The organism is Staphylococcus caseorum, assembly GCF_049943195.1.
Classification (GTDB): Bacteria; Bacillota; Bacilli; order Staphylococcales; family Staphylococcaceae; genus Staphylococcus; species Staphylococcus equorum_A.
This window is the reverse complement of sequence record NZ_JBNFUA010000001.1, coordinates 2,825,905-2,883,575: the sequence shown is the minus strand read 5'-3', so window position 1 is coordinate 2,883,575 and position 57,671 is coordinate 2,825,905. Positions and strand designations below refer to the sequence as shown.

At 33.4% G+C, this 57,671-nt stretch carries 52 protein-coding genes (2 of these 52 only partly in view); 19 read left to right on the top strand and 33 right to left on the bottom strand.

Annotation, left to right across the window (positions count from 1 at the left end; genetic code table 11):
• The 5 genes in view from hisB to hisIE are tightly spaced (each overlapping or abutting the next) and all read left to right on the top strand, a layout consistent with a single transcriptional unit that may run on beyond the window.
• Nucleotides 1-147, top strand: partial view of an imidazoleglycerol-phosphate dehydratase HisB gene (gene hisB / locus ACP3TL_RS14260; protein WP_277575640.1) — the 3' portion only. 432 nt of this gene lie to the left of the window's left edge; 147 of the gene's 579 nt are visible here — the last part of the coding sequence; the start codon falls outside the window, past its left edge; its stop codon occupies nt 145-147.
• Entirely contained in the window at nt 144-719 is a 576-nt protein-coding gene (hisH, locus tag ACP3TL_RS14255) for an imidazole glycerol phosphate synthase subunit HisH (RefSeq protein ID WP_069817062.1), read from the top strand. Before hisB ends, hisH begins: the two co-directional genes overlap by 4 nt.
• On the top strand, nt 716-1,420 hold the full coding sequence (gene hisA, locus ACP3TL_RS14250) for a 1-(5-phosphoribosyl)-5-((5-phosphoribosylamino)methylideneamino)imidazole-4-carboxamide isomerase (RefSeq protein ID WP_069832714.1): 705 nt from the start codon (nt 716-718) through the stop codon (nt 1,418-1,420). Before hisH ends, hisA begins: the two co-directional genes overlap by 4 nt.
• Nucleotides 1,417-2,175 (top strand): imidazole glycerol phosphate synthase subunit HisF, encoded by a 759-nt coding sequence (gene hisF / locus ACP3TL_RS14245; protein ID WP_069832715.1) that lies wholly within the window; start codon nt 1,417-1,419, stop codon nt 2,173-2,175. Before hisA ends, hisF begins: the two co-directional genes overlap by 4 nt.
• Complete coding sequence (gene hisIE / locus ACP3TL_RS14240; RefSeq protein ID WP_069817068.1) at nt 2,172-2,801, top strand: bifunctional phosphoribosyl-AMP cyclohydrolase/phosphoribosyl-ATP diphosphatase HisIE; 630 nt, start codon at nt 2,172-2,174, stop codon at nt 2,799-2,801. The genes hisF and hisIE overlap by 4 nt, the downstream gene beginning before the upstream one ends.
• 151 nt (nt 2,802-2,952) lie before the next feature.
• Here hisIE and ACP3TL_RS14235 read toward each other — a convergent pair whose 3' ends face one another.
• On the bottom strand, nt 2,953-3,870 hold the full coding sequence (locus tag ACP3TL_RS14235) for an ABC transporter substrate-binding protein (RefSeq protein WP_426433217.1): 918 nt from the start codon (nt 3,868-3,870) through the stop codon (nt 2,953-2,955).
• Nucleotides 3,871-4,047: 177 nt separating this feature from the next.
• On the opposite strand from ACP3TL_RS14235, the gene ACP3TL_RS14230 reads away from it, so the two are divergent.
• Nucleotides 4,048-4,416, top strand: coding sequence for a VOC family protein (locus tag ACP3TL_RS14230; protein ID WP_277575641.1), 369 nt, complete (start codon nt 4,048-4,050; stop codon nt 4,414-4,416).
• A gap of 83 nt (nt 4,417-4,499) precedes the next feature.
• Here ACP3TL_RS14230 and ACP3TL_RS14225 read toward each other — a convergent pair whose 3' ends face one another.
• The 3 genes from ACP3TL_RS14225 to ACP3TL_RS14215 form a co-directional block, all read right to left on the bottom strand.
• The gene (locus tag ACP3TL_RS14225; protein ID WP_176721522.1) at nt 4,500-4,685 is read right to left on the bottom strand and encodes a hypothetical protein; all 186 of its coding nucleotides are present in this window, start codon (nt 4,683-4,685) and stop codon (nt 4,500-4,502) included.
• Nucleotides 4,686-4,732: 47 nt separating this feature from the next.
• Complete coding sequence (locus tag ACP3TL_RS14220) at nt 4,733-5,233, bottom strand: GNAT family N-acetyltransferase (RefSeq protein ID WP_069832718.1); 501 nt, start codon at nt 5,231-5,233, stop codon at nt 4,733-4,735.
• A gap of 85 nt (nt 5,234-5,318) precedes the next feature.
• Nucleotides 5,319-6,023, bottom strand: a complete 705-nt coding sequence (locus ACP3TL_RS14215) for an SDR family oxidoreductase (RefSeq protein WP_069832719.1) — start codon at nt 6,021-6,023, stop codon at nt 5,319-5,321.
• 187 nt (nt 6,024-6,210) lie between these two features.
• Here ACP3TL_RS14215 and ACP3TL_RS14210 point away from each other — a divergent pair, with 187 nt between their 5' ends.
• Entirely contained in the window at nt 6,211-6,480 is a 270-nt protein-coding gene (locus tag ACP3TL_RS14210) for a DUF1413 domain-containing protein (protein ID WP_069817078.1), read from the top strand.
• A gap of 437 nt (nt 6,481-6,917) precedes the next feature.
• Here ACP3TL_RS14210 and ACP3TL_RS14205 read toward each other — a convergent pair whose 3' ends face one another.
• Nucleotides 6,918-7,103: a hypothetical protein gene (locus ACP3TL_RS14205; RefSeq protein WP_069817088.1), complete on the bottom strand. Its 186-nt coding sequence runs from the start codon at nt 7,101-7,103 to the stop codon at nt 6,918-6,920.
• A 516-nt stretch (nt 7,104-7,619) separates the two neighbouring features.
• Between ACP3TL_RS14205 and ACP3TL_RS14200 the strand changes: the two genes are divergently transcribed.
• Complete coding sequence (locus ACP3TL_RS14200; RefSeq protein WP_069833230.1) at nt 7,620-8,465, top strand: HAD hydrolase-like protein; 846 nt, start codon at nt 7,620-7,622, stop codon at nt 8,463-8,465.
• A 4-nt stretch (nt 8,466-8,469) separates the two neighbouring features.
• Nucleotides 8,470-10,194, top strand: coding sequence for a glycoside hydrolase family 3 protein (locus ACP3TL_RS14195; RefSeq protein ID WP_069833229.1), 1,725 nt, complete (start codon nt 8,470-8,472; stop codon nt 10,192-10,194).
• A 444-nt stretch (nt 10,195-10,638) separates the two neighbouring features.
• Here the strand turns inward: ACP3TL_RS14195 and uidA are convergent, their stop codons facing one another.
• The 9 genes from uidA to ACP3TL_RS14150 form a co-directional block, all read right to left on the bottom strand.
• On the bottom strand, nt 10,639-12,432 hold the full coding sequence (gene uidA / locus ACP3TL_RS14190) for a beta-glucuronidase (RefSeq protein ID WP_069833228.1): 1,794 nt from the start codon (nt 12,430-12,432) through the stop codon (nt 10,639-10,641).
• 43 nt (nt 12,433-12,475) lie between these two features.
• On the bottom strand, nt 12,476-13,879 hold the full coding sequence (locus ACP3TL_RS14185) for an MFS transporter (RefSeq protein WP_069833227.1): 1,404 nt from the start codon (nt 13,877-13,879) through the stop codon (nt 12,476-12,478).
• 529 nt (nt 13,880-14,408) lie between these two features.
• Nucleotides 14,409-15,623 carry a helix-turn-helix domain-containing protein gene (locus tag ACP3TL_RS14180; protein WP_069833226.1) on the bottom strand — a complete coding sequence of 405 codons (1,215 nt, stop codon included), beginning with the start codon at nt 15,621-15,623 and terminating at the stop codon, nt 14,409-14,411.
• A gap of 186 nt (nt 15,624-15,809) precedes the next feature.
• A complete protein-coding gene (locus ACP3TL_RS14175) occupies nt 15,810-16,889 on the bottom strand; it encodes a YkvI family membrane protein (protein ID WP_285325718.1) in 1,080 nt (359 codons plus the stop codon).
• Between the two features lie 563 nt (nt 16,890-17,452).
• On the bottom strand, nt 17,453-18,811 hold the full coding sequence (locus ACP3TL_RS14170) for a gluconate:H+ symporter (protein WP_069817111.1): 1,359 nt from the start codon (nt 18,809-18,811) through the stop codon (nt 17,453-17,455).
• A gap of 184 nt (nt 18,812-18,995) precedes the next feature.
• Complete coding sequence (gene gntK / locus ACP3TL_RS14165) at nt 18,996-20,546, bottom strand: gluconokinase (protein ID WP_069817113.1); 1,551 nt, start codon at nt 20,544-20,546, stop codon at nt 18,996-18,998.
• Nucleotides 20,547-20,581: 35 nt separating this feature from the next.
• Nucleotides 20,582-21,262, bottom strand: a complete 681-nt coding sequence (locus tag ACP3TL_RS14160; RefSeq protein ID WP_069817213.1) for a GntR family transcriptional regulator — start codon at nt 21,260-21,262, stop codon at nt 20,582-20,584.
• A gap of 262 nt (nt 21,263-21,524) precedes the next feature.
• Entirely contained in the window at nt 21,525-22,220 is a 696-nt protein-coding gene (locus ACP3TL_RS14155) for a GTP pyrophosphokinase (RefSeq protein WP_069833225.1), read from the bottom strand.
• 229 nt (nt 22,221-22,449) lie between these two features.
• On the bottom strand, nt 22,450-22,863 hold the full coding sequence (locus tag ACP3TL_RS14150) for a DUF2188 domain-containing protein (protein WP_069833224.1): 414 nt from the start codon (nt 22,861-22,863) through the stop codon (nt 22,450-22,452).
• 194 nt (nt 22,864-23,057) lie between these two features.
• Between ACP3TL_RS14150 and ACP3TL_RS14145 the strand changes: the two genes are divergently transcribed.
• Both ACP3TL_RS14145 and ACP3TL_RS14140 read left to right on the top strand, forming a co-directional pair.
• Entirely contained in the window at nt 23,058-24,230 is a 1,173-nt protein-coding gene (locus ACP3TL_RS14145) for a hypothetical protein (protein WP_069833223.1), read from the top strand.
• Nucleotides 24,220-25,449 carry a tripartite tricarboxylate transporter TctB family protein gene (locus ACP3TL_RS14140; protein ID WP_069833222.1) on the top strand — a complete coding sequence of 410 codons (1,230 nt, stop codon included), beginning with the start codon at nt 24,220-24,222 and terminating at the stop codon, nt 25,447-25,449. Before ACP3TL_RS14145 ends, ACP3TL_RS14140 begins: the two co-directional genes overlap by 11 nt.
• A 128-nt stretch (nt 25,450-25,577) precedes the next feature.
• Here the strand turns inward: ACP3TL_RS14140 and ACP3TL_RS14135 are convergent, their stop codons facing one another.
• The 4 genes from ACP3TL_RS14135 to putP all read right to left on the bottom strand — a co-directional run bounded on the left by ACP3TL_RS14135 (nt 25,578) and on the right by putP (nt 31,089).
• Entirely contained in the window at nt 25,578-27,494 is a 1,917-nt protein-coding gene (locus ACP3TL_RS14135; protein ID WP_285325719.1) for an FUSC family protein, read from the bottom strand.
• Nucleotides 27,495-28,059: 565 nt separating this feature from the next.
• Complete coding sequence (gene budA / locus ACP3TL_RS14130; protein WP_069833221.1) at nt 28,060-28,758, bottom strand: acetolactate decarboxylase; 699 nt, start codon at nt 28,756-28,758, stop codon at nt 28,060-28,062.
• Between the two features lie 202 nt (nt 28,759-28,960).
• Nucleotides 28,961-29,245, bottom strand: a complete 285-nt coding sequence (locus ACP3TL_RS14125) for a putative quinol monooxygenase (RefSeq protein WP_069817122.1) — start codon at nt 29,243-29,245, stop codon at nt 28,961-28,963.
• A gap of 293 nt (nt 29,246-29,538) precedes the next feature.
• A complete protein-coding gene (gene putP / locus ACP3TL_RS14120) occupies nt 29,539-31,089 on the bottom strand; it encodes a sodium/proline symporter PutP (RefSeq protein ID WP_069833220.1) in 1,551 nt (516 codons plus the stop codon).
• Nucleotides 31,090-31,595: 506 nt separating this feature from the next.
• On the opposite strand from putP, the gene ACP3TL_RS14115 reads away from it, so the two are divergent.
• Nucleotides 31,596-33,548, top strand: a complete 1,953-nt coding sequence (locus ACP3TL_RS14115; RefSeq protein ID WP_069817126.1) for a fructose-bisphosphatase class III — start codon at nt 31,596-31,598, stop codon at nt 33,546-33,548.
• A 67-nt stretch (nt 33,549-33,615) separates the two neighbouring features.
• On the opposite strand, the gene ACP3TL_RS14110 is transcribed toward ACP3TL_RS14115, so the two are convergent.
• Complete coding sequence (locus ACP3TL_RS14110) at nt 33,616-35,391, bottom strand: cation:proton antiporter (RefSeq protein WP_176723001.1); 1,776 nt, start codon at nt 35,389-35,391, stop codon at nt 33,616-33,618.
• Nucleotides 35,392-35,739: 348 nt separating this feature from the next.
• On the opposite strand from ACP3TL_RS14110, the gene ACP3TL_RS14105 reads away from it, so the two are divergent.
• Nucleotides 35,740-36,798, top strand: a complete 1,059-nt coding sequence (locus ACP3TL_RS14105) for a YkvI family membrane protein (protein ID WP_069817128.1) — start codon at nt 35,740-35,742, stop codon at nt 36,796-36,798.
• Between the two features lie 301 nt (nt 36,799-37,099).
• Here ACP3TL_RS14105 and mhqD read toward each other — a convergent pair whose 3' ends face one another.
• The 4 genes from mhqD to ACP3TL_RS14085 form a co-directional block, all read right to left on the bottom strand.
• Nucleotides 37,100-37,693 (bottom strand): methylhydroquinone degradation carboxylesterase MhqD, encoded by a 594-nt coding sequence (mhqD, locus tag ACP3TL_RS14100; RefSeq protein ID WP_069817130.1) that lies wholly within the window; start codon nt 37,691-37,693, stop codon nt 37,100-37,102.
• A gap of 77 nt (nt 37,694-37,770) precedes the next feature.
• Nucleotides 37,771-38,670: a VOC family protein gene (locus tag ACP3TL_RS14095; protein WP_069833218.1), complete on the bottom strand. Its 900-nt coding sequence runs from the start codon at nt 38,668-38,670 to the stop codon at nt 37,771-37,773.
• A 50-nt stretch (nt 38,671-38,720) separates the two neighbouring features.
• The gene (gene mhqE, locus ACP3TL_RS14090; RefSeq protein ID WP_285325720.1) at nt 38,721-39,677 is read right to left on the bottom strand and encodes a ring-cleaving dioxygenase MhqE; all 957 of its coding nucleotides are present in this window, start codon (nt 39,675-39,677) and stop codon (nt 38,721-38,723) included.
• Nucleotides 39,678-39,751: 74 nt separating this feature from the next.
• The gene (locus ACP3TL_RS14085) at nt 39,752-40,180 is read right to left on the bottom strand and encodes a MarR family winged helix-turn-helix transcriptional regulator (protein ID WP_069833216.1); all 429 of its coding nucleotides are present in this window, start codon (nt 40,178-40,180) and stop codon (nt 39,752-39,754) included.
• A gap of 274 nt (nt 40,181-40,454) precedes the next feature.
• On the opposite strand from ACP3TL_RS14085, the gene aldA reads away from it, so the two are divergent.
• Nucleotides 40,455-41,879 carry an aldehyde dehydrogenase gene (gene aldA, locus ACP3TL_RS14080; protein WP_069833215.1) on the top strand — a complete coding sequence of 475 codons (1,425 nt, stop codon included), beginning with the start codon at nt 40,455-40,457 and terminating at the stop codon, nt 41,877-41,879.
• Nucleotides 41,880-41,972: 93 nt separating this feature from the next.
• On the opposite strand, the gene ACP3TL_RS14075 is transcribed toward aldA, so the two are convergent.
• The gene (locus ACP3TL_RS14075) at nt 41,973-43,007 is read right to left on the bottom strand and encodes a metal ABC transporter solute-binding protein, Zn/Mn family (RefSeq protein ID WP_285325721.1); all 1,035 of its coding nucleotides are present in this window, start codon (nt 43,005-43,007) and stop codon (nt 41,973-41,975) included.
• Nucleotides 43,008-43,205: 198 nt separating this feature from the next.
• Between ACP3TL_RS14075 and ACP3TL_RS14070 the strand changes: the two genes are divergently transcribed.
• Nucleotides 43,206-43,484, top strand: coding sequence for a GNAT family N-acetyltransferase (locus ACP3TL_RS14070; protein ID WP_069817142.1), 279 nt, complete (start codon nt 43,206-43,208; stop codon nt 43,482-43,484).
• Nucleotides 43,485-43,650: 166 nt separating this feature from the next.
• Here ACP3TL_RS14070 and ACP3TL_RS14065 read toward each other — a convergent pair whose 3' ends face one another.
• The 3 genes from ACP3TL_RS14065 to ACP3TL_RS14055 form a co-directional block, all read right to left on the bottom strand.
• The gene (locus ACP3TL_RS14065; RefSeq protein WP_069833213.1) at nt 43,651-45,414 is read right to left on the bottom strand and encodes an ABC transporter ATP-binding protein; all 1,764 of its coding nucleotides are present in this window, start codon (nt 45,412-45,414) and stop codon (nt 43,651-43,653) included.
• Nucleotides 45,407-47,188: an ABC transporter ATP-binding protein gene (locus tag ACP3TL_RS14060; protein WP_069833212.1), complete on the bottom strand. Its 1,782-nt coding sequence runs from the start codon at nt 47,186-47,188 to the stop codon at nt 45,407-45,409. The genes ACP3TL_RS14065 and ACP3TL_RS14060 overlap by 8 nt, the downstream gene beginning before the upstream one ends.
• 155 nt (nt 47,189-47,343) lie before the next feature.
• Nucleotides 47,344-47,889, bottom strand: a complete 546-nt coding sequence (locus ACP3TL_RS14055; protein WP_069833211.1) for a tubby C-terminal domain-like protein — start codon at nt 47,887-47,889, stop codon at nt 47,344-47,346.
• Nucleotides 47,890-48,077: 188 nt separating this feature from the next.
• Between ACP3TL_RS14055 and ACP3TL_RS14050 the strand changes: the two genes are divergently transcribed.
• Entirely contained in the window at nt 48,078-48,890 is an 813-nt protein-coding gene (locus ACP3TL_RS14050) for a VOC family protein (protein WP_069833210.1), read from the top strand.
• A gap of 114 nt (nt 48,891-49,004) precedes the next feature.
• Here ACP3TL_RS14050 and ACP3TL_RS14045 read toward each other — a convergent pair whose 3' ends face one another.
• From ACP3TL_RS14045 to ACP3TL_RS14030, 4 genes are all read right to left on the bottom strand, one after another.
• Complete coding sequence (locus ACP3TL_RS14045) at nt 49,005-49,661, bottom strand: NAD(P)H-dependent oxidoreductase (protein ID WP_069817152.1); 657 nt, start codon at nt 49,659-49,661, stop codon at nt 49,005-49,007.
• A 404-nt stretch (nt 49,662-50,065) separates the two neighbouring features.
• Nucleotides 50,066-50,872 carry a Cof-type HAD-IIB family hydrolase gene (locus ACP3TL_RS14040; protein ID WP_069817154.1) on the bottom strand — a complete coding sequence of 269 codons (807 nt, stop codon included), beginning with the start codon at nt 50,870-50,872 and terminating at the stop codon, nt 50,066-50,068.
• A gap of 326 nt (nt 50,873-51,198) precedes the next feature.
• Nucleotides 51,199-52,737, bottom strand: coding sequence for a sodium:solute symporter family protein (locus ACP3TL_RS14035; RefSeq protein WP_069833209.1), 1,539 nt, complete (start codon nt 52,735-52,737; stop codon nt 51,199-51,201).
• A 25-nt stretch (nt 52,738-52,762) separates the two neighbouring features.
• The gene (locus ACP3TL_RS14030) at nt 52,763-53,644 is read right to left on the bottom strand and encodes an N-acetylneuraminate lyase (RefSeq protein ID WP_069817158.1); all 882 of its coding nucleotides are present in this window, start codon (nt 53,642-53,644) and stop codon (nt 52,763-52,765) included.
• Between the two features lie 263 nt (nt 53,645-53,907).
• Here ACP3TL_RS14030 and ACP3TL_RS14025 point away from each other — a divergent pair, with 263 nt between their 5' ends.
• Nucleotides 53,908-54,780, top strand: coding sequence for an ROK family protein (locus ACP3TL_RS14025; RefSeq protein ID WP_069833208.1), 873 nt, complete (start codon nt 53,908-53,910; stop codon nt 54,778-54,780).
• A 106-nt stretch (nt 54,781-54,886) separates the two neighbouring features.
• Here ACP3TL_RS14025 and ACP3TL_RS14020 read toward each other — a convergent pair whose 3' ends face one another.
• Nucleotides 54,887-55,684 (bottom strand): MurR/RpiR family transcriptional regulator, encoded by a 798-nt coding sequence (locus ACP3TL_RS14020; protein ID WP_069817162.1) that lies wholly within the window; start codon nt 55,682-55,684, stop codon nt 54,887-54,889.
• Between the two features lie 166 nt (nt 55,685-55,850).
• Between ACP3TL_RS14020 and ACP3TL_RS14015 the strand changes: the two genes are divergently transcribed.
• Entirely contained in the window at nt 55,851-56,519 is a 669-nt protein-coding gene (locus tag ACP3TL_RS14015) for an N-acetylmannosamine-6-phosphate 2-epimerase (protein WP_285325723.1), read from the top strand.
• Between the two features lie 123 nt (nt 56,520-56,642).
• Here the strand turns inward: ACP3TL_RS14015 and srtA are convergent, their stop codons facing one another.
• A complete protein-coding gene (gene srtA, locus ACP3TL_RS14010; protein WP_069833207.1) occupies nt 56,643-57,242 on the bottom strand; it encodes a class A sortase SrtA in 600 nt (199 codons plus the stop codon).
• Between the two features lie 234 nt (nt 57,243-57,476).
• Here srtA and ACP3TL_RS14005 point away from each other — a divergent pair, with 234 nt between their 5' ends.
• On the top strand, nt 57,477-57,671 hold the beginning of the coding sequence (locus ACP3TL_RS14005; RefSeq protein ID WP_069833206.1) for a GNAT family N-acetyltransferase. Its footprint extends 309 nt past the window's final position; only the first 195 of its 504 coding nucleotides appear in the window; it begins with the start codon at nt 57,477-57,479; the stop codon falls past the right edge of the window.

Below are 57,671 nucleotides of genomic sequence, written 5' to 3'. Positions count from 1 at the left end.
TTAACAACACATATTGATTTATTACGTGGCGGTAATACACACCACGAAATCGAAGGCATATTCAAATCATTCGCACGTGCACTAAAAGAAGCTTTAGCAGGTAACGATTCAGAAGGCATACCCTCTTCTAAGGGTGTGATTGAATGATTGCTATCATAGACTACGGTCTAGGAAATATTAAAAATGTACAACGTGCGGTGGAACATTTGGGCTATGAAACGATACTGACAGATGATCAAAATGAAATAGAAGCTGCAGATATGATCATATTACCTGGTGTTGGTCATTTTAAAGATGCAATGCAAGCGATTCAAACACGTGGTTTAGCAACAGTGTTACAGTCAATTACAGATAAACCAATTATAGGCATCTGTCTTGGCATGCAACTCTTATACGATTGGAGTGCAGAAGGAAATGTTGAAGGTTTAAAACTTTTCCCAGGAAATATTGTTCCGATTCAAACACCCTATCCTGTGCCACATTTAGGCTGGAATAATTTAATTAGCAACCACCCTCAATTGGCACAAGATGTATACTTCGTACATTCATATCAAGCTGAAATGTCTGAACATGTTGTAGCTTTCGCTGAATACGGTGATCCCATTCCAGCAATTGTTCAATATAAACACTATATCGGCATTCAATTTCATCCAGAAAAAAGTGGAGCCGATGGATTAGCAATACTCAACCAAGCATTGAAAGGCGGTTTCTTATTATGATTAAACTCTGGCCAGCAATTGATTTAATCAATGCTACAAGTGTGCGACTAACTGAAGGTAAATATGATTCAGAAGAAAAAATGCCACGTAGCGCTGAAGAAAGCATCAAATTTTATAACCAGTTTAAGTGTGTTGATCGTATTCACATTGTCGATTTAATCGGCGCAAAACAGCAATCATCTATTGAAAGAAATTATATAAAAGAGTTAAGACAACTTACTGACAAACCAATGGAAGTTGGTGGTGGTATTAGAAGCATCGACACAATAGAAGCATATTTCAATGACGGTATTGATTATTGTATTGTTGGTACGAAAGGGATTCAAGATTTAGCATGGTTAGAACAAATGGCAAATCAGTATCCAAATCGTATATACATTTCTGTTGATGCTTATCGTCGTGATGTAAAAATCAATGGTTGGGAACAAGACGCTCAACTAGATCTATTTGATTTAGTTAACAAAATCGAACACTTTCCACTTGGTGGCATTATTTATACAGACATTTCTAAAGATGGTCGACTTGAAGGACCTAACTTTGAAATAACAGGACAATTAGTTGAAGCATCTGACAAACAAATTGTCGCTTCAGGTGGTATACGAAACCAACAAGACTTAACACAGTTAGAATCACTAGGCGTCTATGCTGCAATCGTCGGTAAAGCAGCGCACAATGCTGATTTTTGGGAGGGATTATCATGATTAAAAAGAGAATTATCCCCTGTTTAGATGTAAAAGATGGTCGCGTAGTTAAAGGGGTTCAATTTAAAGGGTTACGAGATATTGGCAATCCAGTAGACTATGCACTTTATTACAATGACCAAGGTGCAGATGAGCTTGTCTTTTTAGATATTTCTCGAACTGAAGCAGGTCATGATCTTGTACTTGATGTCATTGAGGAAACTGCCGAAAAATTATTTATTCCACTTACGGTTGGCGGCGGGATCGCTACTTTAGATGATATCTCACAATTACTTAATCATGGTGCAGACAAAGTTTCACTGAATTCAAGCGCACTTAAAAATCCAGAGTTCATTAAACAAGCGAGTGAAAAGTTTGGAAGTCAGTGCATTTGTATCGCTATTGATAGCAATTATGATGACGAACTGAACGACTATTATTGTTATACTCACGGTGGTAAACAACGTACTGATAAGCGTGTATATGATTGGGTCCAAGAAGTAGAAGCATTAGGCGCAGGTGAACTACTCATCACAAGCATGACACACGATGGTATGAAACAAGGCTTTGATGTGAAACATTTACATGACATTGAACAACTTGTAAATATTCCTGTCATTGCTTCAGGTGGTGGCGGAAAACCAGATCACTTTGTTGATTTATTTAAACAAACAGATGTCTCTGCAGGTCTTGCGGCAAGTATATTACACGATAAAGAAACCACTGTAGATGAAATAAAACAAACGATGGCACAAGGAGGTATTCCCATTAGATGACACAACAACCTGATTTTAGTAAAGGACTCTTACCAGCAATTTTGCAAGATGTTGATACAAAACAAGTGCTCATGCTTGGCTATATGAACGAAGCAGCATATAACAAAACTTTAGCAGATGGCATTGTTTGTTTCTATTCTCGCTCTAAAGAACGTTTGTGGACCAAAGGCGAATCTTCTGGACACACGCAAGTAGTTAAAAATATTCATTTAGACTGCGATCAAGATACACTACTCATCGATGTTGTGCCAAATGGTCCAACTTGCCATACTGGGAGCCAAAGTTGCTTTAATACCGACGTTCCTTTTAATATCCAACAATTAGAACAAACTGTAACTTCAAGTGCACAATCCAATAAAGAGAACTCATATACACAATATTTGTTAAATGAAGGTCTTGAAAAAATTACCAAAAAATTTGGTGAGGAATCGTTTGAAGTTGTTATTGGCGCGATGAAGTCTGATCGTCATGAAGTGACAAATGAAACTGCAGATTTAATGTACCATCTATTCGTATTATTACATGCTTTAAATATTAAATTTGAAGACGTCGAAGCTGTATTAGCACAACGTCATCAGACCTCAAATAACTTCAAAGGCGAACGTAATGATATAGACAATTGGTAAAAACAACACTTACTTTACTTCGACGTGAATCCTATTTAATTTTGATAACGTAGCAAGTTGATTGCTACCATTCGATTTTAAATCATAAAAAAGAGAGCGGTACAGAAATCAAAATTTGATTTCATATTTCCGCTCTCTTTCACTTTATATTTTATTTGTTTTTCAAAAGTTCTTTTTTGAAAAATTCTGCTTGTTTTTCTACTGAGATCAAATCAGCATAAATGGCTTCATCCATTGAATAATAAATCACATTGTCATTTTGTACAGCTTCGTTATTATGCCATATGTTCGACTTAACAAATTCATTGTTCAGTTTCCCACCATCTTTTGTTGGTAAAAGTAAATAATCGCCTGAATAGTCATTGAATTTTTCTTTAGGTACTTTCATGAATTTTTCTTTTGGCATCGCTTCTTTAGCTTCAGGATCTTCTTTTAGTTTAAACCCTTCGTAAATTGCTTCACTGCCTCGTCCAAACCTAGGTCCAAATTGATAAATATCTTTTGCTTGAATATCCATAATTGAAAAAGTTTTATCTTCCCCAATGGCTTTTTTAATTTCTTCACCATCTTTTGCTAACTTTTCAGATAGTTCATTGGCTTGTTTCTTAGCTTTGCTTTCTTTGTTTACTAACTTACCAATTTCAATATGAGTATCTTTATAGTCCATATTTTGTACTTTTATAGGTACTGTTGGCGCTATTTTAGATAATTTTTTATTATTTTTATTTTCTTTATATGTAATAATCAAATCTGGTTTCAATTTAGCAGCAGCTTCTACATTTTCTGGATCAATTTTCTTAACTTTCCCCATGTCTAAATATTTAGAGTCTGGATATACATTCGTAATGCCAACAGGTTTAACACCTAATTTTTTTAAGTTCCCGTAATTTGCTGTTAAAACTAGGACTCTCTTCGGATCTTTAGGTATTTTAACTTTACTACCATCCTCTGTAGTATAAGATTTCGTCCCCTTATCATCTTTTGCATCTGATTTATTAGATTCATTGCCACTACCACATGCCGCTAAAAACATTATAAAACATAATATTAAGCATAGTATTTTTTTCAAATTGATAACCTCTCCCATTATATACTACCCTTATTATAATTGAAATTGATTATCAATTGCAATTTAATTATACTTTTACAAGAAATAAATATATACTATATTTAATAAGCTAAATAAAAATACTGTTCTTTTAATTATCTTTTGATATTCTAAAATTATATTAAGGAGATGACTGAAATGGAAAATTACTTTTTAGGAATTGATCATGTACAAGTTGCTGCCCCAGCCAATCGTGAATCAGAAGCTCGCGCATTTTATTCCGACACACTTGGATTCAAAGAAATTACAAAACCTGCTAACTTAGCTTTAAAGGGTGGCGTGTGGTTTCAAGTCGGTCATCAACAATTACATGTTGGTGTTGAAAATGACTTCTCACCAGCTAAAAAAGCACACCCTGCTTTTCTCGTTCATAACGCTACTGACGTAAGAAAATTACTTGAATCTAAAGCAATTGAAATTATATATGGGGACGAACTTGAAGGTGCCGATCGTTTTTATATTTATGATCCATTCGGCAATCGAATTGAGATTATTGAATGGTTATAATTAGGTTGTTTATTAGAGTCCTTAAAAATACGCCTTGCACATAATCATTCATGTACGAGGCGTTTATTAGGTAATTTATGCAATTATAATTGTTCATCTATCAATGTTAAAGCAATTTCTAATGCTTGAATTCTATTTTTTAATAATGTCGTTCGACTATTTGGATTTCCTTTTTGTTCTAATTGCGTTAGCGATTTTTGACATTTTGTTAAAAGCGAGCGTATTTGTTCCCTACTTTGTTGTAATTCTGTTTTTGTATACTGTTCCATCATTTTCTCCCACTGCTGCCTTACTAATCACAAAGTTTAAAATCAGCTTAAAGTTCTAAACACATTAATTCTTCATCATAGTAAACAGTTCCATCGTATAGTGCTTTCGGCTCAGTTCCATAACGCTTAAATCCTAACTTTTCATATAAATTAATTGCACGTTTATTTTCACTAAGCACGCATAAATTGATTGTTTTTACTGTGTTTTGTTCAACCACATAATCAATGATTTGTTGAATCAGTTGCTCAGCTATACCTTGACGTCTATATTGTGGGTGACAATATACTGAAACTAAATTACCTTTATGCTTTATTTTTTCTAAAGTCTCGCTATAAAACGTCGCAATACAAACCAGTGTTGCTTCATCAAAAGCCCCTACAGTAAAATGAGTAGCTGTATTTTCTAACCTCACTTTGAATTTCTCAATCGGAAATTCAATCTCACTAGCATAAGTAGAAGCAAAGCCATTAGGGTCTGTCTGGAGTGAATTGAGTCTTAGTAATCGATACTGTGATACATCAGCTTCACTTAAATATCTAAAGTTCATTTAATCACGCCTTTCAGTCTATCGCTACAAGTATCATCATAGACCCCTAGCGCTACTTGAAGTTAGGGGTCTGCATTATATTATTCTATACTGGTCGTACAGTTACTTCGTTCACATTGACATGGCTCGGTTGTTGTAATGCATATATAGCTGCTTCTGCAATATCTTCAGGGTCTAATTTCTTACGTTCTCCCCAGTCCGTTTCTCCACTTAAAGGCGTATCAACCATTCCCGGTGAAATACTTGTCGTCCTAACGCCTGTCTTAGCCAATTCTTTTTCTAAACCTTGTGTTATCGCATGTACAGCTGCTTTTGACGCACTATATAATGTACTTTTTTTCGTTACTTCAAATCCAGAGATAGAAGCTATATTTATAATATGACCACTTGATTGACCTAAAAACGTTGGTAACACTGCATTTATGCCATAAAGTGTTCCTTTAACATTCACATCAATCATTGCATCCCACGCTTCTACATCACCGTCTGTAATTGCTGAAGACAGCATTTGGCCAGCACTATTTATTAATATATCTATACGGCCAAATTTGTCTTTTGCAGTTTGGACTAAACGCTCAACATCTTTTTTGTCTGTAATATCCACTACTAATGTCTCAACGTCTGCATTGTCTGCTGTTTGAATACGTTGGGCAGTATCGTTTAAACGTGATTCATTACGTCCTGACAACACCACTTTCACTCCATGACTTGAAAGTACTTGCGCAATGCTTGCACCAATTCCACTACTTGCACCTGTAACAATTGCAACTTTATTTTTCAATTCAACCATTTATAACTTCCTCTCTTTTTAATATATGTAATTGCTTCTTTATATTTCCACATTGTATCATGCAGTTGTAAGGATAAATAAATAATTGAATTTTGGTTATCTTGTCAGATTACTTATTTCGTTATAAAGTAAGTGTGTATAATAAATATAAGTAGCAACATGTTCGATGCTTAAAGGAGGATGGCTCATGAATTTTGAAGAACGCTTAGCTAAGTTACGTGAAACAATCGGTAAAACAAGCTTTGATTTTCGATTTGAATCATTATTTGATAAAGAAGAATGGATTAATATGAAGATACCACAGCGTAAACAATTAGAACGTGAATTTCATAAATTTATAGAACAAAACGACCATTTACGCATACCTTACACTACCGAGGATCATATTCGTATGCGCTTGTATAATTTAGTTTATGATTACAATGAAATTAAACATAATTTTAAAGCCTATATTTGATTCCATCATACTAAGTTAACGGTTTTGTTTGCACTTTATATACAATACAAAAGGGAGTGGGACAGCAATCTAATTTTTCTAATAAAATTTCGTCGTATGAACCCAGCCCGGCACAGCTACTGTAAAATGGAATACAAGCGCTTCAGCGCTTGCATAAGAACTACTTGTCTTCATAAATGAAGTAGTAGTTCTTTAAAAGCTTGATATAAGCGCATTTTCAATTCAGTCAGCCACTGCCAATATAAAAAACTGAGGCTAAGACATGTGATATGTCCCAGCCTCTTTTTAAGCTTTTAACGGATGAACGGTAAATCATGAAAGTTGATAATGGGGAGAAAATCATGCTAGAAGTTGAGTGATAACTTTCATTATTGCACAGTCATAACGAGAGATATACTCAGCTCCAAAATCACTCGATGCACGCAGTGTATAAATCATTAACTAGCTACTTTTTTTGCAAGTCCATAGTTGTATAATTTCTCTGCATCAATGTAAGCGATATAATCAATACTTCTGTATCCATCTTTAATATCATTGATAATGCCTTGGTTTACGCCGGTATGCGTGTAAATATCATAACTGCTTTCATTTGAAAAAATTACTTCCTCAATTACTTTTCTCATTATAATCACTCCGTATTTTTGCTTTCGCTAAGCTTTATCTATCTTCTACACTTTCATCATAATAGATAGTGACTTAATTTGAAAGTATTTTGTGATTTTTTTCACAAATTCATCACTTTTAATCTTTTTGTATTTATTAAAATCGTTTATTAATTGACTTCTCAAATTAATTGAAGCGATTCTTCCATTTTCATATCGTTGAAAGTATCCTTATATCATTATTTTTATAGACATACATAAGTTATAAGTTCCTTATTACGATCTTTCACAAACAGCTTTTTTATTAAAAAAATAACCTTTTTATTAAAATTTCACTTCAAACTGAATAATTTGTGAATCTTATCACATTATTTCGTGAAATAATGTGGTATTTTTGCTTTGAGCGTGATAATTTTAATAGTGTAATGTAAGCGCTTTATAAATATTCCCTACGCTTAGACTAACAATGCTTTAACTATTTATTCGTAATGTTTAGATAGTTATAAATAAAAAATATTTTTGAAAGGAGCATTTAATATGATCGAAACTTTATCACAATATCAACCTAAGTTTAAGAAATTGATTTGTGTTGATTCAGATGGTTGTGCCATCGATTCAATGACAATTAAACACGAACGTGCTTTTGGCCCTGCGCTTATAGATGAATGGCAACTTGATGATATCAAAGAAGACGTGTTAGAGCGTTGGAATGCTTTTAATTTATACGAAATTACAAGAGGTATCAATCGTTTTAAAGGCCTTGAAAAAATGTTGAGCGAACTTGTAGCAAAAGGATTAAACATTGAAGGTTATGAAGATATAAAGCATTGGGTCCAAACAACAGCATCTTTTTCCAATCCGGCTCTAGAACAAGCAATTCAAGCCTCTCCTGAAAAGTTAGGTTTACAAAAAGCACTGTCGTGGTCACACAGTGTAAATGATCACATCAAAAACTTACCTAGTATTGGTCCTTTCGACCATGTACAACGTACGTTGAAAAATGCCTCAACGTTTGCAGATATTGCAATCGTATCTTCCGCAAATTTATCCGCAGTTGCTTATGAATGGGAAACATATCACCTTACACCCTATTTAAGTGGCATGTTTGCTCAAGAAGCTGGTACTAAAGAATACTGTTTAGAACAATTGAAACAATTTTACAATACCGAAGATATCATCATGTTAGGTGATGCTAAAGGTGACATGGATGCTGCTCAATCGCATGATCTTTATTTCTATCCTATTTTAGCAGGACATGAAAATCAATCATGGTTAGATTTTGATAATAAATATTTAAAATTATTTAAAGAAGGTCGATTCAATCAAGACATTCAATCATCCTTAACTACAATATTTTATAATAATTTCGAAGGAGAGAACTAAGTTTATGGCAAAAGTAAATTTAAAAGCAACACCTTATAATTTAGATGATGAACAAATTTCATGGGTAGAACGTACACTAGGAAATTTATCAGACGAAGAAAAAATTGGACAACTCTTTTTTAATTTATTTTCTTTAGAAGGCGGTAAGAAGTTTCATGATGCTGACTTAACAAATAAAGAAGTCTTAGAACGTTTCCACATTGGTGGCGCACGTTATGAAGGTGGGAATAAAGAAGATGTACAAAATTTACTCAATGATTTACAAAAACACGCAAAAGTTCCAGTCTTAGTAGCCGCAAACTGTGATTCAGGTGGTAACGGGGCTTGTAAAGATGGCACCTACATCGCAAGTGCTGCACAATGTGAAGCAGCACAAGACACAAAAGTCGCTTATAATGCTGGCCTCGTATCAGCACGTGAATCTTCAGCTTTAGGCGTACATATTAATTTCGATCCATGTGTAGATATTTTGAAAAATTGGAGAAATACAATAGTGAACACACGTGCATACGGGACAGATGCAGAAACAGTTATAAAATATTCTAGCGCTTTTATAGATGGTTTTAATTCTGAACGCGATATGATTACTTGTATCAAGCACTTCCCAGGAGATGGTACTGAGGAACGTGACCAACATCTCGTACTTGGTGTGAATGAATTATCAACACAAGAATGGGATGATAGTTTCGGCAAAGTTTATCAACATCATATCGATCGTGGCGTTCAAATGATTATGGCAGGTCATATTGCACAACCCGCTTATTCTAAAAAATTAAATCCATCGCTTGAAGATAAAGATATCTTACCTGCTACACTCGCACCCGAATTAATTACAGGCTTATTAAAAGAAGACTTAAACTTCAATGGATTAGTTGTTACGGATGCTAGCCATATGTTAGGTATGACCGCTGCAATGCGTCGTGAAGACTATGTGCCACAAGCTATTGCTGCCGGCTGTGATATGTTCTTATTCTTCAATGATTCAGAAGAAGATTATCAATTTATGTTAAATGGTTATAACAAAGGTATTATCACTGAGGAGCGTTTAAATGATGCAGTACGTCGCATTTTAGGACTTAAAGCTCAAATGAATTTGCATAAACAACAAGCAGAGGATACGCTGATCCGCTCACAAGAAGATTTAGCTATTATTGGTTGTGATGAACATTTAGCAATGCGTGCTGAAGCTGCTGATTTAGGTATCACTTTAGTTAAAAACACTTTAGATCAATTACCGATTCGACCTGAAACGCATAAGAATATTCAGTTATATATTATCGAAGGTGAAAAAGATGGTATCTATAAATCTTCAAACAATGTAGAAGAAGATATTATTCAAGAATTAGAATCACGCGGTTTCCATGTGACATTGAACGATGGCTCTACACGAGTTAAAGGCAAAACGCTAGACTATCGTGAAAAAGTGGATGCAGCACTTGTCTTTGCAAACATTATTGGTTACGCTGCTGAAAATAATTACCGTATTAAATGGGGTACTGCCATGAGTAATGAAATTCCTTGGTATGTACATGAAGTCCCAACAGTATTTGTCTCTTTAAACTTCACAACGCATTTACACGATGCAACAATGGTCAAAGCTTATATTAACGCATATCATTCGAACCCAGAAACAATCAAACAAACAGTAGACAAAATCATGGGTGAAAGTGAATTCAAAGGTACGCATAACGACTTAGTTTGGACAGATAAATGGCAAGCAAAATTATAATAATAAGTAAGTTTTATATATTAGATTGTTGAAATATTTTTAAGAACATAAATACTTATCAACGACTAAAAGGGATTTTCCAATTACGGAAAATCCCTTTTATATTTGTCGACAAAGTCTCACGATTTTGTTGGCATTTTTTGTGCACGCTTTCTATGAGTACAGCCTCAGCCTTGTACGCTTCGGCTAGTACTTTATTAACTCATCAGGAGTCGGACCAAATCACTGCCACTTTTCAAACAAAAATAATACATAAATTAAGCAATGGTGGTGTAATATTAACTAAACTAATAGTTAATATATATCAAATGAAGTGATTTTTATATCGGAATTCGTTCATAATAATCACTTATTACGTAAAGTCGTTAGCAAAACACCCCCCCTACGGATGCATCGTCCATCGTAGAGGGTTCTAAGTTTAAACTTCATTATGAATCCTATGTGTTAATTTTTATATCCAAAGTCTGGAATGTTGTCCCAACGTTTTTTGAAATAATGTGCGACTGCTTTCGGTCTTCTCTCACGTGTGAAGATACCTTTTTTATTTCCTTGCACTCTAATAATTCCACTGGATGTTTCAAAGTCAGCAAAGTTCCATGTTTGTTCACCTATAAACTGCGGATAGTGATCTATAACTTCATGATTGGCTTCATAATAACGTATTTGATATTCTTCCGTAAATAACTCATCATTAATTGCGTGCATCCCCGCTATTGTATCTGCGCCGTATTCTGTGAACATAATTGGCTTACCTGGTTGTCTCTCTGTCCAACCATCTAACTCTGCTTTTAATGCTTCTTTAGCTGCATCTAAATCGCCAGACTGTGTATACCAACCGTAATATCGATTTAAGCACAGCACATCAACTAAATCTTGTACTTCACATGTATCTGGTTGTGACGTGAGAATTGTCACAATCGTTACCGGTCGTTGTTGTGGATCACATGCTCTAGCTAAGTTCACTAAAGGCTCAAAGTATGCTTTAGCACCTTCTTCAGTAGACGCCGGTTCATTAGCAACAGACCACATTACTACACATGCATGGTTCTTATCACGTTCAATCAAACCTTTAATTACCGCTTCATGTGCTTCTTTTGTACCAATTTCTTTAAATGTATCTCGCGTTGTACTACCAGATAAAATAGCACTAAAGTTTAAGTGCACACCTACTGCGGTCGTCTCATCAATGATGACGATTCCTTGTTCATCTGCTAAGCGCATCATTTCTTCTGAATATGGATAATGTGACGTTCTAAATGAATTGGCACCAATCCATTTCATCAAATTGAAATCTAATACATTTGTAACTTCATTCATACCACGTCCACTATAATAAGCATCTTCATGTTTACCAAAGCCTTTAAAGTAAAATGGCTCTCCATTAATTAAAAATTGTCCATCTGTTACTTCTACAGAACGAATACCGAAACGCTCCGCATACATATCAATGACTTGGTCATTATCTAACAATGTCACTTCTAGATGATATAAATAGGCATTTAAGGGTTGCCATAGATGAGGATGCTCTACTTCTATCATTCCTTCTGCACCTGATGTTTCAGCAACAATATTATCTTCTTCGTCTCGCAACTTAACTGCTATTGTAGGCACTGATTCATTCGTTGTGACTTTATATTTTATATTAGCTCGATCTGTTAATACTTCTGGTACAATTTCAATATCTTGTATAAATACTTTAGGCGTCGTATATATTTTTACAGGTCTATGCAATCCTGCGTAATTAAAGAAGTCAAAGTTTGGTGAATTTTTCTTAATTATTTTACCATCTTTACCAATCGTTTCACTGTATTCACCAACTGGCAAAGTGGTTTCATCTAAAATATTATTCACGCAAACTGTTAAACGATGTTGACCAGAACCAAATTTCGAATCGATGTCAACTTCAAATGGTAAGAAACCACCTTGATGTGATGTTACTTCTTTACCATCTATATATACAGTTGCTTTATGTGTTGCGGAACCAAATCTTAATACAATACGTTCGTTTCTCAACACGTTAGGTATTGTAAATGTTCTTTCATACCAAACATTGCCTACATGATTACGAATATCTGAAGTAACACCTTGGTCATTATATGATCCTGGCACTGCCATAACTAATTCCGTATTTAATGGTCGTGTCACATCAATTTGATCATCTACACCTTCTAATTTAAAGTCCCAGATACCATTTAAATCAATGATACTTCTATGTTCGTTTATCACTGGATATAACATGATTTAACTCCTTCCATAACAGTTCAATTATATTAGAAATGTATTATAATTCTTCTCTAAGTGCTAATTCTTTAACAATTTGTTTATGTCTATGGTCAGTTAATGGATACGCAAAGAAGAACAATATCACTGCAATTAAACAAAGTGATGCAGGTACAATAAAGAATAATACTTTTAATCCTGCCATTGTCTCAGCTGATTGGGCTGCTTGTGGTACATAACCAATAAGCGTTAAAGCTAAACCTGGTAGGAAACCAGCTAACCCTTGTGATATTTTTCTAGTGAAACTGTAACTCGCATAAATAATACCTTCTGATCTAATACCTGATTGCCATTGGCCATATTCTACAACGTCTGCAATAAATGCCCATGTCACTGTATTAGGAATAACTAAGAATAATTGTGCAAGGGTATTAACAATTAAAAATAACATCACATTATCTGAGAAGAACATAAAGTTAATAAATTGGAATACAACGAATCCAGATACACCGATAACTGCTGTCATTTTCTTACCAACTCTTTTACTTAAAAATGTAGTTAAGAATAATGCCGGTACTAACACAATGATGTTTAATGTACTCACCACGCCAACTAAGTTAGCTTCACCTAAAACATATTGGAAGTAATATAGTTGCGATGATTGTTGTAGGAATAATGCTGTAATCGTTAATAATGTATATAATGCTAAAATGATAAATGGTCTATTTTTCAATAAATTAAAAAATGCTTTACGACCAATACCTTTTTCTTTTGGTCTTTCTACTGTATGACGTTCCTTAACGCCTTTGTAACACAACATATGGAACGTTACACCAAAGATTGCAAGTATACCTACTACAACTGGATAACCCAATTCATGACTTGGAAATAGACTAACTAATGGGATAACTACGATTCCCGAAATAAACATAGCCCCTTGTGAACCTAAGTTACGGAACACTGATAATTGCGTACGATCATCTGCATTAATTGTCATAGATGCTGATAATGAACCATATGGAATATTCACAAATGAATATGCTGCGTTAAATAACAAGTATGTTCCAAATGCCCATATTATTTTCCCAGTTTGGCTAATATCTGGCGACATAAAGGTTAAAACTGTGAGTAAGGCGAGCGGTATCGTACCGTACAAAATAAAAGGCTTGAATTTACCACGTTTAGCAAAGTTCCTTTGATTATCTACTAAAGTCCCCACTCCAGTATCTACAAAGGCATCAAAGAACTTCGCAACAAGAAAAACAGCTCCCGCAACTACTGACGGTATGCCTAAAATATCTGTATAGAATAACAATAAGTAAATTTGTCCCATATCAAACATTAAGCCATTACCTAAATCTCCAAATCCATATGCAAGTTTTTCTTTGAATTTTAATCTTGGTGATTGAATTTCTTTAAAACTCTTTAACTTACTATTTGCCGGTTTTAATTTTGCTGTAACCATGCTGATAACCTCTTTCCACTATAGAAACGTTCCTGACTACACTTTAGTGTTTAATCGTTTCTTAGTATGTATTAGTGATTGTTACAATCAATCGATAATAAGACACACAATGATGTAAGCGTTTTCTTATATCGTTAAAAATTTTTATCCCCATAAATTAAACTGTTTTTGAAGTCGATAGTGACATATCGCTCACCCTTATTTATAGGAATCTTAACTTTATTATATTTTTAAATACAGAACAGTCAACATTAAAATAACAACGTTGTTATAAAATGAATTTCACTTAATTAATACATCGTAAGTGTAGGTGATTCACAAACTCTATAACTACAGCTTCTTTTTGACATATAAACTCAGCTGTTCTTTTTGGTTTGCCTGCAATTCATTTTTTAAATATATGTTGTAAACTTGTACGTTAAACAATGATTTTACATCATAATTATCATTTTATTGATATTTTTAATAATATATTCACTAAAAATGAAAGATTTAAAGCCTTTTTTCTAATTTTCTATACTTCATTATCCTAATAAAACTCTTTATGTTTTGTTCGATAATTTAATGGTGTTGTTCCGTATTGCTTTTTAAAACACTGTGTAAAATAACTTTGTTCTTTGAAACCTACATAATTGGCAACTTCAGCGACCGTCATTTTAGTTCTTGCAATAAGATCACGTCCCTTTTTAACTCTTGATTCAATGATGTATTGTGAGATAGATTTATGAATTTCCTTATTAAATATTTTGGACAAATAACTTGGTGCCAAACCAACATATGAGGCGAGTTCATCTAATAACAATGCACTATCTAAGTTTCTTTCAATATATTGAATTACCTTACTTACTTTTGGACTATAAGCATTCGCTTTTACCTTCATCGCTCTATCTGTATATGATTTAACAATTGAATGGGTAATTTCATCTAAAGTTTCTATGTCCATTGTTTGATCTATCAACGCCGCATACTTTGCAGATATTTCATCAATATGAATCAAACTTACACCCGCTTTTTCACCGGCTTTACGGCATAACGTATTAATCAAATATGCCTTATATTGTTCATTTGAAATATCATCCCTTACACGTCGTAAGCCTGCCACTGATAAATTCATTGCATTAAGAATTGATAAAGCCTCATTAGCATTGCCATTTTCAACTGCAGTAAGTAGCTGATTCTCTAAATTATAACGATACTCTATTTCTTTTAACGTATAATCCATTTGCGCTTTAGATTCTGCTAAATCTTCTGTATTTGAATGAAAACTAAAATCAATTTTTACAGTTTCATAATTTATATTTCTTTTTTTCAAGAATCGAACTGCTAAACGACACATTTTTTGTGCTTTAACTTGATGACATAAAGGTATAGTCAGCAAATATTGCTTCAATATAGATAGTTTAGATATTTTAATATCTAAACTCTGGAGCAACTCATTACAACGACGTTCATTAGGCCGCTTCTCCATATATGGACCAACAATATAAATTTGTTTGTACTTTTTAAATTTGAATATTAAAAAGTTCACACCAAAACGATTCGTATAATGATAAATTTTATTGCTGTGCATTTGCACAATAAAATGTTTCAATTCATTTTTGAACTGCTTGCGTGCAGTATTTGTAAACGGCGTCTTGATATGATTAATCACCCCATTCATATCACTCATATCATATCCTTCTAGCCGAATTCCCAATAATTGTAGTGCATGCATCTGTAAAATCTCTAGCGTTTCCTCATTCATAAAAAAACACCCCATTCCTTATATTTTTATTATATCTAAAAATAAGGAGTGAGGTGTGAAATTTATATTAAATTTCTTTGAACTTATCAAATAATTCTATAACTAGTTCATTTTTTATTATCAAAAAAATTCATTAAAATATTAATTCAAACTGGATAAACGACTATTTACGTTATACTCTCGTGCTTATTTATGTGAATTTTTCTTACCAAATTTGAGTTTAAATGGTGCATAGAATAATACAAATATTAGTACAAGTCCTAAATAACCAATTAATGGATAGAAAATTGCTACTAAATCTGTAAAACCTACGAAACTCAAGCATAAACCAACCATAACTGTAACTGTATAGAAAAGTTTAAATCGTTTCGTATCTACTACCGTAAAACGAGTTGCAAATGCATAGAACATACCTAAACCAGTATTGAAAATCATACCGAAAATGACAAAAGCCATAACGACGCCGAGTATAGGTGAAATATGATTTACGATACCTAACATTGGCATCTCCATTTCGCCAACAATATCGATTTGTGTAAAGATAGCTAAATGACTTAGTACAATCATAACACCTAATGCGAGTCCACCGAATAAACCACCTAATGCTGCAACTTTTGTATTTTTCTCGGAACCACCCATAACAATTGCCATAGAAGCACCAACTGCTGTATTAAATGATGCATAGTTTACACCTGCTATAAACCAGTTAGGTAATGTTGATGGTTTCGCATCCGACATTGTATTAAGTTGTGAAAATGATGTATCTGTTGTCATAAAACTATAAACTGAAATTATTATAATGAATATAATTAAAAATGGAGTAATATTCCCAATAACTTTAACAACGCCTTCTACTTTCATCATACCCGCAAGTAAAATAAGTATTGTCATAAGGATAGTACCTACAATTGAAGGTAATCCAAATTGTTGATTAAGGTTTGATCCAGCTCCTGCAATCATAACGACACCTACACCAAAGAGTGTAAAGATAATGACTAAATCAATAATCCATCCTAAAATTTTACCGAATATAGATTTCCCTGTGATATTATGTATAACTTCTTTATGAGAATCTGTCTTAGATTTACTTCCTAACCAAACAAGCATCATACCCACATAAGCAAATAATGCTGTAGTAATGATAGCGCCAAATGTCCCCATAATGCCAAAGCTCGTGAAGTATTGGAGTACTTCTTGCCCTGATGCAAATCCGGCTCCTACAATGACACCGATAAACGCGCTTGCGATCAGTAATATTCTTTTCATAATTAAGCCCCCTATTTTACTTACTATAAATGAGTTGTGTATAATTTCAATACTCGTATATTTGTGTAACATCAATAACTCATATTTCAATCACTCTAAAAGGTTGAAATAGGCGTTTTGACACCGTTAAAAATTTGATATTGATTCTATTTTATCATTTTAAAGCAATTTAATGTTGTTCTTCTCAATGACAACTATATTTAAGTAACGTAAAATCACAACAAAAATTTAAAAATTCATAATAAATTAAATAAAATGACTCTTAACTATTAAGGGATCCTTTATTGAGATTATCTTTGTTCATCAAATTTATTTTTTAATTTTAATAGATATTAAGTTAATCTTTTTTCGCTTTTTCAGTTATATTTTTTATATGTGTTTACTTTTATATGAGTTCAATCATGAGATTATGTTAATTTAAAACGGCAATTATTTGGGCCGACTCCTGAATCGTTAATAAAGCACTAGCCGAAGACTACAAGCTGAGGCTGTGCCCGCAAAAAGCGCGCACAAAAAAATGCCAACAAAGTCGTTAGACTTTGTCGACAGATTGTCTTTCTATTTTATACAAACATATTAAGTATAAGTATGAAGATTAAACCAGATACTGAAATCACAGTTTCAAGTAATGACCACGTTAAGAAAGTCTCTTTAACAGTCAAACCGAAATATTCTTTGAACATCCAGAAACCTGCATCATTAACGTGAGATAAAATAACACTACCCGCACCTATGGCAAGAACAACGAGCGCAACGTTAACATCTGATACTTGTAACAATGGTAAGACGATACCTGTAGATGATATTGCTGCTACTGTTGATGAACCTAGTGCAATACGAAGTACTGCAGCAACAAGCCATGCTAAGAATATCGGCGACATTTCTGTACCTTCAAATAATGTAGCAATCGTATCTCCAACGCCACCTTCAATTAACACTTCTTTGAAAGTGCCGCCACCACCAATAATTAAGATCATCATCCCAATTGGATAAATTGCATTAGATACTGAATCCATGATTTCTGAGTTTTTGCGTCCTTGTTTTATACCCATAGTAAAGATTGCAAACAATACCGCGATAAGCATTGCCGTAGCTGCAGTACCAATAAAGTAAATAAATGATTCAAAGCCATTTGTAGCTTCTTCATGTCCTGTAATTAATTGTACAATTGTTGATAATAACATCAAAATAACAGGGGAAATCGCAGTTAATAAACTGACTCCGAATCCAGGCATTTCTTCTTCTGAAAATTCTTTTTGTGCACCTAAGGCTGATATATCACCTTCACGTGTATAAGCTGTTGGTGCAATTTTTTGAGCAATTTTATTAAACAATGGTCCAGCTATAATTGTAACTGGAACTGCAATAATCATACCGTAAAGTAATACATGACCTAGGTTTGCGTCTAATTCTTTAGCTATAACCACTGGTCCTGGATGTGGTGGTAAAAATCCGTGTGTTACAGATAAAGCCACAACCATTGGAAAACCTAATTTCAATTGTGAAACATTTGCACGTTTTGCAATCGTAAATACTAAAGGAATCAATAATACTAAACCTACTTCAAAGAATAAGGCAATACCTACAATAAACGCAGCTACAAGCATTGCCCATTGTACATGTTTAGGTCCGAACTTATCGATGAGCGTGTCGGCAATACGTGTCGCACCCCCACCATCAGAGAGTAGTTTCCCTAATATAGCACCTAATCCGAAGATCAATGCAATATGTCCTAGTGTACTTCCCATACCATTTTCTACTGTTTCAATGATTTTATCTAAAGGCATACCTAGTAAAATTGCTGTCACAATTGATGTGATAATTAATGAAATAAATGTGTTTAATTTCAAGAAAATAATAAGTGATAATAATACGATAATTCCTATTACCACCGTAATCAATGGCCAAATTGTTTCAAACATCATCGTTCTCCCCTTTCAAATTAAAGATTGAATTAGAACTTAACAGACATATAACTAATCAATCGTGGTAACGCTTTCTTTCATAATTAAAATTTTAAAGAGCATGTGACAAGTTTTTCGTAACGTGAGTGTCGCTTGTTTACTTGTCACTTTTCTCTTTAAAGGTTATATCTATATCGTTTTGCTATGGTTTGTCCTCTGTCATATGTTCACGTTGAAATGTTGCAATTTCTGCGTAGCGATCCTCTAATGAACGACTTAAGTTGATAAATATGGAAACGAGTTGTTGATACACTTTCACATTATCTTGGTTTGGTTTATGTTCGTTTGTAGTACCGACCATCTCTTCGATAATAGAAAAATCATCAATTTCCCCAAGTGCTTTCATTCCTAATACACATGCACCCAAACAAGAACTTTCATAACTTTCAGGTACAATTAAATTCGTATCAAAAATATCTGCCATCATTTGGCGCCACACTTCACTTTTTGCAAAACCGCCTGTTGCTTTAATTGTCGATGGTGTTTCATTCATCACTTCGATTAGCGCAAGGTATACGGTGTAAAGATTATAAAGTACACCTTCTAACGCAGCACGAATCATATGTTCTTTTTTGTGTGTTAGTGTTAAACCAAAGAATGATCCTCTAGCATCTGCATTCCATAATGGTGCACGCTCACCAGCGAGATATGGATGGAAAATCAACCCTTCTGCACCTGGTTTAACTCGATTAGCAATTTTAGTTAACACATCATATGGATCGACGCCTAAACGTTTTGCAGTCTCTACTTCACTAGCTAATAATTCATCGCGAAGCCAACGTAATACAACACCACCATTGTTCACAGGACCACCTATAACATAATGGTCTTCAGTTAACACATAACAAAAAATACGTCCTTTGTAATCTGTACGTGGTTTATCTATCACTGTTCTTATCGCTCCTGATGTTCCTATCGTCACAGCGACTTCACCTTTTTTAAATGCATTCACACCTAAATTGGAAAGTACCCCGTCACTCGCACCAACCACAATTGGTGTATTTTCATCTATGCCCATTAATGTTGCATAACGATGTTTCATACCTTTTAAAATGTGCGTTGTTGGTACAACCTCTGGCAATTGTGTTTCTTCAATACCTAACAATTCGAGCGCTTCTTTATCCCAAGATAATGTTTCTAAGTTAAGCATTCCTGTAGATGATGCCATGGATTGATCTATAACAAATTGCTCAAATAATTGGTAGAAAATGTATGTCTTAATATCAGCAAATGTAGCAGTTTGTTTGTATATTTCTTGTTGTTCGTGCTTCATCCAGAATATTTTTGCCAATGGTGACATAGGATGGATTGGTGTGCCGGTTCTTTGATATATTTCATTACCATTATGTTCATTTTTAATCAGTTCAGCGTATTGGCTTGCACGATTATCTGCCCAAGTTAAATTTTCAGTTAAGCGTTGATTACTTGCATCCATTGCTATTAAACTGTGCATTTGTGCACTAAAGGAGATTAATTTGAGATCCTCTTTAGCGATATTAGCTTCTCTCATTACATACTTAACTGTCATTAACACTGCATCAAATAGCTCGTCTGGGTTTTCTTCAGAAATTTCCACATTCGGTGTATGCAATGGATAACCGATATTGTGTTTCATTATAAATTGACCTTTTTCATCGTATAGTACTGACTTCGTACTCGTTGTGCCTATATCGACACCTATCATGTATTTCATGATTTTTCCTCCTACTTCTTTACCGGGTTAAAACATTAATTTAACCAGAAACTGTCAACATCCTCACCAACATCATCAAAGTTGAGATGGAATGCTTCTCTAAGTTTTGCAGCATCTTGCTTCGCAACCGCTTCTATAAACACTTCATGATTACGATGAATGCGCTCAAAATCTTCTGGATTCTCGCTCATGCGTGTACGCATTGACAATAGTATCAGTGCTTCCATTACCGGTCTTAAGTTATTCCAAAAAGTTTTTAAGTATTGGTGCTTTGAAGCGAGTATGGTTACTTCATGAAATTTCATATCATGTTCAGTAAATGCTTCTGCATCTTCGAATTTAACTGCCACTTTCATCATTTCTAATTGTTTACGTAATTCTTTAACAATCTGTTCATTATTCAAAGCTTTGATTCTACTAAACGCAAATGATTCCAACATTATTCTTAAATCATAAAGTTCTTTTTTCTCTGTATCATCAAAAGGCAATACTTCTGCGCCCATTCTTTCTAAATGTATCAATTGATCTTGCTTTAATAATTTAAATGCATCCCTAACTGGCGATCGACTAACATTAAATTCTTTAGCAATTTGATTCTCCGTCAATAACGTATCTGGCGTTATTGTGCCCTCAACAATTCTTAAACGAATCTCTGCAGCAATCATTTCACCTTTCGAGACACCTTCTAACCATTGTTCTGGATATTTATAATTCATGATGACATCACCTCTTTTATCAATACGATATACTTGTATACAAGTATAGTAATACACAAGTTCAGTATTTGCAAACGCTTGCAAATGATATTTTTATCTCTTTTCAACTTAAAAAACCGACATGGCAGGACTTGAACCTGGCATATCGGTTATTATATTTATTTTACTTTCATAAAAAATTTGAAGCATTAAGATGGGTGAAGCTCACGACACCCGTCCCTAGCCACAACAAATTAGAGCTTCAACTTTAATGTAGCCTTATTTAATTATCGAAGACTTCAGAATGTATATTTTGCATTTTACTTTCAACCGCTGTTATTTCGTTTGCACATTGCTTTAATACATTTCTGTGGTTCTCAGTATTTTCAGTGTTTTTATAACGTATTTTATGCTCTAAGCTTGCCCACATATCCATACCAATTGTTCTAATTTGAATTTCTACAGGCACAGTTTCTACTGAATTAGCTAAAAATACTGGAATGGCTACAACGATATGTAAACTACGATATCCATTATCTTTAGGATTTCCAATATAGTCTTTACGTTTCAAGAGCTTCACATCTTCTTGTTTGAGTAATAATTCTTCTATAACATAAATATCATCAATATAATTACATATCACTCTAATACCTGCGATATCTAGTATATTTTCTTTAGCAGACGTTGTGCTTATCTCTAATCCTTTACGATTTAACTTTTTAATTAAGCTTCTCATTTCTTTAACGCGACGTTCCATATGATGAATTGGGTTGTGTTTATACATTTGTTGAAAATTGTCATCTAAGATATCTAACTTGGTACTAATTTCCTTAAGTGCTGACGAGTATAATTGTTCCAAAGCAACAAACCCTATTACCATATCAAATGCATCTTCTTGATTATTGATATTTTCTATACTCGCTCTAAATTCTTCCTTCAAATTGTCTATATTTAACGAAGGTTTACGTTCAATATACATATTTCGTTCCTCCCAAAAATCTACTTAAACTACATTATAGCTAATTCCCATTTATTAACTAAATAAAAAGATACTTCAAATGTGATAAACTACACTTTTAAAAAATCGTTGTTTTGTTTTCAAAACTAAAATATATTTTAAAAAAGGAGTGGAACAGAAACCTCATTTTTAAATGAGATTTCGTTGTCCCACCCCGGCAAAGATGACTAGAAAACTGAATATTTGAATGCTATTCATCTTTCTTATGTTCTCTCACTTCTGTCGATCTGTTATCAGCAATATTACGTGCACGTTTCATGGCGTCTTCTTTCTTATCAAAACTATCGGAAGCTTGCTTAGCACCCTCCGTTTTAATCTTCCACTTATTATCTTCATAATAAACGTGAACATCTTTATTATTTAATTTAGGATCCGCTGAATCATCTTTTTCATGTTTAGTTATTTTCTTGTTTTTCAATTCATCTAATTCTTTTTTAGAAGCGTCTTTATACCAAGATTCAGCTTGTTTCGTCGCAATTGGTATTGCTCTATCTTCTTTATAACCATCTTTAAGCATCGCATTTCCAATATCTATTGCTTTTTTAAGTTCTAGTTTTTCCATGTTTTTCCAACTTTGTGGGTAATCATTCATTGTCCAAGGCATTAACTTCAACCTCCTACGTTATAATTTATTCTTCGTCTTAATTATTGTTTACCACTACTAAAAAGTTACAAACAAAGTAATATACACTTTCAATTAAAAACTCAAACTTGTTAACAATGATTAATTTCCTTAACGAACGGGAATTAAAGTATGAATCTAATCATTTCATACACTATTTATAAAGGAGGGATATAATGACAAATATAACTATAGGTTTAATTCCTTCACCTGACATGCCACATAAACTTATAAACAAGATTACCGATTATCTAGCTGATGATATCCAAAAACATGTAGATGATAAAACGAATTGGGAATTTGAAACACATGTTGCTTCAATGGTTGGAACTGCTGAACATATGGATAAAGCACTAGATATCGCATCAAATATTAAAAAACAAAAGAATTGGGATTACACAATTTGTATAACTGATTTACCAAGCTTATCTAATAATAAAACTGTAATTTGTGATATAAACCTAGACGACAAAACAGCATTATTATCTGTTCCAGCATTAGGTGCTGTGAATTTAAAACGCAAGTTACGTCATTTCATAACATTTATTGTTAAATATTTTTTCACTTCAGGTTCCGATAAAAACCTTTTGAAATCAAAGTATTTTAAATTAACAAGCTTCAATGAAGTTATACCGAATGAAGATAACAAACAAGATAATAGAAAACGTATTGTTTCTAAAACATCATTTTTAGGTTGGCTTCATTTAATCATAGGCATGACTTTTTCTAATGAACCTTGGTCTGCTATTTTAGATTTCAAAAAGATTATTTCAGTATCCTTTGCAACTGGAACATATATCGCAATCTTCTCAACACCTTGGGATTTGAGCTTAGACTATGAATACTGGCGCTTTATTCTACTCATGTTATTATCTATAAGCGGCATGGTAGGGTGGTTAATATATTCATATAATTTATGGGAACGTCCGAATCCAAAGACACAAACATCGTATCGTTTCATTTACAATTTCACGACATTGACTACATTATTCGCTATTACAATTTTTAATTTTGCTGCGCTATTTATATTGCTCACAATAAGCACATTATTATTTGTACCACCAGAAATATTTTCTAGCTGGACCTCTTTGAATGAAAAACAGCCAACTTTTGTCAACTATATTAACCTTATTTGGTTTATAACTTCATTGGGTATTTTAGCTGGTGCCATGGGTTCAACAGTTGAAAATGCTGAAAAAATCAAGCGTGTAACATATTCATTCAGACAATATTATAGATATAAAGAATTAGAACAAGACGACAATAGGACTAATAGTACTAATCAAGCATCAGATTACAATAATGGCCAAAAACTGTCACACAGTGAGGAGGATTCCAATGACAAATAGAACGATTGAAATTGGATTAGTAGCGGCGCCAGGAATAACAGAAAAAATCGCTCACAATCTTGAAAATAACTTACCAGAGGTATTATCAAATTATTTTGCTAAAGATATCGAATGGAAAATCAATACAGTTGTTGATCCCCTCACCGGTTCTGCAGAAACCGCCAAAGAAATATTCGAGAAAATTGCTAACTACCAAAATAATAATAATTGGCAATATACGATAGGACTTACTGACCTCCCTATTATTAAAGATAATAATGTAATCGCTTTTGATATCAATAAAAGTAATGGTGCCAGTTTAATTTCCGTCCCTTCCTACGGTTGGCGACCAGTTCAAAAACGTATACAAAAATCTATAGTTGGAATTATTGAAACTGTAAATATGGATCATTCACAGGATTTACAAAAAAATAGTAACCACGATAAAGATAGTCAAGAAAAATTAAAATCACAATTTCCACTTTCAACTTTAAAATCACGTACAGCATATTTGGAAGATACAAATTCCAAACATACACATTATTTTGTTTCATCTAATACAAAAGGTTCTTTCCGTTTAATTAGTGGTATGACATTTGCAAACAACCCATTAAACATGCTAAGTAGCTTAAGTAATGTCGTAGCCATAGCATTCACTACTGGTGCTTTCGGTATCGTTTTTACTACGATGTGGAATTTAAGTTATGTTTATTCATCTTGGCGTATGTTACTCATGATGGTAGTCGCCATTTTTGGCATGATGTTTTGGATTATTGTAGCGCACCATTTATGGGAATCGAAAAAAGAGAGTAGAAATAAAAGAGTTACAATGTTATATAATTTGACGACAGTACTAACGCTAACTGTTTCACTTATCATTTATTATATAATATTATTCTTTTTATTCTTAATTGCTACTCTTGTAGTCTTGCCTTCAGGCTATTTAGGCCAAACTTTACAAATGGGCGGCCCCGCAACGTTAATCACTTATATAAATCTTGCTTGGTTTGCTACTTCTATATCAACAGTTGCCGGTGCAATTGGTGCTGGTTTAAACAATGAAGAACTCATATTAGAAAGTACTTATGGGTTTAGACAAAAAGAACGTTATAAAAAAATGGAAGACCAAGAAAAACAACAAGAACAGAAAAGAACTGAAGCTAAGAAAGATATTGAAGAGAAAAAACAAGAGGAAGAAAAGAAAGCAGAACAAGAAGGTGAAAATAAACAAGATCACTAAGGACAGTCTTACCTCAGACAAACCTCAGACTCCCTTTCGCACTTGAAAACTTGTTTGACACCTTAAAATAAATAAAAAACAAAGCAAGCCAACCCATGATTCCGTTCATCGTAAGGTTGGCTTGCTTTTTAAACTTGTGCTAAATTCACTTTTTGTCTTGCATTCATACAGTTATTCTGAATACTCATCAATGATGTTTTAATGTGTATATACTGAGGTAGTTCTGGTATTTCTTGGACTTTAATATGCGAACCTCTTTCAAAATGTTTTGCTATATTTTCAAAGATAAGTAAGTATTCGCCCATTGTTTCATCATCTATATGATATCTTTCTTCATTACTCAAAGCCCTTGTAAGCATAAAGCTAATTTCTTCTAGGGCATAAATACTCGGATAATAATACTGTATGACCATCTTATTACTAAACAGTTCACCGTTTGCGCTGTTATATACTTGCTTCATGTTATTGAGTTTCACACTTAACTGAAGCATTTCTTGTTTGTCTTGTTCTCGTGATGAATATTTACTACTTGCAAACAAGTAATGGAATAATACTGCCTCGTCTCTTGCAACGTCTGCAAGTGTTGCTGGTAACATGGATGACGCTGTCTTTCTGCCTATTATCAATAAACAAATAACAGCAATTGCAATACCCACAATTACATCAATCACACGTGGCAACGCAATTAAAATTGTTAAGTGGTTTGCTGCTATACCATTCAACAGGATCACTTGAATCGTTATGAAAATAACAGCGAATGAATAGTTAGCCCCCACAAACACTTCTGTCACACCTGCTGCTGCAGCTAACAAGAGAATCGCAATTGGTAACGGTGGCGTCGATAATAAAATAAGAGATAATACAAGCACACCTATAATTGTACCAACTCCCCTAGATCCAGCACGCTCAAAACTATGTAACGTTGTTGAACCTAATAGTACTGTATGTGTACTTAAAGGAATCCAATATGCTTTTTCAAAACCAAACATAAGCGCTATAAAAATTGAAATAGCCATAATAACTGTATAGCGTAATGTATTTCTAAACACAAATGAATCCAGGGTTAAATTTGTTAACATACGATGTCCATATATAGGAACACGAATATCAATCTCATGTTCTACACGTTCATCACCTGCATTCATGATTGCATCTACTTTAAATATATTATCAACGAGATTTTGATATTGGTCATCAATTTCCACTGCTTTTGTCCATTGTTTTTTAATATCACCCTCAGAGTATACAAGTTTAATTACAAAATCTGCCATTTCTTTGATTTCTTTAGGTAATGGACGTGTGTTCTTTTCATTCAGCTCTAATAATTCTGAATGAATCCCTTGCGCCGTATTATGAAGTAACAGCAAACGTTGAAATTCAGGTGATTCTTTAGATTTGGCAGTACTGGAAGTGATTAGCTGAGTATCTGAATTTCTAAAAGCAGTCACTGCGAATTGTGATGCTTTAGCAAATGCTTTCGGATCATCAAAATTATAAATAAGTTGTTTAATGATATTATAATCGTTTTTAATAGCTTTTGACTCTGCAGATTCTTTAGATATTACTATAAGGATAGTAACAATTAATGTTGCTAATAATCCTCCAACAAACATAGCAAGCCCTCTATATAAAGCTTCTTCTGGAGCTACAGGTAAGTTGAAAGGTAAACTGAAAGCAACAATAAAGAATGTCGATGAAGGTCCTGGTATATTCAATGAACTAAATATATAATACGGAATCACCGTAACAATAAGTAGTAATACACCAAAGATAAGTGGTTGGCTTACTGTGAGCGTACCTAATATCATTGCTATAGATAACCCTATCGATGAGAAAAACACGATACGTAGTTTCGATTTGGATGACCCACCAAATACATAAATATGTGCTAAAGTACCAGTAGATATTAATAATCCTGTAGAAAGATGACCCATTAAATAACCAATAACGAGTGGGGTAAACATTAATATAGCTTGTCTTAAACCTTTAGCAACATCGATTTTCATGGTATTAAATCGAACAAGTGACTTTAAATATTTAACCAATGTTGGTGTTCATCTCCTTTAATATTTTATTTTTTATTAGTTTAATACGTATGCGCCCTACAAATTGTAGTATTTAAAAAGCACATATAAAAATGGGAGAGGAAGAGAAATCAAAAATGTGAAATTTGATTTCGTATTCCCACCCCCACAAGGCTGACTAGATAAAGGAATACAAGAGCTGAGGCTCTTGCATAAGAACTACTAGCCTTCATACATGAAGCATTAGTTCTTTAAAACTTGATACAAGTGCATTTAGATATCAGACAACTACTGTGTAATCTCAATTTTACATTTACAACGTAGTATGTGTATTTATATCTCAGTCTCATTAGGTCGTAAACACATGTAGCCTATTTATCTCAGCTTACTAACAATTCAACATTTAATACAATATTTTTTATTATCGTAAAAGTTACATATGTCCAACTTAAAACATCACTCTACCATTTTAACACTTTTCTAAAAATATTTTGCCGTATTTGATTGGATAATTTCATAGCCAATTTATTATAAATCATTTCATTGTTTGTATGATGTGAAAAGTCTTTTTATAGCACTCAATGATTTATTCTGTTTCTTTAATATCTTCATGAACGCTTGAATAATCGATATCTGTTTCTAAAAATTCATCATTATTCACAGGAAAGTGTTGTTCAAGTGTTTCTATATTACTAATTTCTACAGAACCACTATTAAATTCAAAATCTAAGACATGGCCACCAAATGTTTTATTTTCATCCACAAAATGTAAATGAAATCCTCCTGCAGCGACGCCATGAAATAATTGTGGAGAATAAAATCCTACAATCGTGCCATGTACTTGTTCTTTCGTATATTCAGGTTGTTTTTTAGCTGATTCTATTAATTTTGTATAAGGTCTCTCTTGCTTCGGCATCATTCTGACATGAATCATTTCAAATTTACCAGTGATTTTGACAGCTATAAATATATTATTACTCGCTGCTTGACGTTGGATTTCATTCAACACAGCTTCAGAGTCGGTGATATATCGAACATCAAATTGCTTATCTACTTTGAAAGGGGTAACTGTAGAGAATGGTGTCATTTCGTGACCTTCTAATTGTTTGAACTCACCATATTCATTAGCATGATATGCGGTACCATCTAATATAATAACTTCACCATCAGAGCCAGTTAGTGTTCCTATACCTAAATCACCATGTTCTAAAATCTCGTTAATCGTAGCAGTACCTTCTAACAAACCTGCCATCAACGTACCTAGTGTTCCGTGTTGATACAACATTATCTCTTCTCTCCTTACTAAAACGTATTACGCACTTTTAAAAAATAGGGGTATTTTTATTATAATTGCTTCCAATATGAAATTATACACCATTGTATTACGCTACAACAGCTTAGTGTCTTAATTAATCCTAGTAAAAAGGAATAAAAAATCTAAACCCACAAGATTACGTAAGTTTAGACTCTTATTTTGAAATAGTCTTTTATTTAGTTTGAGAAACTTGAATATCTGGTTTAGTAATCAAATATTGCGTAACTTCTTTGAAAAAGTGTTGAAAGTGTTCTGTACCATTGTGCACTTCTAAAGCTTCTTCATTTTCATATTGTTCAATAAAAGCAAATGTATTAGGCTCATCAGTGCGTTCAAAGTGTGCATAATACAATGCGCCATCTTCTTTGTTAGCTGCTAATACAAGTGGTTCTACTAGTGCTAAATACTGATCACGCTTTGACGGGTCAATCTTCATTATAGCATTTACAGTAACCATCTTTTAATCCTCCTAGGAAATCATTATCTTTATTAATTACCGCAAACTCAATATCGCAAACATTGCATGCTTTATATCAATCATTCAAAAAAGTATCATTCAGTAATAAATCGAAATACATCATATTTTGAAGTCAATTTAATCAATAAAAAAGACTAACTCCCCCTTTGAAGTTAGTCTTTTATAATCTATAATTTCTCCCGCTTTAAACTAAATGGTGATTCCACAATCACTATTTAGTTTATTTGTTTAATTTTGTAGTCATAATTTAAACCCCTTATTTAAATTATGTACTATTTTTGCTTTTTAGCATCGTTAACAGTTTGACGTACATCTGCTAAATCAGCTTCAACATCAATCTCAGGTTTTTTAGTAAATTTACTTACTACAACCGTTACAATTAAACTTGTTAAGAAGCCTGGTATGATTTCATATAAATTAAAGAAATCATTGATTTCACCAAGTGGTTTAACAAACGCAATCCATATAACTACTACAATTGCCCCTGATAACATACCACTCACTGCACCAGTACGACTTAAGCCTTTCCAATATAATGACAATAGTACAAGTGGTCCAAATGCTGCACCAAAACCTGCCCATGCATTACCTACAAGACCTAAAATCGTGTCGTTTGGTGTCCAAGCAATCCAAAGTGATATAAGTGCTACAACGATTACTGATAAACGTCCCACCATAACAAATTCTTTTTGATGTTCTTTGGCTGCTTTCTCACCACGGAATAATTTATAAAAGTCTTCTGTTAATGAACTAGATGTCACTAACAATTGTGAAGAAATTGTACTCATAATTGCGGCTAAAATAGCAGCAAGTAAGAATCCACCAACAAGCGGATGGAATAAAATTTGCCCCATTAAAATGAATAGTGTTTCAGGATCTTGTATATCAGTACCACTTTGATTGATAAATGTGATACCTGTAAGACCGACGCCTACTGCACCTAATAAACTGATTGCCATCCAACCAATACCAAAACGTCTTGCTGTTGGTATTTGTTTGATTGATTTGATAGACATAAAACGTACAATAATATGCGGCTGACCAAAATAACCTAAGCCCCAAGCAAAGAATGAAATAATACCTATCGCTGTTGTACCTTTAAATAGGTCCAAGTTCGTAGGTTTTAATGCTGCTGCTTGTGATATTGTATCAAGTCCACTTAATTGCATCATAGCAACAATCGGTACCATTACCATAGCGATAATCATAACGACCCCTTGGAAAAAGTCTGTTAATGATACGGCTAAATATCCACCAAAGAATGTATATGCAATAACAATAGCTGCTACGATTATCATACCTAAGTGATAGTTCATACCAAATGCACTTTCAAATAATACCCCACCTGAAACCATTCCAGAATGAGTATAAAGCGTAAAGAATACGACAATAATTGCCCCGGCAATTATTTTAATAGAGTTAGATTTATCATCTAATCTATTTTTAAAGAAATCTGGTAGCGTTATGGCATCCCCAGCTTTCTCTGTATATACACGGAGACGCGGTGCTACAACAATATAGTTTATGTATGCCCCTATAGTTAGACCAATCGCTAACCACGCTGCTGATAGCCCAGTAGTATAAACTTCCCCAGGTAGTCCCATGATCATCCAACCACTCATGTCAGATGCACCTGCAGATAGTGCTGTTACATATGGACCAATGTTTCTGCCGCCCAACATATATTCACTGACATTGCCTGTCGATTGTTTAAAGCCATAGTAACCTATGCCTAATAAAACAATGAAATAAACAATCAGCATAATATACGTTTGCCAGTTCGGGTCTACTTGACTCTGTAATGATGCTCCCAATGTAAACATTGAACAAACTCCCTTTTATTATATGATTTTGTCACATGCATTCATTATACAAAAATTAACGGAATTTTAAACCACTTATGAGAAGTTTTTTTTGCTCTTTTTTTATTAAAAGGTCTTTATGACACTATAAATGCTGTTATACAAGCGTTTTTAACGGTTAAAATTAAAGGTGTAATTATTCTCTTTTCATGCTTATAATCACACTTTACAATTCAAAATAATGTATGTTTCCCACAACTTTTATATTAATATCATTTTAACTGTATTTGAGTAACATGTTATTTTACATTATTTTTTGTGATAATCGCCTTTTTCCGTTATATTTATTTGCTATCGTTTATACATGACTAAGCCATTTTTTAGAATTTATGGACAGTTAATAATATAATAGGAAATGGACATAACAATTCAAAATAATGCTACAATAAAGACTATATAATGAAAGCGTTTTACATAGCTGTAATACAAAACATTACAAAAATTATACAACTGGAGTGACATAAATCATGTGTAAAACAACGGATAAGAGCGTAAAGGACAGATATTTAGACTTACTTTCAGAACAATTCAACTCAAAAGAAGAATTGGCTACAGAAATCATTAATTTGGAATCTATTTTAGAACTTCCAAAAGGTACAGAACACTTCGTCAGTGATTTACATGGTGAATTCCATGCTTTCCAACATGTGTTACGTAATGGGTCTGGGAATGTACTGTCAAAGATTAATGACATTTTCCAAGATACTTTAACACGTAAAGAAATTAATGAATTTTCCTCACTCGTATACTACCCAGAAGAAAAAATAAAATTAATAAAAAATAATTTTACTTCTAAAGCTGAATTAGATGAGTGGTATGTAACTACAATTAATCGTTTAATTAAATTGATTACATATGCATCCTCAAAGTATACACGTACAAAATTACGTAAATCTTTACCTAAAAACTATGTCTTCATTATTGAAGAATTACTGTATAAAAGTAATAAATACAATAATAAACATTCCTATTACGAAACATTAATCAATCAAATCATAGAGCTTGAACAATCTGATGATTTAATCATCGGTTTATCATTTACTATCCAACATTTAGTAGTTAATCATTTACATGTTGTAGGTGATATTTACGATCGTGGCCCAGAACCAGATAAAATTTTGGAAACACTGATTGATTATCCTTCAGTAGATATTCAATGGGGTAATCATGACGTTTTATGGATTGGAGCATATGCGGGCTCTAAGGTTTGTTTAGCTAATTTACTGCGTATTTGCGCACGTTACAATAACTTAGATATCGTTGAAGATGCCTATGGTATTAATTTGCGTCCATTATTAACACTTGCTGAAAAGTACTATGATGGTAATAATAAAGCGTTTCAACCTAAAAATCCTCAGGATTTAACCCAAGCAGAATTAGAACAAATCACGAAAATACACCAAGCTATCGCAATCTTACAGTTTAAATTAGAAGCACCTATTATTAAACGTCGCCCAGCATTCGAAATGGAAGAACGTTTAGTGTTAGAAAGTATCGATTATGCAAAAAATGAAGCTACATTGTACGGCAAAACTTACACGTTAGAAAATACTTGTTTCCAAACAATCGATCCAGAAGACCCTAATAAATTACTTGAAGAAGAAGAAGAAGTGATGAACAATTTATTATTATCTGTTCAACAATCAGAAAAATTAAAACGTCATATGACTTTCTTAATGCAAAAAGGTAAGCTCTATTTGCCTTATAACGGTAATTTACTTATCCATGGTTGCATTCCTGTAGATGAAAATGGTGAAATGGAATCTATGACGATAGACGGTGAAAAACGTTATGGTCGAAACTTATTAGACTACTTTGAAACTCACGTCAGAAAAGCATTCGATAATAAAGAAATTGAAGATGACTTAGCAACTGACCTCGTGTGGTATTTATGGACTGGTAAATATTCTTCATTATTTGGTAAACGAGCAATGACAACTTTTGAACGTTACTTTATTAGTGATAAATCAGCACATAAAGAAGCTAAAAACCCATATTATTATTTACGTGAAGATGTAGATATGTGTAAAAAAATGCTGAAAGATTTTGGATTAGATCCAGAACAAGGCCATATTATCAACGGACATACGCCTGTAAAAGAAATTGATGGTGAAAATCCAATTAAAGCAGAAGGTAAAATGATTGTAATCGATGGCGGCTTCTCAAAAGCCTATCAATCAACGACCGGTATCGCAGGCTATACCTTACTTTATAACTCATTCGGTATGCAGCTTGTGGCTCATAAACATTTTAATTCGAAAAAGCATGTTCTGCTTAACGGTGCCGACGAACTTTCGATTCGCCGCGTCGTAGATAAAGAATTACAGCGTAAAAAAATACGTGATACGAATTCAGGTCAAACTATCCAAGAAAAAATTGATATCTTAAAAGAGTTAATGCATGACCGTTTCGTAAATTAAAACAACTCAATAAACGCATAAAAAAATCCATTTGCTAACAATAAAACATTGCGCAAATGGATTTTTTCTATATATTTTGATGTAAATAAGCGTCTTTCAAATAACCAATCATCCCTTTTTCTGATTCTACAGGATTATTATTACCACGTTTGAATGTTACGACTTTACCATCGCTGATATGATAAAGTATCATATCATTTTCAGTTAACTCATCTTTACAAGATACTGGTATTTCTATAATATTGTGATCTTTAATAAAACGGTTAAACCAACGTGATGTAAAATTCCAATCAAAAAGAATATGATTTTTGATTGGCCCATCCACATTACTTCGTGCATGTTCATCACTAAATGACACGGGCATCATATCTACATTTTTCAAACCAAATTCTGGGACTAATTCATTAAATGCTAGACTGTTAAATACAAATGATTGCGTCATAAGTAAACATTTGTTGTAACGCGTCATATCTGCATAAATGCGATCATTACTAGACAGTAAATTGCCTTCAAAAATTTCAAAATCTAAATCATGTGACCGTTGAGACGTATTTTTAAATAAATTAAATGCCATAACTGGAATATTATGTTCTCTCAATTTTGCACCGAGATGAAAAGCAAATTCACTTTCCCCTACAATGATTACACCAGGTGGTTCTGTACTTGAAAGCTTCATCACTTTACTCAATGGTAAGAAACTAAAACCATAAATCACTACGGTAATAAACACTAAACCAAAAGTAACTGGCGTTATGAATTCAGCCATCGGTGTGCCTTTCTCTACAAATAAGCCCCCAAAAAACTGAGCAACAGTAAGAACGACAATACCACGTGGAGCCATCAAAGACACCATCGCGCGTTCACGTTTTGAAATTTCTGTATTTATCGTAGCCAGTATAATTGAAATCGGTCTAATTAAAATAATCATGATTGCGCAGAAAATAAATAATTTCCACGACATGACACTTTTTAATACTTCTAATGTTAAAGAAGATGTAATTAAAATAAATACCGTTGAAATCATGATTGATGACGTGTTCTCAATAAAATGATCAGATTCTTTGAATATTAAATCGTGACGTTTCATGCGTGCCATCATTAAACCGAAAATTGTAACTGCAAGTAATCCAGATTCTGGTAAAATTTCATCACAAATAGCAAATATTAATAAAATAAAGACTAATTGAATCGGTGGCATGAGATTTTGAGGGATTAAATCACGTTTAATCAGCCACATAAATAAGTATGATGCACCAAAACCGATGACCACAGCTACTAAGAAACGTAAGACGAAACTCAATATAATTTGCAATTCAAAGCCCTGTTCAAATATTTGAAACACATAAAAAGCACCGAGCGCTAACATAGGGCCAATAGGATCAAGTATGATACTTTCCCATCTTAATATTGAATCTACACTTTTTCGAACTTTAGCTTGTTTTAATAACGGTTGAATTACGGTAGGTCCCGTTATTAAAAATAAACCGCCTAAGACGAGTGAAATTGCCCATGAGAATCCTAATACATAATGTAAGGCAATAGAACCTAAGATCCAAGCAATCGTAGCTCCTATAGTAATGATACGCATCACTGCCTTGGAAATACCTTTTAATTCACGAAAGTCTAAATTACTACTTCCTTCGAATAAGATAATTGCTACAGCTAATGATACTAATGGACTGAACACTTCTTGTCCTAAACTTTCTTGAGGATTAATCAGACCAAATATTGGTCCTACAAGTAACCCTACGATGGCCATGACGACAATCGATGGCCATTTAATTCTGGTAGCAAACCACTGGCTGAAAATGCCAAGCGCTAAAAATATAACGATAAGCAACATTAACGGTAAGTTTAGTAAAGTCACATAACTCCCTCTCTCTATTTTTAATATCAAACAACTTTTGTATGCTTTCTTTCAAAAATTCATTAACAGAAAAACATACTACCAAAATTTTAAGTTTAACGCACTAAAATGACCTTCACTATATACCCACACATATTTCACTTTAATCGTAGCGCTATTCCGAAACGCTTTATAAAGTACGTTCCTGATATACATATGTCTACACCAAATAAACTTTCGTGTTTATTTCTCTTCCTTTTTAAGGTAGAATTAACTATTGTGATGTTTTTTATATAACATAACTTAATTCGGATAATGAATTGTCATGAAAGGATTCCAAACAATATGAATAAATTAAAAGAAATTATTATTGTTGCTTTTGCATTTGTCGGTGTTGTAGTAGGTGCTGGCTTTGCTACAGGGCAAGAAATTTTCCAATTTTTTACAAGTAACGGTAATTTTAGTATTTATGGTGTTTTTATTACTGGCTTGATTATTACTGTTGGCGGGGTTTTTGTACTGAACACAGGTTATCGTCTGCGTTCACATAGTCATACAGAACCGATTAAATTTTACTTACCTCGTACAATTGCTACGATATTTGATATCATATTAACATTATTTTTATTTGCATTAGCAATGATTATGACTGCAGGTGGCGTATCTACAATTAATGAAAGCTTTGATATTCCCTATGGTCTTAGTTCATTTTTATTAGTCTTAGTTATTTTATTAACACTATTTTTAAAATTTGATCGCTTAATTACTGTATTAGGTATGGTTACCCCATTCTTAGTCTTAATAGTAACAATTATTGCAATATATTATTTTTCAACTGGACAGTTTAATTTTGAGGCTGCTGACAACTATGCAAACAGTGAAGGCCGTACAGACAACTGGTGGTGGTTCGACGCAATCAATTATGGTAGTTTACAAATTGCTGCTGCTTTTAGCTTTCTTTCAGTAATGGGCGGACGTTTAAAATTTGAGAAATCCACTATTTGGGGTGGTATTTTTGGTGGTATTATCATCACCTTCTTATTGCTAATGCTCAATCTTGGAATGGTTACAGAGTTTGCTCAAATTACAGGCGTTGCACTCCCATCATTATTACTAGCAAATAATATCTCTCCTTTTATTGGTGTATTTATGGCTATCGTTATGATTTTGGTTATTTATAACACAGTCGTAGGATTAATGTACGCATTTGCCTCACGTTTTACCGAACCTTATAGTAAATCGTATTACATTTTAATTATCGTAATGGCAATCATTACTTTTGCTACAACTTTTATTGGTTTTATCGAATTGATAGGTAAAGTATTCCCTATCATGGGTATTTTCGGTTTCATTCTATTAATTCCGATATTTATTAAAGGGATACTTAAAAACAAACCCGAATAACACATAATTGATCATCTATATTCCGAAACAAAATCACTTTTATAAGATATAGTCAAAATCGAATATTTCCACCACTTTGGAGAGTGGGATAGGAATCTATTTTTCCTAGCAAGATTTCGTCGTATGAAACCAGTCCAGCACAGCTGACTAGGTAATGATCGAGTCTGAGACATGTATTTCGTCTTAGACTCTTTTTTTATTTATTTTAAATCTAGTTATTATTACTTCTAAATAAAAAAAGACATAAACTGCATGCGCTATATTACACACATGAAGTTTATGCCTTCTAATTCTTGCTAAATTATTGATTTAATACTGTTTGGCCCGCTTGAATGCCTGCTTGAGTCAATTCGTGACTGTTCACCCAAACTTGCGTTACATTTGCTCCACGGCTTTCAAAAATATCAATTACATTCTTACTAGCTTCTACAGGGACGATTGGATCGTTTTCTCCCATAGAGAGTAATACATCTACACCACTTAAATCTTTATTGTTCACTAAATCTACAGGATAAAGTGGTGCATATAACAATGCTTTTTTAAATGTAATATCATCATGTAACATCATGCTAATCGCTATATTTGAGCCATTTGAAAAACCTACTGGTATGGCTTGAGCTAAATCAAAGTTATATTTATCAGCCGCTTCTTTTAAAAATGTAATTAAGCGCTCTGTTCTATATTCTAAATCTTCGATATCGTATTTTCCTTCTCCTAGACGTTTGAAGTAACGGTTCATACCATTTTCAGAAACTTCTCCCCTAACACTTAATACGTTATATTTAGAATTCAATACTTCACCTAATGGTAACAAGTCTTTTTCATCCCCACCTGTACCATGTAATAAAATAAATGTAGGTGCGTTTGCTTCGCCCTCTTTAAAAATGTGTTCCATATATCGACATCTCCTTTAATTGTTGTATTATATTCATTCAACCTGCTAATGTGTAAAATCACTATTATAATAAACCACTATATTCTAATTGGTGGTAAATGGCGTAAAAGTTCTTCTCTTTTATCTTCAAACTGAGGTGGTAACATCAAATGTGTACCAAGTTCCTCAAATCGTTCATCAACAGTAAATCCTGGACCCTCTGTCGCAAATTCAAAAATGATACCACCATGTTCTTTCATGTAAACTGCATTAAAATAATTGCGGTCTTTAACATCTGTTACGTGATAACCTTTTCCTGTCATTTTTACTTGCCAGCCACGATGGTCTTTATCTGTAGGTACAGACCAAGCAATGTGATGTACAACGCTAACACCCCAACGTACATTTTCTTTCGGTGCGACTTTCTTAACCATCACATGATGTTGCCAATCTCCAGCTGTTTCAATATGGAGATAATCATCATTTTCACTTACTTGAGACAACCCCATATCAGTTGTTAAAGTACGGGCAGTCGCTGTTGGATCCATAGACAACATCGTCACACCATGAAAACCAATAATATCTTTGTCATTACCTGTATTTGTTTCGCCTTCAACAAGTGCCAATGGCAAACCATGTATATCATCAAACTCTAGCGTTTCTTTATCAAATAACTGTGTTCTTTCTACGTTTATATCATTTTCTTGTAAATGTTGTTCCCAAGCTGCAATAGCATCTTTTGGAATTCTAAACGCAATTCTTTCAACTTGGCCTGCACCAATACGACCTTTATGTGCATTTGGCCAATTGAAAAACGTTAATATCGTTCCATTATCGACGTTACCATTCGAGAAATATAAATGATACGTAGACGGATCATCGAAATTCACTGTCTTTTTAATTAATTTCAAATTTAATATATCTCTATAAAATTGAATATTTTCTTCTGGATTACCTACAATTGCTGAAATATGATGAATGTGTTGAATTGCTTCCATAATTGATCCCCCTAATTATTTACCTTTACACTTTTTAAAATGTGAGTGCTTTATCGTTTAGTGTTAAATGGTTTGACTTCTGATTCAATATATTCACGTTGCTCTTCTAAAAATGGTGGCAGTGCTAGACTTTCTCCAAGTGTTTCATATGGCTCGTCACCCATAAAACCTGGGCCATCAGTAGATACTTCAATTAATATATGACCGATACGTGCATATAAAGCTTCAAAATAAAATCTATCCACTAAGCCAGAATTACCTATGCCCATTTCTTTATATTTTTCCATCCATTGCTCAATTGCTTCATGATCTTTTAATCTGAATGACACATGATGTACTTCACCATATCCTTGACGCGATGCTGGTCCTTCAGCATCTTTTCTTAAAATTACTTGACCGCCATTGCCACCTTCACCAACTTCTAATAAAGCAACATTATCTTCTTCATGTTTCACTTTCATGCCAAAGACTTGTTCTAATATTTTGATGAAATCTTCAAAATAGCTAACTGTAATTTCAATTGGTCCCAATGCATAAATAGCTTTATCTGTTGGTACAGGGCCATTTTTCCATGGCGTACCCGGTGCAACACCTGTATTATGCTCATCTGATACAAGTTGGTATCTTTGGCCATCCACTTCTTCAAATGGTAAAACTTTTGTGCCAAATAACGATTGTATGCCATCATGTTTTATTTCAAAGTCGTTAAAACGTTGTTCATAATATTCAAGTGCTGCATCATTTGGAACTCTAAATGATGAACGTGAAATTGAATTTGTTCCACCAGCCCCTTTTGGCACGTTAGGAAAACCGAAAAATGTCATATCTGTTCCTGGTGAACCGACATCATCTGCAAAAAATGTGTGATACGTATATATGTCATCTTGGTTTACTGTTTTTTTAACAAGTCTCATACCTAATACTTCTGTGAAAAATTTATAGTTTCTTTCTGCATCGTCAGTAATCGCAGTTACATGGTGGATACCTAATAATTGATTGTTTGTCATAATAAAACTCCTTATTTTTATAATTTATCTCGATTTCGAAGTAATTTTTACTAAATTTTAAAAGTGCTACTACACTACGTGGATTGAGCACTTATTTTTTTCAAAGCTTGTTTTAATGTGGTCATTTCTTCATCGGTAAGTACCGAGAATGTTGATGTTAACGTTGCTGCATGTTCTGGAAATATATCATCCATCAATGCATGTCCTTGATCGGTAAGCGAAGCATTGGTAACACGTTTATCTTGTTCATTACGTATTCTGATTACAAAACCTTTTTCTTCTAATTTATCTACAACATATGTGATACTACTGCTAGCAATTAATACTCTCTGTCCAATACGCTGTATCGGTTGATCACCTTTGTTATACAATAATTCCATTACTTCAAATTCTGTAAGATTTAAGCCATAACGTTGAACGTCTGTCCTTACAATTTGTTCCAAAAAGTCTACCGTTCGGTTTAATCCAATGAATGCATCTAATGATTCTTTTGTACGGTTCATTACGTCACCCACTTTCAATTTGTTTCGAATTCGAGATAAATATAACACCTCTCATTAACATAGTCAACATATAAGTATAAAAAATATACCAAAATAAATAAAACATCTATTTTATGTTCTTATTTAAGACCAAAAGTCATTTTAATTACTTATTTTCACTTCAAAAGTAAATTAAAATATCTCATTAATTATTATACAAAATAATATTATTTCTCTCATTTTCGTTTTTAAAAACCACTTCAGTGGTAGAAGGAAGTAGATGGAGGTGTCATAATTGAACAAAGTATTTATCAATAATGAATTTATCGAAAGTAAATCAACTGACACAGCAGATGTAATTAACCCTGCTACAGAAGAAGTAATAGATACAATTTCATTCGCAACAGAGTCAGAAGTAAATGATGCAGTAGAAAAATCAAAACACGCTCAGTTAGAATGGGAAAAAGTACCTGAACCTACGCGTGCTGATCATGTAAAATTATTAATTCCATTATTGGAACAAAATAAAGATACATTGGCAGAATTATACGTTAAAGAACAAGGTAAAACACTTGCTTCAGCTAAGGGTGAAATTGATAAAGCGATTCAGTTCATCGATTATATGACTAGCTTAAGTATGAGTAACAAAGGTGAGGTTTTACAAAATAGTCGTGAAAACGAAACTATTTTACTTACGAAAAAACCCGTTGGTGTTACTGCCGGCATTGTTCCTTGGAACGCGCCAATTATGGTATTAATGAGAAAAGTCATACCAGCTATCGTTACTGGCTGTTCGGTAGTGATTAAACCTAGTGAAGCAACTTCTTTAATTACACTTAAACTTGCAGAACTTATTCGCCAATCTACAATACCTGCTGGCCTTGTACAAATCCTACCAGGTAAAGGCGAAACAGTTGGTACTCAATTGGCACAACATCCTGACATTCAATTAATCTCTCTTACTGGTAGTATGCGTGCGGGTAAATCTGTTTATGCTGAAAGTGCTAGTACAGTTAAAAAGGTTAATTTAGAGCTTGGTGGTAACGCCCCTGCACTCGTCACTGCTAACGCTAATTTAGATAAAGCTGTTGACTATATCGTTACTGCAAGAGTAAACAATGCTGGTCAAGTATGTACATGTCCAGAACGTATTTTTGTACACGAAGCAATTCACGATACATTTATCAATAAATTAAAAGTTAAGATGGAACAACTTAAAGTTGGCGACCCATTCAAAAAGGATACGGACTATGGTGCTATTATTAATCAACAACAACTTGATAGCATTGATGACAAAGTACAAGATGCTATCAAAAATGGTGCTGACTTAATTACAGGCGGACATAAAGTTGATGGTGCCGGCTATTTTTATGAACCAACTATTTTAGATAAAGTTAATCCACAAGATAATGCATTTAAAGAAGAAATTTTTGGTCCTGTCATACCGATTGTGACATATAATGAATTTGAAGACGCTATTGAACAAGCAAACGATACTAATGCCGGGTTATCGTCATTTATCTTTTCTGAAGATTTAAAAGAAATAATGACTGCTACAGAACGTCTTAAATTTGGCGAAGTTTATGCTAACTGTGAAGCTGAAGAAGTCGTGAATGGCTTCCATGCAGGTTGGAGAGAATCTGGTTTAGGTGGCGCTGATGGTATTCATGGTCTTGATGAATATTATAATACCACTGTATCTTATATAAGATATGACTAAACACATCAGTCATAGACTTGAATAATGATATTAAAAAGCCACGAAGAAATGCGCTAAAACAGCATTCTTTCGTGGCTTTTTGACTGTGACTTTTTAATCGTTTAAAGCTTTATCCAATGATTTTATGTTTTTTTTCATCAATGATTGGTATGAAATGTTATCTTTATCCGCTTCGGATTTAGATAAGGTTGCCATATTATGGAAACCTAATGGTGTCGAATCAGATTCCTTCTGAATGACATCCGTTACTTTAGAAGAAATATTTTGTTCATATAAAACGTAGGGCTGTCCTGTAGCTTTAATGTTTTTAACAATATCCATCAAATCTCTTTGACTTGGTTCTTCATTATTCATACCGCTGACACCCACTTGTTCAAAACCATATCTGTTAGCTAAATAACCAATCGAATCATGTGAAATAACTACTTTATCTCGTTTCGTATCTTTAGTAATTGCTTTCATTTGCTCATCAATAGCTTCAATATCTTTAACTAATTTTTGATAATTTTTGTCATAATAATCTTGGTGTTTAGGATCTTTTTTCGTTAAATCATCTCTGATTTCTTTTGCGAATATTTTGTTCATCTCTGGATCAAGCCACACATGAGGATCATTTTTACCATGATCATGCCCTTCGTGTTCATCTGCTTTGTCTGAATGGTCATGGCCTTCGTGTTCGTGTGCTGTTTCTTCATGTTCGTGGCCTTCATGTTCATGACTATGCTCTGCTTTCTCGTGTTCATGATTAGCATTAAAATCTTTTTCACTCAAATTTTTTGCTAAGGGCAATTTTAAATTATCATTACTGATAGAATTTGTAATTGTTTTTGCGACTGGATCCATATCTTCACTTGAATAAACAAACAAATCACCTTTGGCAATATTAATCATCTCTTTTTGCGTAGGCTCAAATGAGTGCATATCAGCGCCCGGTGGATAAATAGATTCTGCTTCCACATACTTGCCACCGATTTGTTCGGTAAAGCTTTTGAATGCAAATGCAGTCGTATATATTTTTAGTTTATTTTTAGAACTGACGTCTTTTTTTTCTTCTTTATTAATATCTCCGCACGCACTGAGTAACACAGCACATACACATGTCAGTATCAACAGTATACTTTTTTTCAAAAAAACGCTCCTCCAAATCGAAATTGTTCCGTTAAAACTATAAACTTATTTTACATATTTTTCAATGGTTTTCGCTTAATCATTATATTTTCTATACTCAACTTTATCACTTCTATGTTAATTCATACTGTAAATTGTTTAACATTCGGCAAAACGTGATATTTAGTAAGTAATACATTTATAATAGGAGTGATAATAATGGCTGATATTAAACAGGGTACAAATAAATTTTACATTGGTGATGACGAAAATAATCCACAAGCACAAATTACTTTCAAACAACAAGGTGATAATCAAATTGATATCGATCACACTGGTGTTCCAGAAGAATTTGGCGGACAAGGCATTGGTTCGAAATTAGTTAAAGCAGTTGTAGATTATGCACGTGATAATAATTTAAAAGTGACTGCATCTTGTCCATTTGCTGAAGCAGTAATTGAAAAAAATTCAGATTATCAAGATGTTTATGTAGGTTAAGTATTAAAAGTTTAAATTAGATATTTCACAATAGCTGGCTGACATTTAAATACACTTGTTTCAAGTTCTTATGCAAACGTTTCAGTTCTTGCATGCCTTGTTCTAGTTAGCCATGTAGAGGCGGGCGTATGAAATCAAATTTTGATTACATACGCCCGCCTCTTTCTTATCCATTTTGTAATAAATACATATTATGATATATACCATGTTGTGCAATCAATTGATCATGGGTACCACGTTCTACTATTTCCCCACGGTTTAATACAAGAATTTGATCCGCATCTTGTATTGTAGATAATCTATGTGCAATTGCTAAAGTTGTGCGACCTTTTCGCATTTCATTTAATGATTTTTGTATTTGTTCTTCTGTTTCTGAATCTATATTTGCAGTTGCTTCGTCTAAAATTAATACTTTGGGATTCGTAGCAATTGTTCTCGCGAAGGCAATTAATTGTCTTTCGCCACTTGAAAAGGCACTCCCTTTTTCTATCACTTTATGATTATATTGCCCTGGCAATTTCTCAATAAAATGATTAGCATGTACAAATTCTGCTGCAGCCTTCACTTGTTCAAATGTCATTGTAGGATGATACAACTTAATATTAGATGATATTGTACCGTAAAATATAAATGCATCTTGTAAGACTAATCCTATCTTCTCTTTTAATTCCGATTTAGGTATTGTCTTAAGTGAATTGCCATCCACTTCTATGTCACCTCGGTTAAATTCATAAAAACGCATAAACAGGTTAATGATAGAACTCTTTCCAGAGCCAGTATGACCAACTAAAGCTACCATTTCACCTGGATTGGCAGTAAAAGTGATATCTTTCAGCACATCTGTTTCACCATCATAACTAAAACTAACATGTTTAAATGCAATTTTTCCTTCCTCAATTTTGCGCGTATTGATTTCATGCTGTTGTGGTTCATAAGTGTCATCATCAATAAGTGCAAATACTCTGCTAGCTGATACGAGTGCTTGTTGTAAGATATTTAAATTCTGACTCACTTGATTAATAGGTTCAAAGAAACGTTCCATATATTGTACAAATGCAAATACAACACCCGCCGTGATACCAGTAGTAAAACTAATAACACCAAAATAACCAAGAATCATGACCACTGCAAAAACTGATATAGAACTGATGGCAGGACGTAATAATAAACTATCCAGCTTTACTGTCTTCAGCATATAGTCATAATGTTCGTCATTAATCTTATTAAACTCTTTATTTAATCGTTGCTCTTGATTAAACGCTTGAATAATTCTCATACCTTCAATTGATTCTGCTAATTTAGAGTTTAAATCAGATAATCTTTGTCTCGTTTTAGTAAAAAGAAAGGCAGAATATTTTCTATACGTCGCTAATATTAGAAAAATAATAGGCAAAAACACAAGTGCAATTAATGCTAATTTTACGTCTAAAATAAACATCATGATATAACTTGCAATCATCATAAAAAATGCCATGATAAAAGTAGAAAACACACCAATAATCATATCCACGATTGTTTCTGTGTCATTCGTCAATCTTGATACAATACTGCCCCCAGGTACTTTATCGAAATACTTCATTCCTAATTTCCCTAATTTATTAAAAGCGTCAATTCGCAATTGTTGAATTACCTTAAAAGCTAAATATTGGAACATATACTGACTAAAATAAAGCGTGATAGCACCTATGATTTGTATGCCTAAAAATATTACAATCAACCAAATCATAATATCTTTTGGAAAATATCGTGGCGTTAAATAATCATCAATAAATATCTTGACCATATACGGCGTCATCATACTTGCCACAGTGGATAAGATCAGCATGATAAAGGCTAACGTGATTGTACCTTTATAGGGTAGCGTATATTTAAATAACCGAATTAATGCACTCCCTTGATCCTTGGCAGTTAAGTTAGTACGTTCAGTCATTTTCATCGCCCCCTTTCGTAAGATCATCTAAGTTACGTGATAACTTATCTTGTAAAGCTTGGGCTTGATACGTTTCATAATACCAACCTTTTTTCTCTATGAGCGTGGTGTGTGTGCCACTTTCAACGATTGTCCCTTCATCCAATACAATGATGAAGTCAGCATGTTTTACAGCGCTCATGCGATGTGCAGTAATGATGTTGGTTTTACCATTTCTAACACTTTCTAAATTAGCTAAAATAGCTTCTTCTGTCTGTGCATCCACAGCTGACAATGAATCATCCAAGATAAGAACTTCTGGATCTACTAACAGTGCTCTTGCGATTGACACACGTTGCTTTTGACCACCAGATAAAGAAACACCTCGTTCTCCAACTACAGTATGATAACTATTGGGAAAATCCATAATATCGTCATGGATATGACTTAAGCGACTCGCTTCATAAATACTGTCATCATCAATCTCCTCATTACTAAATGCAATATTATTACGTATTGTAGTAGAAAATAAAAAATGTTCTTGTGGCACGTAGCCAAATTGAGCTCTTAAATGCTTCACATTATAGTCTCGAATTGGATAGCCACCGTAAGTGATATCTTGTGGTCTTTTAGTATCAAATTCTCTCAATAGTAAACGTATTAATGCACTTTTCCCAGAACCTGTACGCCCTACAATACCGAGTGTCGATCCTTGCTTAACTGAAAAATGGATACCATAAAGTCCTTGTTCATCATTACCCGGGAAATTAAATTGTTCTATATTAAATATAATGTCACCTGTTGGAGGACCATCGATTTTATAAGTAGTCTCTATATCATTCGGTAAGTTTTCAATTTCTTCAATACGCTCATAAGAAGCTTTGGCTCTCTGCACAATATTAAAAAATAAACCTAGCGCTAATAATGGCCATACGAGCATGCCTAAATACGTAGTAAAGGTGATAAGTTGTCCTAGCGTAATCTCATTTTTAAATACCATTTGTGCACCAAATGCAATTGCTAAAAAGTAACTCGTACCAATTACCAATGTTATCGTAGGGTCAAACAAGGCGTCTATTTTCGATACTTTCAAATTTTTCGCTACGACATCATCACTGAGCGCTTTGAAATCTGCTTGGTCACTTGTTTCATAACCAAATGTTTTAGTCACTTTAATACCTGCAACACTTTCTTGTGTTTTGTCATTCAATTTACTAAATGCAGCTTGTGCTTTTTTAAACCCTTTGCTTAAAAGCGACCCATAGTAACTTGTTAATAACACCATAAAAGGTAAGGGTATGAGCGCAATTAAGGTTAGTTTCCAACTTACCGTCGTAGCCATAGTAATTACAACGGTGCCTCCACTAATTAGCGAATCAGCAATCATTAGAATACCCGCACCTGCAGCATTTTGAACTGCTCTTATATCGTTAGTTGCATGCGCCATTAAATCGCCTGTACGTCTGTTTTGGAAAAATATCGCACTCATCGTCGTGTATTTTTCATATAAATAGGTTCTCAAAGTCTGCCCTAACTTTTGGCTCGTTCCAAAAATAGATAATCTCCATACATATCTTAAAACATACGTTAATATCGCTACTATAGTTAGTATAATGAGGTAGATTGTTAATAATTTGGGTGTTAACTTATTTGTCGTCATTTGATCTATTGTCTTACCTATGATTTGAGGTGGTACAATTTCAATTAATGCGATTAATAGCAACGTAAATAAACCAATAATATAACTCATTTTTTGTTGCTTAAAAAACCATCCTAATTTCCAAAATACTTTCAAACCCTCACCCCCAAAATTACGTTAATTACATTGTCTCCATATTTTACCATAAGTTAACATATGTAAATATAGGAATATTTTTACATAATTAGTTGCTGAAAAAGATACAAAAATACCAGCAATGAGGATCACTGCCGGCATAATTATAATAAGTTTTAGTTTGAGTTTTTCCGTTGTTGTTCTTGAAATTCGTAAAACACTTGAAATAACATAATTAACATTGCTGGGTGATACGATTCATCTTCAACATATACGTCATGACGTGATGCTAATTTAAAGCGTTCAGACTTTGTTTGCATTAATACATTGTGTCCGTCTGTCACTTTTACGCTTCTAGAAAAAAGTCCCGATTGAAATTTTAATGTATCTCCTTTATTACCTTCAAAAAGTAATGTGGGTTTAAAACCTATTTTCGAACGAAAAACACCTATTGGATTGTTGTTTTTCTCTACTTCCCATACCGTTTTAAATGGCGTTTTAAATGCCCCACTTATGGTTTTTTCCTGAAGAATACGATACGTATCTTTGCCATCTGTAATCTCAAAGTTTTGTTTACTATTGCCAAACATTGCAAAAGCTTCTTGTGTTGATGAAGTATAAAATAACTGTAACTTAAATACCGCTTCATCCTTATCATTAAACACATCAATTGCTGATTTGGAAGAACTGAAAAAATTTTCTTTAAAATAATAATGTGGCATTTTCAAAACTCCTATCCGTTAACTTTCTTCATTTAACCCTAATATACCCGAATGTTGATATTCAAACAATAAATCATTTTGAAATTCTATTTGTATATTCAAGCAAATTGTGTTGACTTATAAAGTAAGTTACTCTAAACTCAAACTTGTAACAATAATGAATACAAGTAATGATAAGGAGCTTTATTATGACTTTTCACGATAATACATCAATCCAAGTAACGAATATCACTTTAAATGTTGAAAACCTATCAACAATGATTAAATTTTATAAACAAATTTTAGGCTTAACCGTCAATACTGAAACGCAAAAGGACATTATATTTAATATAGGCAACCATGGTCACACTTTAACTTTACACGAAATCACTGATGGACGTCGCCCTTCTATGAAAGAAGCAGGTCTATTCCATATCGCTCTACTATTACCATCTAGAGTAGATTTAGCTAATTTCTTATATCACGCATCAAGTTTAGGCGTACAAGTTGGTGGAGGTGACCACCTTGTCAGTGAAGCGTTATACCTCTCAGATCCTGAAGGCAACGGAATTGAAATCTATGATGACCGCTCAAAAGATGAATGGTCATGGAACGGTAATAAAGTAAAAATGGATACACTGCAAGTCGACGTTAATGACCTTGTTGCACAACGTACAGAAACAGGTTGGCAAGGTATGCCTAGCGATGCCAAAATAGGACATTTACATTTAAAAACTGCAGACATAGAACAAGCACGTCATTACTATATTGACCAATTAGGATTGGAACATATTTCTGATTTTCCACAAGCACTATTCATGTCTACCAACCGATACCATCACCATATCGCAGCAAACGTATGGCAATCTAACACGATACGTCAAGGTAACGACACAAGTTTCGGTCTATCACATGTAGATATTTACAAGCCTAGTGCAACTTCCGAACAATTTATTGGACCAGAAGGTTTTGAAATTGCAATACACTGTGACACCTCACTCGTAGCAGATAGAAATGAATAACTACTAGCGTCTTTTCGAATAAAGTATACAAAGAAACCTCCAAAGCTTCTACAAAAAGTAGATAGTTTGGAGGTTTTATTTATTATATAAATTAAATGTTTTAATAATAATTTATTATAACCACGTTACAACATCTGATTGTGGCTGACGTACTTTGTCTTTCGATTCTGTTTCTCTATAACCAAAAGCAGCCATTACGGAAGGTGCAAAGTGTGCTGTATCTGCAATACCTTCTTCATCTAAGAATTGAGTTACCGCATCTAAATCAAAGCCTTCGATAGGACAAGAATCAATGTTTAACAATGCTGCACTCGTCATCATATTACCAAGTGCAATATATGTTTGTTTTTTAGCCCAATCTAACAATGTTTGTTCAGTATCATTAATATGGAAACTTGTTTGGAAACTTTCAAATTTTTCTTCTGTTGCCGGAATACTTTCTTCACTATATTGTTTAATATCACGTATCATATGTTGAACGAAAGGTGATTTTGCTGTTACATTTTTGCGTGCTAAAAGCAATACAAAATGACTTGCTGTATCTAGTTGGCCTTGTGCACCCCAACTGATTTCTTTCAATTTATTTCTGATTTCACTATTTTGAATTACAACAAATTTCCACGGCTCTAATCCAAGTGAGCTTGGTGAAAGTCTGCCCGCTTCTAAAATAGTATTAAAATCACTGTCTTCTATTTTTTTACTTGCGTCAAAACGTTTTGTTGCATGTCTAAAGTTAAAAGCATCTAATATCGTTTGTTGCATTTGTGTCATAACCTGAGTGACCTACCTTTCAAATCAATTATACATCTTAGTATAGCTACTTTTTAATTCTTATTGAAATAATATGTTTATATAATTGTAGTGGCTAATAAAAACGACTAAGGCTGTGATCTAGGCAAGCGAGTATGATTTATAATAAATCGACTCTCTTTATATAAACTATAGTATTCAAATCATTATTTCATACGAGACGCCTGAGGGAACAGCACGAGCCGAAGACTACAGGCTGAGGCTGTGCCCTTGGCAAGCGAGTATGATTTATATAGCACTGTCGAAGTTATGTTTGTAGAAATGACAAAAAAACTGCCAACAACGTTACGATTTTGTCGACAGTTTAAGCGTAAGGTACATAAATACAGCAAAGTTAAAGATTTCTGTCCCGCTTCCCTAAATATTTAATTCAGTACTTTTAATACTTTTTCCTCAATCACAGTCAACACGCCTTGCTCATCATTCGTAGGTGCAATGTGATTTGCTACTTCAAATAATGTTTCATCTTCACTATTTTTCATAACATAACTATGTGTTGCAAGTTCTAACATATCTAAGTCATTATTGGCATCACCAAATGCCATCAGGCTATCAGGACTTAATTCCCATTTTTTAAGTAAACGATGCAATGCCTGTCCTTTAGTCATTCCAGGTATAATAAGATCGATACTGTCTCGACCACTCGACACAAGTTTTAAATCTTCCGTAAAGTTTTTAGTTAAATCATCATCCAGTGTCGGATGTGAGTTTCTATTAATATTCAATGCTATTTTCACATATTCATCCTCTGGTAAATCTTGAAATGACTCAATTTCTTCCAATTGACGATAATAAAAATGCGCATCTTTTTTAAATGCTTCCGTATTATCTTTTAATATATATGCACTGCGTAATCCACAAACAATCAGATTATCAATGCCACGCTCAATATTTAAATAGTCAATTACTTTTTGATAAAAGCTTCTATCAAATGCTTCATAGTCATATAAAGTATCCCCTTCATATATAACCGCACCGTTTTCAGCTACAAACAACATATCACGTTGCCCGAAAATAGATTTTAATTTAGCGTATTGGTTACCACTTGCTGCAATAAACTTAATGTCATGTGCTTTGAGCTGTTGAAAAATTTGTTCGAATCTTTTTTCATCATAACCTTTTTTGGAATCTAAAAATGTTCCATCCATATCAACTGCAATTGCTTTTATCATAATGTCCCCTCAAATCTTCCTATTTATGTATATCTTTATATTATATCGACTATACAGTTTGATTCAAAGTAAATTCATCATATATTGTAATTTAATTATTAATACTTAACGCGTACTGTCTTATTAAAAAAAATCAATTTTAAGTAATTCATTTTTATATTTTTTTATATAGCTTAAATAATGGGGAAAATACAAAAACTGCCGAAAAATCCGATGCTTTTTCGACAGTTTATATGTTTCCAATATTGTTATTTTTGCTTTTATTTCAAGCGATATTTTGTCTTTAACAGTTATTTTAATTAAGCTAAGTAGATGTATGATTCTGCTTAACTTTTAGGTTTTTTAACATGTACTTTAGAAACATAATTAGATTTTTCTTTAATGTCATAAATAGTTAATCCTTTAATATCTTTCTTCTTATCGGGAACAAAAATACTCACAATGTAAGAGAAGATAAACGCAACTACAAATGAAATTATTGAAACAAAGAATGGTGAATTTCCTCCACCCATACCATTAAAGAGATAAGCAATAATAATTCCTAAAATAAGTCCGACAATTACGCCAAATGTGTTCGTACGTTTTGTAAAGATACCTACCGCAAATACACCTGCTAACGGAACGCCTACAAGACCTGTAACTAATAGGAATAAATCCCATAAATCATTGGAATCTGCTGCAATAAGATAGAGCGACATTCCAAAACCAAACAAACCTGATAAAATAATCATCCATCTTGCAAAAGCAACTTCGCTTTTTTCTTCACCTTTGCCAAAAAATCTGTGTTTTATATCGACCGATAAACACGCAGAAATTGAATTTAAACTTGATGAAATCGTTGACTGTGCGGCTGCAAAAATAGCAGCGATTAGTAAACCAGCAATAAATGGTGGCATTTCAGTAAGTATAAAGTAAGGTACGATTGATGACGTATTAAAGCCTTCTGGTAAAGCACTTTCATGGCTATAGAATGAATAAAGCATTGTACCCATACCATAGAATAATGGTGCAGAAATTAATGCTAAAGCACCATTCATCCATAATGCTTTTTTCGTTTCTTTCATTGAATCTGACGCTTGGTAACGTTGTACCACGTCTTGACTTGCAGTGTATTGATGTAAATTATTAAATATATTACCTAAGAAAATAATAGGAATGGCTGCAGCAGCTGAATTGAATTTCCAGTTATCTGCACTAATAATTTTCTTATTTTCCATTGCATCTGATATAAGTGTGCCCATACCATCTTGTAAGTGAGATACACCTAGAATGATAATTGCTGCGGCACCACCTAATAAGATAACCCCTTGAATAAAGTCACTCCATACTACACCTTCAAAGCCCCCTAGGAAAGTATATAAGATACAAAGTATGCCGACCAGACTTGCCACTACATAAGGATTCATATCAGATACTGCTGTGATTGCCAATGTAGGTAAATAAATTACAATTGCAACTCTACCTATATGAAATAACACAAACAGTAATGAACCTATGACACGGACACTCGGTCCAAATCGTGCTTCTAAATACTCGTATGCCGAAGTAACATTTAACTTTTTGAAAAACGGCACATAAAAATAAATTAACAGTGGAATAATTGCTACAATTGCAATATTACCAGCAATATAAGACCAGTCAGTTAGAAATGCTTTTTCTGGCGTAGACATAAATGTGATCGCACTTAAAGTGGTCGCATAAATAGAAAATCCTACTGCCCAAGATGGCAAACGTCCGCTTGCCGTGAAGAAGCTATCTGTATTTTGACTCGCTCGTTTGGTAAAGTAAGCCCCAATTAATAACATAATCAATAAGTAAGCAATAACTGCTACCCAGTTCCATGTACCAAAACCTACCTGTTGCATTTACTTCATCCCCTTACGTGATGTTTTATAAATTATAGTTTTTGATTAATGTTTCCAATTTACTTCTATTACTTTCATCAAATGGTTTGAATGGACGCTTAGGTTGACCACCATCAATACCACGTGTTGCTAAAATTTCTTTTAATGTTGAATAAATGCCCATGGATAATACATTTTCAATAATGTCATTTGTATCATGTTGAATTTGATAAGCTTCCTCAATTTCACCATTTTGAGCTTTTTCAAAAATTTGTCTTGCGCGTTTGCCGTTCACATTATAAGTTGAGCCAATTGCACCATCTACCCCAGATATTGCAGCTTGGACTAACATTTCATCAAAACCAGAAAGTATTAATTTGTTTGGATATGCTTTACGTATACGCTCAAGCAAGAAGAAGTTTGGTGCCGTATATTTCACACCGATTACTTTTTCGTGATTAAAGAGTTCTCCGAATTGCTCAATTGATATATTTACACCTGTTAAATCAGGAATAGCATATATAATGAGATTGTTTTGAGTTGCTTCAATTAATTCAAAATAATAATCTTTAATTTCTTCGAATGAGAAAGGATAGTAAAATGGCGTAACTGCTGAAATAGCATCATAGCCCAACTCTGTAGCATATTTCCCCAATTCAATCGCTTCATTTAAATCTAAAGAACCGACTTGTGCAATCATCTTCACATCATCATTTACTGCTTCTTTTGCAAGTTTAAAGATTTGTTTTTTCTGTTCTTTATTTATTAAAAAGTTTTCACCTGAACTACCATTAACATATAAACCATCTAAACCTTCTGTTTCAATTGCGTTTTTAACAATCTGTTGTAATCCTTCTTCTTTCACTTGGCCTTGCTCATCAAATGGTACCAACAACGCTGCATATAAACCTTTTAAATTCTCTTCCATGTGATAACCCTCCATCTATTTTTCTTAAGTTATTATTATAAAAAATGTATATCATCACTCACTGATTTATATATCATCTTTCATAGATTTCTATTTACACTTCAAATTGTAAACGCTACCATAAATAGTAGCAATAGCTTTTTGAAAAGTTTCATCATTTGTTATGATATTTTATGAAAATAATTTTCAAATGTGATTATAACTACACATTTAAATATAAAGATGATACATATAATAAGAAGACGTTACAGGAGGCATCGCATATGGAAAATTATAAAGTCGCAATTGATATCGGAGGAACAGCTATTAAAGCTGCTGTTTTAGACGAAGATTTAAATTTTATCGATTATCACAACGTTTCTACACCTGACAATATTAATCATCTTATCGTTGATACGGTATATGCATTAGTAGAGCACTTTCAACACACACACAATCTCAACCCTTTACAGGTAGGCATATCTAGCGCTGGCGTCATTGATGAAGAAAACGGCATCGTTGTCTACACTGGACCAACAATACCTAATTATAATGGAACAAATTTTCACACTTTACTCGCACCACTGAATGCACAAGTACAAGTCTTTAATGACGTGAATGCCGCCTTACTCGGTGAACTTTGCCTTCACCAATATGAAGTGGATAATATATTTTGTCTTACACTAGGTACTGGCGTCGGCGGTGCTTTTTATAACAATACGTTGCAGTTATACAATGGAGAACGTAACAGGGCAAACGAAATCGGTTATTTATTATATAACCCAGAAGACAATAAGACATTCGAGCAACGTGCCTCAACTTCGGCACTTAAAGCTTTAATGCTATCTCGCGCTTTTCCTTATGAAGATGATGTGCCTAAACTATTTGAATTAGCTGAACAAGAAGACACACTGGCCCTATCTATTCTTAACCAATGGAGCCAAGCCGTTGCTGAAGGGATTGCACAAATTCAAATCATCTATGATCCTGGTTTAATTCTTATAGGTGGCGGTATATCCTCTCAAGACCAACAATTACTAAAATATATCACACCAAAAATAGAGCGTTTTTTACCACCACAATATGGTCACGCAGCTATACAAACTACACGTACACAAAATCACGCTTCATTATTTGGTGCAATTTCTAAATTTTAAAAATAACCTGTGAAATTATGCGTTTCTTCTAACTTAAACGACGACATGTCGTTCAGTAAATAGGAGGAAAGTCACGCACCCAATTTCGCAGGTTATCTTTTTATTATCATTCATTTAAAATTACTTTTTTAGTTTGTTGATAGACATTATTCATATATTCGTCATCCAGCAATAAATAACTGACGATATCTATTAAGAAAAGTGTCGCAATTTGTGTATTAATAAATTGTGTATCATTAATTCTAGATTGGTCCGTTGTGATTAATACTAAATCTGCGCATTGTGTTAAAGTACTGCCTTCATAATTTGTAATGGCTACCACATAAGCACCGCGTTCATGGGCAATTTCTGCCGCAGCAATTAACTCTGTAGTCTCACCACTATTTGAAATAGCTACAAAAGTATCCGAAGCTGTTAACAATGACGCAAAAATTTTCATTTGATGTGCATCTGTAGAGACACTCCCTTTCAATCCCATGCGCATCATACGATAGTAAAATTCAGTTGCAGATAAGCCTGAACTACCGAGACCAGCATAAATAATCTGACGACTACGATTAATTTGGTTTACAAAACGTTGAATTTTCTCATCAGAAATAAACTCTCCAGTTTGTTGAATAATATCTTGATGGTACTTATGAATGCGTTGAATAAGCGGGCTATTCTCAATAACTCTGTCTGTCATTTCCTGTTGTAAATTAAATTTCAAATCTTGAAAGTTGTCATAATTCAACTTATTACTAAAGCGTGTAATGGTCGCTGGCGATGTTTTGATTGCATAGGCTAATGAATTAATTGTGGAAAATGTATCATCAAAATCATTATTTTGAATGTAATCAACAATTTGTTTATCAGTTTTTGTAAATAAATGATGATAACGTTGAACACGATTTTCAAATTTCATAAAATTCACCCTTTCAAAATAAATAATAGTTAAAGTATATATGAAAATGTTTTTCATAACAACGAAAACTATTGATTATTATTTTCTTGATGTTATATTAAAATTACTAAGTCGATACAAATTAATTTTAATATTAAATCTACTAAAAGTTATGGAGTGCAAAATTATGTTACCACAAGGATTAATTGTTTCATGCCAAGCTCTATCTGATGAGCCTTTACACTCATCATTTATCATGTCAAAAATGGCTCTAGCTGCATACGAAGGTGGCGCAGTTGGCATTAGAGCAAATTCTAAAGAAGATATCATTGCTATCAAAAAAGAAGTTCACCTACCGATTATTGGTATCGTTAAACGTGATTACGATAATTCAGACGTTTTTATTACCGCAACAAGTCAAGAAATTGACGAATTAATTGAAAGCAAATGTGAAGTCATTGCCTTAGATGCTACAAAACAACAACGTCCTAAAGAATCACTACAAGAACTTGTTTCATATATTCGTCAAGCAGCACCAAATGTCGAAATCATGGCTGATATTTCAACGCTTGAAGAAGCTCAATACGCGGATGAATTAGGTTTCGATTATGTAGGCACTACATTACGTGGCTATACATCTTATACTAAAGGACATATTTTATATGAAAATAATTTCCAATTTCTTAAAGATGTTTTAGCAAATGTTGATGCTAAAGTCATTGCTGAAGGTAATGTTATTACACCTGAGATGTTCAAAGCAGTTACTAATCTTGGTGTGCATTGCACTGTCGTTGGTGGCGCAATTACTCGTCCAAAAGAAATTACAAAACGTTTTATCGACGTTATCGGTAAATAATAAAAAGACCGTTATCAAGCGATTATTGCAAGCTCATGCTTGTCGTTAAACTACACTCTTGTTTAATCACAGTAGTTTAATACCATCGTCTCGATACGGTCTTTTTTCACGTTCTAATTTCATTTAAGTTGCTTCTGCAACAAATATTTTACGGTCTTCCCATTCACCAGTTTGGTCATTATAGTTATCACAAGTGATTAAAGTTAGTTGCTGTTTATCTGATTGTTGTTCTTCTAGAACTTCAACATCTTCAGGTTTTACATCAAATATTTTAGTGATTTTATATGTCTTTTCCTCATTACCAGTTTTAAAATAGACACTGCTTCCTTCTTTTGCTTTTGGCAAATTAGAAAATTGATAGGTCGTTGAACCTGTGAATGTATGGCCAGCAATTGCAATGTTTTGATCTTCTAATGATTCATCTGCTTCAGCAAAACTCACACCTCTTTCAAGTTGTGTTGGTGTCGCTGGTCCAGGATAAACTGGTGTTTTTATATCTGCATCTGGTACAGATATATAGCCTGCCATTTTTGATTTATCTTTTGGTATTTCAACATGCTTTCGTTGGTTCTTATTGTGTTGTTGATCGAAAGTTTCAACCTTTTCATTATTCTCTTTTTCAGTAAAATAATTATCAATATGTGGCTTGGCAAAGATATAAATAGCTGCCAATATAAGCAATACTCCAACAAGTGAAATGAGTCGGCTCCCCCATTTTTTCATGCTTTATAACTCCTTTATTAGCTTTAATTATTATAGAATTCTACATAAGTATAGCACAACGCATAATAGGCTATACATTCATTTCCTAAGGTAATATCTATTATATGTGCTAAGATGTTAACTTTCATAACAATAAATTGCGTATTCATCATATTAGGTGTTAAATATAAATAAATGATTTTCTAACTACACTTATGAATTTTTTACAAAACCTCACTGAAAGGATGATATTTTATGATACGCCACGCAGTTCAATCTGACTTACCTAATATATTAGACATCTATAATGACGCTATACTCAATACTACAGCAGTTTATACATATAAGCCCCAAACCCTAGAATCGCGAGAAGCTTGGTTCGAAAAAAAGTCCGACAATAATGAACCTGTAATCGTATATGAAGAACAAGGAGAAGCAATCGGTTTTGCT

Bases quoted from the DNA above. Each gene is read 5' to 3' on its own strand.
- uidA (WP_069833228.1), bottom strand. From the start codon at position 12,432: ATGTTATATCCAGTGATAAACGAACATAGAAGTATCATTGATTTAAAT.
- ACP3TL_RS14155 (WP_069833225.1), bottom strand. From the start codon at position 22,220: ATGTATATTGAACGTAAACCTTCGTTAAATATAGACAATTTGAAGGAA.
- ACP3TL_RS14230 (WP_277575641.1), top strand. From the start codon at position 4,048: ATGGAAAATTACTTTTTAGGAATTGATCATGTACAAGTTGCTGCCCCA.
- gntK (WP_069817113.1), bottom strand. From the start codon at position 20,546: ATGAAATACATGATAGGTGTCGATATAGGCACAACGAGTACGAAGTCA.
- srtA (WP_069833207.1), bottom strand. From the start codon at position 57,242: ATGAAAAAATGGGGGAGCCGACTCATTTCACTTGTTGGAGTATTGCTT.
- mhqD (WP_069817130.1), bottom strand. From the start codon at position 37,693: ATGGAACACATTTTTAAAGAGGGCGAAGCAAACGCACCTACATTTATT.
- mhqE (WP_285325720.1), bottom strand. From the start codon at position 39,677: ATGACAAACAATCAATTATTAGGTATCCACCATGTAACTGCGATTACT.
- putP (WP_069833220.1), bottom strand. From the start codon at position 31,089: ATGTTTACATTGGGAGCATCATTACAGAGTCAAGTAGACCCGAACTGG.
- ACP3TL_RS14180 (WP_069833226.1), bottom strand. From the start codon at position 15,623: ATGAATGAGGAAACGCTAGAGATTTTACAGATGCATGCACTACAATTA.
- ACP3TL_RS14205 (WP_069817088.1), bottom strand. From the start codon at position 7,103: ATGAGAAAAGTAATTGAGGAAGTAATTTTTTCAAATGAAAGCAGTTAT.
- hisA (WP_069832714.1), top strand. From the start codon at position 716: ATGATTAAACTCTGGCCAGCAATTGATTTAATCAATGCTACAAGTGTG.
- ACP3TL_RS14065 (WP_069833213.1), bottom strand. From the start codon at position 45,414: ATGACTGAACGTACTAACTTAACTGCCAAGGATCAAGGGAGTGCATTA.
- ACP3TL_RS14045 (WP_069817152.1), bottom strand. From the start codon at position 49,661: ATGACACAAATGCAACAAACGATATTAGATGCTTTTAACTTTAGACAT.
- hisIE (WP_069817068.1), top strand. From the start codon at position 2,172: ATGACACAACAACCTGATTTTAGTAAAGGACTCTTACCAGCAATTTTG.
- ACP3TL_RS14110 (WP_176723001.1), bottom strand. From the start codon at position 35,391: ATGTTGCTTATCGTTATATTTTTAGCGCTTGGCATTTTCAGCCAGTGG.
- ACP3TL_RS14145 (WP_069833223.1), top strand. From the start codon at position 23,058: ATGACAAATATAACTATAGGTTTAATTCCTTCACCTGACATGCCACAT.
- ACP3TL_RS14175 (WP_285325718.1), bottom strand. From the start codon at position 16,889: ATGAAAAGAATATTACTGATCGCAAGCGCGTTTATCGGTGTCATTGTA.
- ACP3TL_RS14055 (WP_069833211.1), bottom strand. From the start codon at position 47,889: ATGCCACATTATTATTTTAAAGAAAATTTTTTCAGTTCTTCCAAATCA.
- hisF (WP_069832715.1), top strand. From the start codon at position 1,417: ATGATTAAAAAGAGAATTATCCCCTGTTTAGATGTAAAAGATGGTCGC.
- ACP3TL_RS14210 (WP_069817078.1), top strand. From the start codon at position 6,211: ATGAATTTTGAAGAACGCTTAGCTAAGTTACGTGAAACAATCGGTAAA.
- ACP3TL_RS14140 (WP_069833222.1), top strand. From the start codon at position 24,220: ATGACAAATAGAACGATTGAAATTGGATTAGTAGCGGCGCCAGGAATA.
- ACP3TL_RS14085 (WP_069833216.1), bottom strand. From the start codon at position 40,180: ATGAACCGTACAAAAGAATCATTAGATGCATTCATTGGATTAAACCGA.
- ACP3TL_RS14160 (WP_069817213.1), bottom strand. From the start codon at position 21,262: ATGAATTATAAATATCCAGAACAATGGTTAGAAGGTGTCTCGAAAGGT.
- hisH (WP_069817062.1), top strand. From the start codon at position 144: ATGATTGCTATCATAGACTACGGTCTAGGAAATATTAAAAATGTACAA.
- ACP3TL_RS14170 (WP_069817111.1), bottom strand. From the start codon at position 18,811: ATGTTTGAAACAATTTGGCCATTGATTACGGTGGTAATAGGAATTATC.
- ACP3TL_RS14040 (WP_069817154.1), bottom strand. From the start codon at position 50,872: ATGATAAAAGCAATTGCAGTTGATATGGATGGAACATTTTTAGATTCC.
- budA (WP_069833221.1), bottom strand. From the start codon at position 28,758: ATGTTGTATCAACACGGAACACTAGGTACGTTGATGGCAGGTTTGTTA.
- ACP3TL_RS14125 (WP_069817122.1), bottom strand. From the start codon at position 29,245: ATGGTTACTGTAAATGCTATAATGAAGATTGACCCGTCAAAGCGTGAT.
- ACP3TL_RS14070 (WP_069817142.1), top strand. From the start codon at position 43,206: ATGGCTGATATTAAACAGGGTACAAATAAATTTTACATTGGTGATGAC.
- ACP3TL_RS14105 (WP_069817128.1), top strand. From the start codon at position 35,740: ATGAATAAATTAAAAGAAATTATTATTGTTGCTTTTGCATTTGTCGGT.
- ACP3TL_RS14150 (WP_069833224.1), bottom strand. From the start codon at position 22,863: ATGCCTTGGACAATGAATGATTACCCACAAAGTTGGAAAAACATGGAA.
- ACP3TL_RS14020 (WP_069817162.1), bottom strand. From the start codon at position 55,684: ATGAAATTTGAAAATCGTGTTCAACGTTATCATCATTTATTTACAAAA.
- ACP3TL_RS14035 (WP_069833209.1), bottom strand. From the start codon at position 52,737: ATGCAACAGGTAGGTTTTGGTACATGGAACTGGGTAGCAGTTATTGCT.
- ACP3TL_RS14015 (WP_285325723.1), top strand. From the start codon at position 55,851: ATGTTACCACAAGGATTAATTGTTTCATGCCAAGCTCTATCTGATGAG.
- ACP3TL_RS14225 (WP_176721522.1), bottom strand. From the start codon at position 4,685: ATGGAACAGTATACAAAAACAGAATTACAACAAAGTAGGGAACAAATA.
- ACP3TL_RS14185 (WP_069833227.1), bottom strand. From the start codon at position 13,879: ATGGTTACAGCAAAATTAAAACCGGCAAATAGTAAGTTAAAGAGTTTT.
- ACP3TL_RS14030 (WP_069817158.1), bottom strand. From the start codon at position 53,644: ATGGAAGAGAATTTAAAAGGTTTATATGCAGCGTTGTTGGTACCATTT.
- ACP3TL_RS14195 (WP_069833229.1), top strand. From the start codon at position 8,470: ATGGCAAAAGTAAATTTAAAAGCAACACCTTATAATTTAGATGATGAA.
- ACP3TL_RS14220 (WP_069832718.1), bottom strand. From the start codon at position 5,233: ATGAACTTTAGATATTTAAGTGAAGCTGATGTATCACAGTATCGATTA.
- ACP3TL_RS14215 (WP_069832719.1), bottom strand. From the start codon at position 6,023: ATGGTTGAATTGAAAAATAAAGTTGCAATTGTTACAGGTGCAAGTAGT.
- ACP3TL_RS14025 (WP_069833208.1), top strand. From the start codon at position 53,908: ATGGAAAATTATAAAGTCGCAATTGATATCGGAGGAACAGCTATTAAA.
- ACP3TL_RS14115 (WP_069817126.1), top strand. From the start codon at position 31,596: ATGTGTAAAACAACGGATAAGAGCGTAAAGGACAGATATTTAGACTTA.
- ACP3TL_RS14050 (WP_069833210.1), top strand. From the start codon at position 48,078: ATGACTTTTCACGATAATACATCAATCCAAGTAACGAATATCACTTTA.
- ACP3TL_RS14095 (WP_069833218.1), bottom strand. From the start codon at position 38,670: ATGGAAGCAATTCAACACATTCATCATATTTCAGCAATTGTAGGTAAT.
- ACP3TL_RS14200 (WP_069833230.1), top strand. From the start codon at position 7,620: ATGATCGAAACTTTATCACAATATCAACCTAAGTTTAAGAAATTGATT.